The sequence below is a fragment of the Gimesia sp. genome (assembly GCF_048262075.1).
Taxonomy (GTDB): Bacteria; Planctomycetota; Planctomycetia; order Planctomycetales; family Planctomycetaceae; genus Gimesia.
Genome location: NZ_JBLXFK010000008.1, coordinates 173015 through 230685, shown reverse-complemented (window position 1 = coordinate 230685; position 57671 = coordinate 173015). Strand labels below are relative to the sequence as shown.

The window sequence follows — 57671 nt, the reverse complement described above, 5'->3', positions numbered from 1 at the left end:
CCGGTGCGTGCGCTGCCGATCACTTATTCAAAGTCGAAGCTGGGTGCCATTCAACGAGCGGTATTTACCAGTGCTCTCTTGTTTGCCACCCTCTCCCTCCAACTGTGGGCACTCTTCGTTACTCCTGCTGCCAGACTGACCCCAAACTATCTCGCACCTCATCGACGTTTGGCGATCGCGATTATGGCGACAGGATCGTTGTTACTGTCTCTCGTATTACTGCGTTATGACATTGGAATGCTGCCGGCGGTAAGTATCATTCTCCTGCTGCCTGCCATTGTGAGTCTGTTCTCCGTCGCGCAGCTTTCCAATAACCCCTACCGGCATTGGCTGATCCTGGCTCTCATGCCACTCTTCTTTATGAACTTTCCGCTACTCTTCGATTCGATTTTTAAGGCGATTGCTACCGAAGTGATCTGGTATTTGCAAGGTCATCGCCCCGGAATGGCCTTCACGTTCATTGTGATTGAAGTCCTCTCTGTTTCCTGGATCCTGATCAGGTTCCCAGCGATTACTGAGAAAGTGAATGAAGCATTCATGATCCCACCTGCATTTTCTCCCTGGGACAAAAACCGTGCCCGACAGGCCCAATGGCAAAAGCCTGGCATACTTTCGATCTGGCTACTGGATCGTAGCATGCAGGAATTACACTATACTGAGAAATCAACCTGGCAAATGGCCTGCCTGTGGCGACGAGGGAATGCGTTCAGGCTCAGCAGCACGCTCGGGGTATTGGGAATCATCGTAATTTTCGGGTTGTTGGTTCAAGGGATCTATCACCTGATAACCGGAGAGCAATTCATCACTCAAAACATCCCCTTACTGGTAGGTCTCTTTTCGAGTCTCTGCAGCACCGGCGTATTCCTGCCTGTTATTATCTGGTGGCAACGACGCAAGAACCTGGAGATCGAATCATTACGACCAGTCAGTCGTCACTCATTGATGAAACAGGTGTACCTGGCTTTCGCTTTGGATCACAGCTTTCTGGTGATCGGTTTCCTCGTTCTACTCCCACTCCTCACACTAGATGTCGCTATCGGCAAACTCGAACTTTTCAGCCTGATGTTGCTGGTTGGCATCGCTGTTCCGTTATGGATCCTGGGAACAAACGCGACGGTCCTGGTTTTCAAACGTGCCTGGATGATTGTAGGCTGCATGTTTGCGCTATATACCCTGGCAGGTACAGTAGTCATCAGCATAATCGCCTGGCAGTACCAGCCTCGATTAAGTTTTATTCCCGACCTGCTGACATTGTTCGTTTCCGCATTGATCGCCATTGCCGGCGCCCTCAGCTTGAACATATTAGTGTACCGTGCAGCGCTGAAACGCGAGTGGGGGTAAACATTCGGAAATTGCATTCTCAGGTGAAAACGGTCTTGACCAGATGAAACTGTTTTTAGTGCGTCGGGAAGATTGATTTCCAGAATCGGATCCAGCATCGCAATACAGTTCGGGATGAGTTGATTCAATCGTTTGGATTTCCAGAGCAGGTGTACCAGAGAGTGCTTCCCATTAACGCATGCATATTCATTGTTCTTTTCAAACTGATACTATAAAATATCTTAAGTAATGATCCGGTACTAAACCGCCTCATGACTTTTCGAGAAATCAACTTTGCTTGAGAGCAGAATACGCGAACCAACGAGAGATCCTCCGATGAATCATTTGACCATTTGCTCCCTGGCGATCAGTTTGATTTTCGCCATCAGTTCACTCCCGGCAGCCGAACGCGAACCGCAGGTCAAAATATTGCAACCCGGCGTGCGGATGACCCTTGTCGCCGAGCATCCCGAACTGGCAACTCCGACAGGCATTGATGTGGACGAACAGGGGCGCATCTGGGTCGTCGCCACACATACTCATTTTCGCCCCGACGATTACGTCGGCCCGGAACACGATGAAATCATCGTCTTTTCTGATCTCAACAAAGAGGGTCGCGCTCAAAAACGGCAGGTCTTCTATAATGCGACTGATGCGACCATGGACCTGGAACTGGGACCGGATGGCTGGGTCTATCTGGCTGAACGGGACCGTATCCTGCGCATCAAAGACACCAATGGCGACGGCAAAGCCGATGTCGAAGAGAACATCGCGGTTTTGAAAAGTGAAGCCGATTATCCTCATAATGGTCTTGAAGGACTTGCCTGGGACACGAAGGGAGACCTGGTATTTGCGATCGGTGAGAATTTTGCCAAGCCCTGGACACTGACCGGAACCGATGGCGTGACCGTCAAAGGCGCCGGTAAAGGGGGCATTTTCCGCTGCAGCGCCGACGGGGAAAACCTGACACGTATTGCAGAGGGTTTCTGGAACCCGTTTGGCATTTGTGTTCGCGCAGATGGCGAAATCTTCGCTGCCGAAAATGATCCCGGCGAACGTCCTCCCTGCCGGGTACTTCACATTATTGAAGGAGGCGATTACGGCTATGAGCGCAGCTATGGCTCGGAAGCACATCACCCCTTCGTCAGTTGGAATGGTGAATTGCGGGGCACCCTCCCCATGATTCACCCCTCGGGAGAAGCCCCCTGCGGCGTCTTGCCTCTGGGCCGCGGACTGCTGGTCCCTTCGTGGAGTGATCATCGCATTGACTTTTATCCGCTCATTAGCGCAGGAGCATCCTATACATCCAAGCCCATCACGTTAGTCAAAGGCAGCCGCTACTTCCGTCCGAGTTGCATCGCCGCAGATCCTGCCTCCACAAAACAAAAACGCGTGTTTTATCTCTGCGACTGGGTCGATGGTCGTTATCAGGCCCACGGCTATGGACGCTTGTGGAAACTCGAAATCGATCTAAAAAAAGCCACCTGGGTCGGAAAAATGGATCTGGAACCGCCCACTCCTGAAGCAAAACTCGCAGCCCTCCTGCGAAGTGGGAAATCAACACACACCCTGAAAGAATTATTGACGTTTTCGCATGCAGAAGATCCGTTCCTTGCGCAGTCTGCCCTGCAGGCACTCTCACGAAATGCGTCGAACTGGACTCCTCAAGAAGTCGCCACCTGGTCGGCAGCAGATCGCATTCAGGCCGTAATGGCTTTGAAACTTGCCAAGGCGGACCCGGAGAACTGGGTCCCGATGTTTCTCGCCGATAAAAATCCAGATGTACAATTTGAGACGCTCCGTTGGATTTCTGATTATGGTTTGAAAGCGTTTCTGCCATTGGTAGAACAGAAATTAGCGGAAAGTGACCTCGACTACCGCCGGTTCGAAGCCGCCATCGCCACGTTGAATACACTGCAGGGTAAACCTGAAGCAGGAATCCGCAACCCAGAGCTGCTGTTATCCAGGGTCCAGGATGAAAAAAGTGCTCCACGCATCCGCGCTTATGCACTGCGGTTGCTGCCTACACAATCACGTTCCGCTCCCAAAGAGGGAAATCAGCCAGTCAAAAACTTTCCCAAAGGACTCACACTGGATATGCTTCAGCAGCTTCTGGCAGTGAATGATGAGACGCTGTCACTGGAAGTGGTCCGTACATTGTCGGGAAACCCGATCGCTGCTCAAAAGATTCTGGTCGGTATCGCCGCAGATCCGAAGCAAAGCGAGTTGCTGAGGGCAGAAGCAATCGCCGGGCTGGCAACCGTCGCAGAACAGAATACCGCGCTCTTACTAAAACTGGCAGGAACAAAGGAACAGACCGTGCGTGAGGAAGCATTACGTGCACTCCGTTCGATTCCACTCACACCTCCACAACAGCAGTCCCTGAAAAGCCTGGCCGGTCAGTACCCCGAATCAGCAGACCTGTTTGCTGCCGCCCTGAATCCCAAATCTCTCAGCGTCGGTCGTCCTGCTCTGACCGACACACAAGCCTGGTTACAGGCACTGGAGGCGGTGTCGGTTACTGCTGACCCGGAAAGCGGTCGACGTATCTTTCATCATGGACGACTCGCGAATTGTGCACACTGTCATCGGCACGGCGGTCGGGGAAATGTCGTCGGTCCCGACTTAAGCAGCCTGGGCAACAAACAGGACCACGCCTGGCTGCTGAAATCCATTCTCGAACCAAGTCGGGAAATGGCTCCCGAATATCAACCCCGTACGATCATTCTCACCGATGGTCGCACCTTTACAGGGATTCGACTGCGGTCCTACGTCAAAGAAACCATCCGCGATGCCCATGGGCAGAATCGTACCTTTGACCGTAACGATGTGGAGGCGATGGTCGAATCACCGGTCTCCTTCATGCCCTCCGGCCTGGTCAACTCCTTAACCGATCGGGAGATCAAAGACCTGCTCGCGTTCCTGGAAAGCGGTTCGCCTCAGAAATGAAGTGGCTGCTGACAGACGACAAACATCGCTAATTCCGCTGCAGTTTCTGCAGTCGTTTGCCGCCAATTTCCGTCACGAACAGATTCCCCGCGGTATCAACGGCCAGCATGTGAGGCAGATTGTATTCTCCCGGCCCGTTGCCTGTTTTACCCCATGAGTTGACGACCTTGCCGCTTGCATTCAACTGCAATACTTTGTTGGCACGGCCATCGGCTACAAACAGTGTCCCACGGGAATCAAATTCCATCCCATACGGGGCAAACCCGGTCCAGATCTCCAGCAGGTTTCCCTCAAGATCGAAGATCTGCACGCGATCGTTCTCACGGTCGCCCACCAGCACACGGTCGTTTGCATCCACAATGATGGAATGTGGCAGATTAAATTCGCCTGCTCCTTTTCCCGGTGTCCCCCACTGACTCAGATATTTCCCGTTCGCCGCAAACTTCATCACGCGACTGTTTCCATAGCCGTCTGAAATGAAAATGTTCCCCTGTGGCCCAAACGCGATGTCCGTTGGCTTGTTGAATTGATCCTGACTGTCACCAGGTTTCCCCGCCTGCCCCAGCGCCAGCAGCAGTTTTCCTTCCGGGCTGAACTGAAACACCATGTGATTACCAATATCCGTCACCCAGATATTGTTATGCGGGTCAACTCGCAGGCCATGCGCCTGCCCGATCAGCTTGTCACCCCATGAGCGAACATATTTACCACTCTGGTCGAAACAGAGAATCGGCTGTGGCCCCCGGTGAAACAGATACATGCGCCCTTTGCTGTCGAAATCCACAGCCGAACAGGGCCCCAGCTTCAGTCCTTCCGGCAGCTGAATGTTAATCGACGCCGGTTCAAAGTCAATTTGATCTGCAGCAGAAGAGAATTTCCCAGTCAGCACGAGACAAACGAATGTCAGTAAAGTGACACGAACGACGTAATGAAATCTCATGGTGAGGCTCCTGAGCAACTTCCGATCAATGGCTGAGACAGGGAGAGTAAACGCGAGTATCTTCAAATCAGTGTATGCTCACTCCGCCGCACTGTCGAGGCACGGCCATTGTGTTCTTCCCTACTGGATTGACAATGTTCCTCAAACGAATTATTGATAAGCTCTCCCGGATTAGCAAACTGGTGTTCCGTTAGTATCTCACCCCTGATCTGCGTTAATAAATTCGTCAATAATAAATCAGGTATCCCCATGGACTCCCGTATCAAGCTGCTCTTCAGTGGCCTGGCAATTCTCATCACGTTCACGGCCTTTATCCCGTATATAAGAGGGATTCTGGCAGGACGTATCAGACCTCATCTGTTCTCATGGTTGATCTGGGGCATCACGACATTGATTGTGTTCTTTGCGCAACTCGAAGCAGACGGAGGAACTGGCGCGTGGCCTATTGGGGTTTCGGGCACAATCACCGTCTACATCGCTTTTCTGTCTTATATCAAACGCGGAGACATTTCGATTACGCGACTCGACCGACTCTTCTTCAGTGTGGCCCTGCTCTCCATCCCCTGCTGGTATTTTACTTCCAACCCGATGTGGGCCGTCATCCTGCTGACGGTCATCGACCTGTTAGGCTTCGGTCCCACCATCCGCAAAGCCTACGATCATCCGTTTGAAGAAAGCATTCTGTTTATCTTTTTATTCTTTATCAGAAACACCTTCGCGCTGCTGGCACTGGAATCGTATTCCCTGACCACCGTACTGTTTCCTCTGTCCATCTGTTGTGTCTGCCTGTTTTTAAGCATGTTGATTCACTACCGACGCAAAGTTCTGGCAGCAGACCTTTAATTGTGAAACGATGCCATCCCCAATGCTGAGATTCCTCGTTTCTTATGACTTCTTTTCGTTAACCGGATCCTCTGCCTCTACCGCTTCAGCCATAGAAAATAGAATCTCTCCCGTCGTCAATGGGGGCGCATTTTTTTCCGCGTAATTGGGTAAGGTAAAGCGGACACGCACAGTCTGACCCGGTTTTGCCTCGATCACAGCTTCTGCCTGTCCCCGCTCCACTTCACCCAGGCGAATCGGCAGACCTCGGATTTCATGCTGAGCACCAAAACCAAAAGGCAGTAACCACCAGCCTACCGGTCCTGCCGGTTTTCTATCCTGATCAATGCTGATCGATTTGCCAGTTCCATCGACGGCAGAGAGTTTCGTGTAGTAATTGTGCGTCATTAAACGGGGAAGCATAATTTCGACGAACTGATCCCCCGTGTTACGATAATAAAATCGAGGCAGCACCTGCTGTCCAGTCACATACTGTTCATTATGGGGCTCGAAACGGACTCCTGCCTGCAATCCATTTTTGGCAACTGGCCCCCATGCAATCTTGCCGTTATCGATCGCCTGGGAGCGAACAAACTGTTTTCTGAGAATGATTGTATAACGGGGATAGGGAACATTATTCTCAATGCGAGGCAATGTCAGTCGAATCGACCAGATCAGATACTCAAAACCGTCTCCCGGTTGAAACATCTTCAGGATTTCAAAGTCGACATCTTCCGGGAGCTGACGCTGATCGGCAATTTTTTGCAACACCGAGAATTCCGCATTGGTCACATCCAGCTCGTTGCGTCTGGTTTTCATTCGGCGGATCGCTGCAACGACTTCCTCTTCGGATAACGGAGGTTGATCAATTCCTCCCAGGCTCCGATGTGCGGAATTGAAACCATGGATCGCTGCAGCCAGGGGCGTGTTGTCTGGCAGTAAAGGGCCCGGTTCGTTGAGTTTGACAGGCTGTCCTGCCGCATCCAGTTGATTCAATAGTCGCGTCCGTATCATATGTCTGAACGGTGCCCTCTGGGGTTGATCGAGAATCAGTTGAACCTGCCAGCCCTGAAAACGTTCCTCGTCCGCGCCGTCCACTTCGGATACGAATTCCAATCGCCAGCCAGCAGCGAGCCTACGCAGCTCTGCGATTTCGCGAAACTTTTGTAGCTGTTCCGTGGATAGTCCCGGATTCTTCTTGTCCAGCAAGGCCCAGCGAACCGACGCCACTACTTCGTCATCAGTCAGAAGCGGCTGCCCTTTGCCGACGGGATCCAACTGCTGTTGCTGGTTAAATTCCTGTACGACATCGGAAAGTTGCCTGCTGCCTTCCGGCACGATTTTCAAATCGCGACAGAACGCCGCTATCCGCTCTATCGGAACCATGTAGGATTTATTCGCTTTCTCTCCCAGAAAACGGGTCCCCAGCAAAGTCAGTCCCGCCAGTTGCCCCTCCTTGAACAGAGGCGTCCCTTCAGGCAAGCTCCGATCGAGTTGAATGAGGCCTTCAAATCGATGTTTATTCTTCAAAGGAGGTAACGCCAGTTCCGCTTGATTGTCAAAGGATACAATGCGTGCTGCCTGCGGGGTTAGAGTCAATTGCGGAGAACCTCCGGGATACATGGCCGCCAGCTCATCGCCCACCGCCAGTAAAACATATTCTGACGGCTGATAGTCGGTCAGCTTCTGCTGTGTCCGATACACGAACAGTTCCTTCGTGCTCTGCGTCTGATAGATCGCATCGATGGGCGGACGATTCGAAATTTCAAGAAACGTCCGATCAACGGCATGGGGAGCGCCCTCGGGAATAATCCCTGCTGTCCCCGCGGTGACCACACATGTTTCAGAACCGGCATCGACCAGAATTCCAGGTATCGCACGGCGGGACTGATCCCGAAAGTAGACCAGCACCAGCCGGGCAATTGCCTTTTCAGAGGCTGTTTTCGGTGGTAACCCCTTCGAAGCGATACTTACTGATTGTTTGATCGCTGGATCAACCAGGGTAGAACTGACTTTGGGAATGCTCTTCAACTTCTCGCATAATTCGACCATTTCTCCTACTGGAATGACAAAAGTCCCTTGCGGAGGATCATTCATAAAGCGGGGCCGACTGCGTGTGATTCCCACAAGCTTGCCCTCTTTGAAGAGGGGAATTCCCGAAGGCAGCTGACGGTCAATTGAGAATTCCACCAGTTGCGGAAGCTCTTTTTTCTTTCCTGTCACGTCTGTTTTTGTCTTATGCCTCAGAGTGGTAATGCGCGTGGCATGGGGAGTTACATATAATTCGTTGGTCCCCCCCAATAGAATCGCCGATAACTGATCTCCTATTTTCAGCTGAATGTCATCCACCGGTCGATAGTCGGTCAGTTTTCGCTCCGTACGGTAAAGGAATAATTCTTTGGTACTCTCTTTCTGGTACTCGAGCCCAATCTTGCCCCGTCCCGGGATGTCGAGGTACATTTGCGAGGCGATCGGTGGTTTCCCCTCGGGACCCAGGCCGGCTGTAATCACATATGTTTCCGCGCCGGCATTCACCATGACGCCACGCACGGCCCGATGCGTTCGATTCTGAAACGAGATCAAAGTCAGTTGCGCAATCGCTTTTTCCGCGTCTGTTTTAGGTCGGACCTTGATCGTTTCTTCCGCGCTCCCAAAATGATCCGGATGGAGCTGACGGATTGCTTCACCTATACTCTCTGAAGAGGGAGCAGGACGGCTTTTCAAATAGGAATTCACTGCAGACAGAGTTCCCGGTCTCGGGCTTTCCACCAGGTTACCAACCTCGACCGGCGTATCATGCTCATTCTCCTGAATACGACCGATAGAATGATTCACTTCCACTTTTATGATCTCAATCCGGCCTCTCACAAGTCCCTGATCAAGGGCAATCAGTTTCATCCCGACTTTGATTCCGTCTTTCTCTCCAATCGAAAGGACCGCTTTCCCATCAGCGATGGAAACCACAGTTCCCTCTAAGCGTTTAGCCTTTGCAGTTTCTGCGATCGCAGAAGCAGATTGACTGGCTGAATTCCGACTGGAATCAACTGGCTGTCCAGCCTTCAAATACACCACGCGAAGCCCAGGCTGAACCGGTGTTTTTTTATTCTCCTCATAAATCCGTCCGACCGATCGCTCCGCTTCCACTTTGGTAACTTTTATCCGACCATATAATACCCCTTTATCTATGACGGTCAGTTTCATTCCGACTTTGACCCCCTCTTTCTTCCCCAGGGAAAGTACGGCTTCCCCATCAGCGACAGATGTCACGAATCCCAGCAGGGTTTTTTCATCCGTAGCATCCATTACTTCAGAAGAGCGTACCCACAACAGGTCCGCCAGTTCCGGAGTTCCCGGATTGACTCGTGACTGGCGGCTTGTAGTCCAGGCGCCGCGAATTTCATCGTTGGCGAGTCGAATCGAAAGCTTGCCGAAACGTGCCTCCCCTTCGCGCCAGGTTCCATTAAATCGATGTTCGATACGCGACCATTTTAAATCGACACTACCCGAATCAGTATTGTCAGGCTGTTTGTAGGTCCCTGTATAAAGTCCCGACTCCTCGCGGTTCAGCGTGACAGTCCCCCAGCCTTCACTCTTCCATTCACCGGCGATGTCGGGCGGTTCGGTTGCCTGCCAGAAGCACAATCCCAGCACAACCGCAGCCAGAGCAGCAAGCATTACAAACACTCCCGTCTTACGACCTGAGTTCGAAAAGAATCCACCGGGTTTCGTCTGACTTCCAAGAGTAGAAGGTAAAGGGACTTCGGTCGGTTGCTGCACGTGTGCCAGACATTCTTCCAGCAGGGTTGAAACTTCACTGGCACTGGCAAAACGCGCCGCGGGCTCTTTCGCCATCAGTTTACTGACGATCTGACAGAGCCATTCTGGTATCTCAGGATTGATCTCACGAATGGGCCGAGGCTCTTCATCGGTAATCCGCCGCAACACGCCATAACTGGTTTCTGAACGGAACGGAGGCCGACCGGTACACAGCGTATAGAGCACGCTACCCAGGCTGAACAGATCACTGGACTGATCGACCGTCTCGCCCCGTGCCTGTTCCGGCGACATGTATTGAGGCGTTCCCGCGATAATTCCGGTACGTGTCAGGCTGGCATCGTCGGCCGCGCGGGCGAGTCCAAAATCGGTCAACTTGACACGTTCCACGCCATCCGCCAGCAAAATGTTGGCCGGCTTCACATCGCGATGCACCAGCCCCTGCGCATGTGCTGCTGCCAATCCGTTAGCGGCCTGCATGCCGATACGCAAGATTTCCACCAACGCCAGGGGACCGGTATCATCCAGTCGCCGCTGCAGAGACGGGCCTCGCACATAAGACATCACGAGGTAAGGCAGCCCCTCTGTTTCCGCCACGCCATGAATTTCAATCACACTGTCATGCACGACCGCGGCGGCAGCTTGCGCTTCTCGTGAGAACCGTTTACGAGCCGCTCCACTGCTCCCCAGATGCGGGGCCAGAATCTTGATGGCCACATAACGATTCAATGCAGGATCCAGGGCTTTTAAGACGACTCCCATCCCGCCGGCACCAATCACCCCCACAATTTCATATGTCCCCAGGCGTCCCAGCATCCGCTCATCATCCGAGGGTGCCAGCAAATTTAAGACAGAACTGTGAGAGAAAGAGACTTCATTTCCTGTGACCGCATCCAGAGCAGAATCATCCACACCCGGATATTCCAGCGTGAGGTTCTCGTCCTGGAGCGACTCTCGGAGTGAAACCCAGATATCGTCGCTGGCAGCGCCCGCTTCCAGTTGTTGGCGGCAATCGCTGCAATGATCCAGGTGGAGTTCGAAATCGGTCTGATCGCTTTTGCTCATTTTCTGTTGCAGAAACAGTTCGATGGATTCCGGATGACAGGTCGTTGTTTTGTTCTTCATTCTGTGATCTCCTGACAACTGATACACACTGCCATGCCGTTCCTGACAGGTGTGTCCTACATTTCCCGTTCATACTCCGCCGCCTTCTCCTGAATCCTGCGAACCACACGACTCCGGGCAGCATAAATGGCCCCTCGATTTTTGCCATACTCTTGCGCAACTTCTTCGATCTCGCGTCCCTCGACAGCGGTCAACCAGAACAGACTCCATGTATCCGGCTGAAACTCCTGACGCACATTCCGGGCAGCCCAGCGAAATACTTCCCGCCGATACTCTAACCGTAACAAGCTCGAATCTGGTCCGTTATGCGAGGCATGTTCATTCAACAAAGCCTGCAATTCCGATTTACCTGAACCCCGATCAGGCTTGCCACGCATTAACGCATTCAGAATGGCATTGTGCGCCACCCGATGCAGCCACGTACGAAACTTTGCCCGCTGTGGATCATGGGGACGCTGCTCGACCGCTTTGGAAATGGCTACCAGAACCAGTTGCGCCACATCATCAGCATCCGCTTCCTGCATCCCTTTTTGTCTGGCCAGCCTCAGGATCACCGGCCGATAGATTTCCACGAATTCATGCCACGCCGCCTGATCCGCAGGATCGCGGACGCGGATCAGCAAACTGGCTCGTGTATCAGGAGTTACATTCATAATTGTGTACTTTCTTTATCCTGTTATACACGGCACGTCCCCGTATCTGACAGTCAAATCTGTTTTCTGCATCATTCTGACGAAAGTCACTCGAAAGTGAGCTAATGACATACTCTCCTGAACCCCGATTAAGAATTCCAGTCTGGCTCTGAGAGTGTCTTAAGCAACTCTCTCACAACTCGATGCTGGATAAATCCATTGCCCACCGACATCGCCCCGATCATGGTCAGAAACATCACGAACAACGATTCCCGGGATTCTGAAAATACTTCCAGATCGTCTTGACAGCACCACACCTCACTGTTACATTTTGTAACACTACATCTTGTAACACTTCTTGATTACCATTTTTAATGTGACATAATGGAATCTCTGTCATGGCAAAGTCAACCAGGAAACAACCGGCACTCAGCCCTCTTGAACATGCTGTCATGCAGATCGTATGGAGTGGTCAGCCAATGACGGGCGAAGATGTCCGTGAGTGCATGGATGCAACGCATGGCTTGAAAACCTCGACCGTGCGCACATTACTACGCCGACTGGAAGTAAAAGGCTATGTCGCCCACGATGTCGAAGGACGAACTTACATTTACCGAGCGACCGTAGAACAAACCAATGTTGCCGCTTCCGCCGTCCGGTCTATTGTGGACAAGTTCTGTTCAGGGTCGGTCGAGAACCTGCTGGTCGGACTGGTTGACGACAAGTTAATCTCTTCAGAACGGTTACAGGAACTGGCACAACAGATTGCAGCCGCTGAAGAAGAACAGGCAAAACAGAAGAAGCCAAAACGCACGAAGCGTAATTAAAACATACTGAAGCAACGAATTAGTTCGTTCGCAGTGTTTGATCCCTATCTGATCGGAGAGACCCGATGTTTCAGATCTCAAGCCAATGGATGCTGTTCCTGCTGGATATTTCAGTCAAAGCCCTGTTGCTGGCGGGGATTGCCGGTCTCTCTCTGAAATTGCTGAACGTGCTGGACTCCAACATACGGCATCGCGTCTGGTCGGGTGTACTGGCAGGTATGTTACTGCTCCCCCTGCTGGCGCTGGCTCTGCCCACCATCCCACTCTCGGTCCCTGTCGGTTGGACGAAATTCGGATCAACCGTAGAGCACGCACCAGTCGAACCCGCGCAGGTAGCCAGTAACAATCTGAATTCCATCAGCGCCTCGTCTGAAAGCGATCCCGTTGAAAATCGTGCAATGCCAGTCAACCTGGCAGAAAACCGAACATATCCGACATCCCAGGTTAAGGAAGTCGTAGACGCATCAGTCCCTGCTTCAGACAGATCATACGCACGTAAGGCACAGGTGATTCCCGGTTCGCTTTTGATGTTCTGGATCGCCGTGAGCCTGCTGTTTACTTTCAGGCTGATCGCCGGACTCTGGTCGTCCTCACAAATCTTACGTCGCGCAACAATTCTGGATGGACCACGAATTCAGAACTGCCACGCTGAACTTTCGCCAGCAATCTTAAGACGAATACCCGCCATCCGCGAAAGCCAGGAAATACGCGTACCTGTTACCATTGGATGGATCTCCCCCACAGTCCTGCTGCCCGAAGAATGGCATACCTGGACGCACGAAAAACTGAGTGCCATCGTGGCGCATGAATTCACTCACGTGGCCAGGCGAGACTTCTTTGTAACCCTGGCGGCTGAACTGAATCGCTGTCTGTACTGGTTTCATCCGGTTTCCTGGTGGTTGCGCACGCGCTTGTCAGACCTGGCTGAGGAAGCCTGCGATGACGCCGCCATCAGCCACACCGGTGATCGCACCGGTTATGCACGGCATTTACTGGAAATAGCGACATCGCTGTCAACGGGATGTGGACAACGCGTGCATCCAGGTGTATCCATGGCACGCACATCCAACGTAGAATCACGAATCGCCACAATCCTGGACTTTAAAAGACCACTTTCACAACACCTGACCTGGCGCAGCACAGCAGCCATTACGTTAATAACCATACCCATTATCATCGCCGCAGCGGCAATTCATCCCGCTTCGGCAGTCGCAACGCCTGCAGAACCATCTGTGACAACGGTAAGCGCCCCTGATTCGGCCGACGCTGAAACAGTTCGCATTCAGGGTCAGGTCACTGACACCAGTGGCAAGTCGATCCCTGATGCAACCGTGCGACTTTATCGCCTGCAGGCCCCAGAATGGTACGCCGCAAGTGATACTTCCACGCTCATCACTGAATTAAAAGTTGATAGTTCAGGTCGTTTCGATCAACGCGTTCCCAAAAATATGGTCATGATTAAGCCTGGTAAAATTCGAAGCTGGCCGATCCTTCTGGTCTCCGCTCCCGACTACGCTTACTCCACCTTCCAGGCCAAATCGGTGACTCACTTTTTTGCAGGCAAGACATCCGTTTTTCCTGGTTTTCTAAAACAGTCGCTCACCATCCAACTTCGCCCCGCTGTCACAATTCACGGACAGTTACTTTCCATCGAAGGCCAGCCTGTTGAAGGCGTAAGTGTCTCCGTCTTCAAGGTCGGGCGTCCGGATCCCGCAGGATTCGACGAGTGGCTTCAGCAGACTTCAAAAGTCCCACCGCTCAAGGCAGATGACCGCGCCATGCTGGTGGGAGGGTCTGTCTCTCAATCAGCTTACTTCCCCTGTCCTCAATTCCATCTGCCTCTACAATCTGTTCCGCCTGTCGTGACAAACAGCTCAGGCAGTTTCGAACTGTCAGGCTTAGCCGCAAAAGACGATCTTGTAATTCTCAGAATCAAAGGCAAAGGGATTACTGACACAATTATTCACGTTCTTGCCCGCGAGATGCAACCGGTTTACGGAAGCCATTATGCAAATATAAGCAGTGCCGGTCCTTATTATGGTCGCAGGTTTGATTTCATCACCCAGCCCAGCGTGCCCGTCTATGGCGTCGTCCGTGATATCGAAACCAGACAACCTCTTGCCGGCATCCCGGTTGCCGTCGGGGGAGTGTATGGAGCAACAATGTCCCACGAAGGTTATATTTCAGTAAAGACAGACGAACAAGGACGTTATCGTATCGAGGGGCTTCCCATTCCCCCGGTGGGAATTAGAAAATACGATCGCAACAGACTTGCTATCCGCCCTGGTAAGCTGCCTTACATTGAAACCGATTCGATTCCCGTTCCCCGTGGTGATGGAATCAATCCGGTTGAGTTTAATATTGAACTCCGGCGTGCGGTAATGGCTAAAGGCAGGATCACTGACAAGACTAACGGTGAACCGATTGCAGCAGCAGAAATCTACTACGCACCTTATATAAAAAACGAGAACTGTGATCATTTTCAGCGCTATGCTGATGGTTCTCGCAGTTTGCTGGGGAATCACGACACCAGGTACCTGAGCGACGCGCATGGCTACTTTGAGATCCCCGTGATTCCCGGTCGCGGGGTAATCGGAGCCACAATCAATGGAGGAGAATATATTCCAGGTTATGGTTCCGATAATATTGAGGCGTATCAGGGAAAAGATCCGAGTCAATTGCCAATCATGCTGTCAGACCATCTGGTCCCTTCCCTGTTCCACTCGCTCAAGGAAATTGAGGTCCCGGTCGACAAATCTGAGTTTGATCTATCGATGTATGTGGATCCCGGTATCTCGTTGACTGTCAACTTCGTGGATCCACAGGGTAAACCCGTCAAAGGTGTCTGGGGAAATGGACTCAACGGCTCTCTTCAGGGGAAGACAATTCAGGATGACCATGCCCAGGCAACAGGTCTGGAAATCGGTAAAATTCGCCCAATGAACTTCACTGACAACGCCAACAAACTCACCCGCTTCCTGCGTCTGATTCCTGAAAAAGGACAGACACATCTCACTGTTAAATTGTTCCCTCCCAGTCGACTCACAGGACGGCTCATCGACCCGCAAGGCCGGCCACTGGCAAATGTATTCTTGGAAACGCGACATCAGAACGACCCGCATATGGTAGGATCACTACCTGGGACTCAAACCGACGACAAGGGTCGATTCGATTATACTTTACCTACAGGCACCAACTATAAAATTCTTGCCCGCACGGACAACAACTACTTTGTCATTGTGAAGGACCTCGAAAACCCAACGCCCAAAAACATTGATCTAAGCGACCTGGTTCTTGATCCGGAAGCGGAAGACTGGTCACAGGCGAAAGCAAAAAGTAAACCAGTCATTACAGAACTGGCCTCCGAAGCTATAGAGAATCAAGCACCAGATTCAGGCACGTAAGAATAATTTTCCTGGAGTCATACTGACAAGAATCGAAAACCAGCTTTTCAACAGAAGACGATTATGAGTGCCTGGTAACATTATCAACCGACAGCGCAGCAACCCTGGACTCCAGGCCGTGCCGTCCACCTGCACCGTCGCTGCATTTTCGGGGCAACCTGGAATGAACTGCAGCGTGATCTTAGTGGCAATCCGCAGGATGCAGTCAGTCGGGTCCTCTCGAATGAAGTCCGCATCGACGGCATCCCGGATGACTTCACACGTCTCGCCGACCTCATCGGCAATGCCGCCACGCAGCAACCTAATGCAGAGCGGCTCAAAGCCTGGTGGATTTATCGTGTCCTCTTGACCCCTGCCCCGCTGCAGGAACGACTGACATTGATGTGGCACAACCACTTCGCCACCAGTAACTTAAAAGTTAAAAGCCTGCCATATATGCAGCAGCAAAACGAAACAATACGAAAATACGCGGCAGCTCCCTTCGGTGACCTGTTACACGCCATGCTGCAAGACCCGGCTCTGCTGATCTGGCTGGATGCCCCATCGAACCGCCGCGGACATGCAAATGAAAACCTGAGCCGGGAACTCATGGAACTCTTCACGCTCGGAATCGGCAACTACACCGAAACCGACGTAAAAAACGCAGCCCGCGCGCTGACCGGGATTACAGTAAAAGATGCGCGTTTTCATTTTGATCCCCGTCGACACGATGACGGGGAACAGACCATTTTCGCCAAGACAGGGAACTTCGATGTGGATCAGCTTGCGGAGATTCTGCTGCAACAGCCTGCCACTTCCAAACGTCTTGCCGATCGACTGATCGCCGAATTCTTTGGTGAAGGCATCGTCAGCGAATCAGCACACCATAAACTGGCCTTACAACTTCGGAGATCAAATCTCGACATCGGTAAGGCAGTTGAGACCATGCTACGCTCCCAGCTGTTCTTTTCCGATGCGAATATCAACTCCCGTATCAGTGATCCACTCTCGCTCCTGATCACACCGCTACGTGCACTCGAATTATTCACTCCCCCACCCAGTACGCTTGCCTTAAGTGAGTGGTTAAACCGTATGGGCCTGGATCTGTTCTATCCCCCCAATGTCGCCGGTTGGCCAGGCGGGCGTTCGTGGCTGACGACACGGACCGTGATCGCCCGTGCGAACTATGCAGCTGCGATTATTTCGGGAGACATCTATCGACCTGCGAGTGTTCCCGATCTACCCGCACTGTCAAAGAAACACGCCGTCACCAAGCCTGACGAATTCGAGAAGGAGATGAACACCTTGTTGCTCGGTGACGTGAATTTAATACAGGCAAATGAATCAATTACTCCCAGCGCGTCTTCGCGTGAAGCCAACAGTCTGCTGACGCTACTCAGCGGATTCCATGCACATCTGCATTAAGTACAGGAAAACGGAGACTACTATGTTAAATCGACGAAGCTTCCTGAACCAGTCGTCTTTACTGTCACTGTCTCCTTTGATCCCCGCATTCCTTTCGCAAACTGCACAAGGATCTGCAGCAAGCAAGGACGATCGCATCCTGGTGGTCATTCAACTTGATGGTGGCAATGATGGCTTAAATACGGTCGTCCCCTTCGCCGATGAGAACTACGGCAAATACCGTGACAAACTGCGCATCGACAAAAAAGACATCATCAGACTCAACGATTCCCTGGGCCTCCCCCCCGCCATGAAAGCCGCGGGGGAATTATTCGACGACAATCAACTGGCCATCATCCCCGGCGTAGGCTACCCCAACCCAAACAGATCACATTTTCGCAGCATGGCGATCTGGCATTCCGCCCGTTTGCAGTCTGCCGATCACACTGGTCAGGGCTGGCTCGGTCGCGCCCTTGATCAGACGAAGCAGCCTGGTAATACGGCACCTGACGCGGTTTTCGCTGGTGAGAGCGCTCTTCCCGCCGCCATCATCGGACGTCGAACCAACGCCATCGCGCTGAATAATGAACGGGAACTCATATTAGCCTCAAAATTAGCGGCACCGGGCAAACCGAAGCCTGATGACGATCTGCAGAACTTCGTCCAAAGCACAGTCAGCTCTTCCTATGTAGCTGCAAAACAATTCGCAGCATCAGTAAAAACCCAGTCCAACGACAATACTCGCTTTCCCAACTATCGCCTGGCGCGCAAACTGCGGTTGATTGCCCGCATTATTCGCCTGGGTGGTGGCACGCGTATCTTTTACGTATCTCAACCCGGCTACGATACTCACTCCGCGCAGAAGTATGCTCACGAACGAATGCTGACAGAGTTCAGCCGCTCCCTCAAAGCGTTTCTCGTTGATATCAGGCAAGCGGGTCTCAGCGATCGCATCATGGTAATGGCGTTCAGTGAATTCGGACGTCGCGTCCAGGAAAATGCTTCGGCAGGAACCGACCATGGCACCTCAGGCCCGGTCTTCATTGCAGGAGAATCAGTCAAATCCGGGATATTGAACGATTGCCCTTCCCTCGTCGACCTCGCAGACGGCGACTTGAAATCAACAATCGACTTCCGCCGCATTTATTCATCACTGCTCTCCGACTGGCTCAACATCGATGCCACACTCCCCCTGGGCGGAAAATTCAAGCCTCTGAAAGTGGTAACCTGACGCCGAATCACTGGAGACGCTGAAGCACAAGCATATCACTGAGTCCTGTAATCGACGTCATTTAATAGTAGTTGGAGAAATCGATCGTTTTTGGGGACTCCACTCCAGCGATGGTCGGTTCGTCGCATCGGAAGATTCATCAGGCTGAGGCCAGTTTTACTGTAGCGAACCATCAATTTCGAACAGAAATCGAAAATCGAAGTAAAAGTCGATTCCAGCGAAATCCCGTGAAGTTCAATGCCCGCTATTCAGACGATTCAGTTCTCCCCCGTAAGACACCCAGCTTTCAAGTCCCGGTAAAAACATGTTTTACACTTTGCCTGAGAATAAGCATGCGTAAAAAACCTCATTGAGGATTATACACCAGCCATACTGTGGACCTCATTTTGATTTGTCCATTTGATAATGGCACGTTACAATTTATAAAGAGAGTGACAATAAAATAGCGAACATCGATTGTCATATAGCATTTAAAGCTAGATATGGAACTACGTTTACTTTTACGGAGTGTGAGATGCTTTCCTGGAATCGTACTCTGGTAATTGGCTTGATTTTGTTCATCGTCACTCTTGCAAAGAATGCTTACGCTGAGGAAGAGCAACTCTTTATTCAGCGATGGGGGCTCGCTTCCGCCGATAGTGTTTGCGACTATGATCCTGAATCAGGATATCTGCTGACAAGACACCAGGCAACCGCTGTTTTGTGGGATGTAAAAACGGGACTGGCGTTGCGGCACTATCCGTTCAATACCAGAAATTTCTCTGCAAGGTTTCTGCAAAACGATCGAGTGTTATTGAAATCATCAGAGATGGTGAGGCTGTTGAATAAGGAAAATGGAGAAGTCATTCGCGATATCGACCTCGCGAAGTACAAATACTCCAATTATTCTAACATCCTGTTGATCAACAAAGGACAGCCCATTTTCGTCGCTTCCTGCGGACCAGAAACAATTCGTGTCTGGAATCTGGAAACAGGTGATACCCTCAACGAATTTCCGACAGAAGGTGATATCAGCGCAGCGAAGCTCTCACCTGATCGACAGTTATTGTTAGCAGGTTCTGATAACATTGGAATTCTATGGAATTTAAAAACAGGTAAAGTACAACAACGGTTCTGTTCTCCCATTCCGATTCACACTGTTGAGTTCAACGACGATGGCAGCAAATTTCTAACCATAGGATCAGGCGAATTCTGGTACACACCGCGTGTGATCGTCTGGGAGACAGCGTCCGCATTTCCCTTGCTCTCCATTCCACGAACTGCACTTTATGCATCCTTTGTGAATGATGATATTTTGTTGAATTACCCCCAGGGAAAAGTTGAACTCTGGCCCTTGGATCGGCATAAAAAAGCCCCTCCCAAAGAGAAATGGCCGACCTATCAATCATCAGCAGACAATCGCTGGTGGGTCACAAAGAATCATTGGCGGTTGCATGTTGATTCTAAGCAGAAAACCATAAGCCTGCATGGCCCGTTACCGGATTCTCCTGCGATTGAGATCCCCACCCAGACGTCGTTGTTTGCGGCAGCAAACCATCTTCCCCTGGCATTCTCTCCATCAGGTCGCTGGCTGCTGACAGGCAAATCAGGCTGGGGGGATCCTTGGCAACCGAGTGCAATCTGGGATCTGAAACAGGGGGAGTTGAAATATCATTTGAAGAATATCGACTATGGATCTTTTCACCCAACTGAAGACAAAGTACTTCTTCGGGATAATGAATTAAGAATCATGGACCTGACCTCAGGCGAGGTCCTGCAATCACTGCAAAGAAAAAAAGGAGACTCTTACTTTGAAGGGGCATTCACGTCTGCTCAGTTTTCTAAAGATGGGAAACACGTGCTCATCTCAACGGGAGACTGGTATGACGGAAACGGAGGAGGAATTCTCATCTGGAATCTTCAGACTGGTAAAATTGAACGAGACTATGCCAGATCGAGCAAAGCAGTCATCTACGCCGGTTGGAACTCAGATCAATCGAGAATCGTCGCTGCACTGACAACAGGAAACGATGGAAGAGCCGGCATAGACGAGATCAGAGTGATCGATGCCAGGTCTGGAGGGTCGCTGCAAACGAGGATGTTTCCTGATCCAGGGATCGGAGTCGGCGGCGTTAATCCGTTAGGGAATTTGATTTCAGCAACTTCCTACAAGTTGATTAGAAACAAATTGCCAGCCAACGGTTCGACTATGCAATACACGACTTCTTTACTGGCAATTGACGATCTCGAACAAAACCGCGCCGACTTACCCGGGCAACATCTCTTCTGGAACAGGAATGGCAGCATTGCCGGATACATCCCGAGTCGCGGCAAGCTGAGCTTCTTCGATCTGCAAGAAAATGAGACTCTTTACTCGCGCGCGACTTCGTTGAGCCAGTGGTCAAAACTTCTCTTTCACCCCGGTCAACTTCTCATCGCAGGTTCACCAGGAACTCCACGTCAATCGGTGGAGACTGTCAGTGATTCTGTCGGCTTTGAAAAGACTCTGACTGGTGATCTGGAGGCAGAATTGTTCCTCTTTTACGGCTCTGATGATTGGCTTATTAAAACGAATTCCGGATTCGTGAACGGATCGCCCGGTGGATTACGCCGCGCAACAAGTCGAGTCCCCGGGACGCTAAAAGTCATTAACGGAGCCGACATCACTGATTCTATCACCAGGCCTGAGGCGGTCAGCGAAGCGCTGACTCAATCGCTTTCGAATGACTTAAGCCTAAAAGCAGAACTAAAACAGTTACCACAGCGCGACATTCCAATCCTCGCCGCAACCCCCAAGGAAAAACCGCAAAGGTATGACGCCCCCACAAAACGGCTCAAAGAGTTCTCCGAGAAACTGAAATCTGCAGGGGCAAAAATCAAACAGGCTCAATTCAGCGGGATCACCTACGTGCATCTTGAAGGTCATCCCGTCACCGACGACCTCATCAAAAATCTTCGCTGGGCTGGAAAAATTGATCGCCTCTATCTGGCAGAGACCGGAATCACCGATCAACAACTCGATGGAATTGGTATTCTGAAGGATGTCAAAAAAATGTCGCTGTGGGGAAATCCGATTACCGACGCCGGTCTGTCAGAGCTGACTGCCATGTGGAGTCTGGAAGTCCTGGACATACATGACACCAGGATCACTGCAGCCGGTTTGAATCAGTTGCGAATGCTTCCGGGCCTGAAAACGCTCATCATCCCAGCGAGTATCAATACTAATGAGCTTGCTCCATTGAGAAATCAGCTACCTGATTTGGATCTTCTTCTACGATAAAAAGAGCGATCTTGAATCATTTCACTGACGGTTTCAGAGAGTCTAACCATCATATTAATTATCATTAGGCGCTGTGTCTGGAGTGTTTTGACACTTAGGTTGAGAAACAGTTGCCTGTTTCAAACACCGACTGCTGTGGTCGGTTGTTTCATTCCGACGCGCGTTAGACTGTGCGCGATTAGATCAACTGACTTACTTCTTCAAGCGTCCGCTATTCGGCCGGTAACTGCAGCACTAGCGGCGATTCTTCGACCACCGTCGCATACAACGGGGCACCGCCACTTTCCGGATGGACCCTAAACTTTTCAATCACAACGGAGTCCGGTATCGCCAGGCTGAAGTTTCCTTGTTCGTCAGTAGGTGCCATACTATAGACTCGGTTACCACTGATTGCCGAAACCTTCATTCCGGCCACCGGTTCGTTTTTGAAGTCAAGCAAACGCCCCACTCTTCGCTGGTTCTGGATCAGTTCCAGCGTCGGCAGGTCGTAGGTTTCGACATTTTTTGGAACATTGACCGGGTTTTGCCAGCCGGCACGTTCAACGGACCAGTCTCTATAAGCATCAGGTCGTGCGATCAACTGCTGACGAACCTGTCCCGGTAACGCGAGTACTTCAAAGCGACCGTCAGCATCAGTCAGAACCTGTTGGCCCTGACGAAATGAACCGTAGGAAACATACACTAAGCCACCTGCCACCGGTCGAGCATCCGTTCTCGTTTGTACTCGTCCGCGGATCCGGACTGTTGGTTCGTAAGTGATCTCAACTTTCGTCGTGTCACCAGCGTGAATCTGTAAGCCGCTGGGCACGCGCGGACGCAAAGGTAACGCCGAATTGTCGGGAACAGACGGAACCAGTTCAATCGCTCCTTCTGCAAGCTCTGGTACGACAAATCGCCCCTCTTCGTCGGTCTTCACTAACGCCGTCGCGGAGCTGTGTTCTCCCAGAAAGTCTTCCTGGTAAACATAGAATCTTGCATTTCTGATTGCCTCCGGCTTATCAGAGATGAGCTTACCTTCCAGACGTCCCGTCGGCCTCAGGACAAACGTGCGGATCGCCGGGGCGTCGGCTGAATCTTTCAATCGCAACTGTTGGATTCCATAACCCGCTGCCGTTACCTGAACAGTAAATAATCGATCGCGTCCAACTGCCGGTAGCGAGGCGCGGCCATTTTTATCTGATGTTGCCGCAATCATCTTCCGAATTGGCCTGGGAATAATATCATAACTGCCGACCCGGAAATGGAGTGGTTCAACCAACGCTCCAGCCACTGGCGTGCCGTCCGTTGTTTCCACGATGAAACCTGTATCAGAAGCGGGCTGTAGTATGAAATCCACTGGTTTCTCGGAAGTGCGTTTGATTTGTCCATAGGCGGAGGCCGCCGCGATCTGGCGACCTGCTGCGTGGCACCAGACAACCGACCCAAGAGAAATGCTTCCCGGTTTTGCCACTCCGGCAGGTACAAACAGTGAATAATTTCCTTCGCTGTCGGTCGTCGCCTCCTGGTAAGTATCATCGGGAAAATGATGTTTAAGAATCCAGAGTTTTGCGCCTGCGACGCTTTTACCCGCTTTATCTGTGACGCGACCTGTAATCACAATATCCGCATTGTCATTCACAGGTGTCTTGACCGCGGCCGCTGATGTCACTGGAACCTTCGACTCCGGATCAACGGTAGACGACAACGCGGGTTCCGTCTTTTTCTTCGGCTGCAGCGGCGGTTTGCTTTTTGAACCAATATTCAACATCAGAGTCTTGCCGGATTCCACGGTGACGGGAATCCGTTTGACAACATGAGTACTTCTGGCGGATGAGCCTGAGATAGGAGTTGACGGACCGTAAAGCTGAAGTTGATATTCACCAGGAGGGATGTTGCGAACTTCGTAGCTACCGTCAGACTTTGGTGCTCCCCCTCGATGAATACCAGACCGCCCGCTCAGTGCGACTTGGCTAATGTCTGGGTATTTCTCAGCGTCAATGATGCCACGTACAGATCCCGCAGCCACCGCATTGACGACCAGATTGCTCCGTTGTGCCGGTTCAAGGCTGGCGATTCCTGGCAGCCGGCTTCGAGAGACTCCTCCCCCCCAATAGACCAGCTCAATGTCCTGACCTGGAAACACCTTGGGAAACGCAAAGCGACCGTCGGCGTTCGATGTCGTCTTCAGGAACTGCAGAACATTATCCGTCCGTTTAACCTGTCCGCTGGTAATCATTTCCCAATTGAACGGGAACTTATCCCGCGGAAACGGGCGTTTTTTCGCCGCGACGATCAACCTGAGTTGCACGCCTGGCACCGGATTCCGGTCTTCGTTCAGCAACTGCCCCGAGACGGAAAGATAATCTGATTTGTCGATCTTTTTCAAACGAAATTCGACGGTTTTCGCATCTTTGTCGGTTGTCGCCACAATGCGACGCCGAACGGAACGCAGATAGCCATCCGCCACCACGGTGACCTGCAGCGGCATTTTCTGTGTCAGAGCATCCAGACGGAACATGCCGTTGGGAACGACAAATGTTTCACCGGGATCCACCCGCGATGAGATAATCGACGTTGACGGATCATCGGGCTCGCGATCGGGTGAGAAAGTGATCTGTACTTTAAACGGAGACACCGGTTTTCCGGTTTCGTCGTCGACGACTTTGCCGCGAATCACACCTTCGCTCAACAGAGTAATCGTGACGTCATCACGATCCGGTGGCAGTAGCTTATTCTGAATTACTGAATACCCCGACTTACTGAATTCCAGGAACGTATCGGTAGTCAGTGAGTCCAGAGCAAACTGCCCCTTGCCGTCAGTCTTTGTATTTTTGCGGGCCCCCCATGCACTTCCTGGCAGTCGATCTGCAACAACGCGGACATCCTTGAGTGGTTGCCCCTTTTCGTCAACGACCGTTCCGAACAACTTGCGCCCCGGTTTAAGTGTAATCGAAACCTGGCCGGGCTTTGCTTGTGGGCCGGGCGTAAATCGGATCTGCTGCGGAGCGTAGCCACTCGCTTCCACCGTCAGTTGATGACCACGATAACTTCGGAAGACGTTGTCGAGCCGGAATGAACCATCGATTTCTGTGGTTGTTTTTCGCTGGTCGCGTGATGAATTTCCGTGATTTGAAATTTCGGCTCCGGCGATCGGTTTTCCGTTTGTATCCACCACCGTTCCCTGAACAGAGCCTCCATCAGGTCGTTTCGCCAGCGTGATATCCTGCCGCTGTCGTTTGCCAGCAGCCACGGTCATCACAACGTTCTGTTGCAGTGGCTGGTAGTCGTCTTTCGATACGAGTAATCGCAACCCATTAATGGGAAGGTATTCGAAGTGGTATTCACCTTTCGCATTTGTTTTCATGTATTCGATTTGACCGCCGGAATGATCAGATGGAAAAACGCTGACACCAGCCTGCGGTACCACATCACCGGCTTCATCACGCACAACTCCAGATAATTCTGCACCTGGTTCCAGTATGGCCTGCACTTCGCCTGTTTCCGCTCCCGTCAGGTTGAGAGTATGGACCTGTTCAGCGTATCCCTTTGCCTGTACTTCGATCGTCCATGCTTCAGGAGTTAGCCCGCGAAGCGCGACCTGGCCATTGGCGTCCGTCGAATGATCGCGTTCTGTATCGGTCCATGTCAGTCGCACACGGGCATTGGGAATTGGTTGTTGAGTTTCCGCCGAAACGACTTTGACTTTCATTGCCGGGACCTTCTGCAGTTTCAGCAACAGAGGCTTACCTTTAACGTCAACTGTCTCACCTTGATAACGTTTGGTTCGCGACGAGAGATCTTGAGCATAAACGTACGCGGCGATGCGATGCTTGCCGTCTGCTAAACCCTCGAACAAAAACTGACCTTCAGTATTCGTCTGCGCGGTCTTCGTGCTGTACTTCGTATTGTTTGCGCGCCATGACATGAGCCGGACTTCGGCATCAGCGACTGGGGTACCGTCAGGCATCACCACTTTTCCGGTGACCGTATGCGTCTCTGGATCCAGTGTTTTCTGTCTGGGTTCTTCAACCGCTGGCTCAACTGGGGCTCGTGTAACTGGAGCTGGTTCCTTCGTCGCTGGCTTTGAACCCGTTCCTGCTGCATCAGTATTTGGCGCGGCAATGGCGACCGGGACAGCGGACAGCCCCCCCGTGACGATTGCTACAGTCGCGATCAGGCTGGCCAGAAGTAAAGAACGAAACCAGCCAACTCGGGTAGCCAGAGGCCGACCGTCATCCAGAATACGGTTCACGCGTTCTTCCACAATTGGCTTCGCGCCCATACCGATACCAGTTGGTTGATAGCGGGCCGCTCCGGAAGCTAGACGTGACGCCATATCCACGAGAATCTGCGCGTACGTAGTTCGCTGCCCCGTGGTACGAATCACTTCATCATCGCACGCCTGTTCGGCAAGTTCATTAATATGCCAGCGCAGCAGCCATGCCAATGGATGAAACCAGTACACTGCGGCATTCAGAGTTGTTGCGAGCAAAACCCACGTGTCTCGCCGGCGCACGTGCTCTGCTTCATGAGCTACGGCAACCTGCACAACGGAAGCGTCCCATGTATGCCAGTCGGCAGGCAGAATAACTGCAGGACGCCACAAACCCAGAGTCAGCGGCACCAGCACATGGTCTGATTCCATAATTCTGTCGAACATTGGTGAGCCATCTTCGCAGGCAGGCAGGTCAATAGATCGCGATTGATGAATCATGCGACGGGAATGAACGAACCCGACAATGATGCGAGTCAGCAGTAACGCGACTCCAAGCGCATAGAGTCCCCCCAAGGCAAACAGCGACCAGCTACGTCCAACCGGTACCGGTTTCATTGAAGCCTCTGGTGCTGCGCTGGGCGACTCAACTGGTAACGAGGGAAACGCAGCGTCCTCAATGATCGGCACGGAACTCACAGGTGACAGGTCCTGTATCGGAAGCACAACATTCGGGGAGATTTCCGGAATCGCGGGTTGGGGTAGTGGCTCCTGTAACACAGCCACTGTCGGCAGTCTTACTGCTTCAGCATTAATGGGGGAAGGATCTGACAGCCAGGTGACAGGCACCCCAATTACCGGAGCGATCAATACGATTCCCGGCAGCACTAACATACAACCCAACACGAGCGTCCAGACTCGGTGCTTGACAGTAACGCTGTTTACGCGAAATAACTTCAGGGTGATCCACACCGTCACCGCCAGTAAAATGGACTTGAAACTGACGTTCAGCAATAGTGCGAGCAATGATTCAACCCCCAGAGATTCGATTGCAAACATCTCAGTTTCCTTTGCGATTTTTTGGTTGTTTTTTCACCGCGTCTGCCGGCGCGCCCTGTTCTTTCGCGATGCGTTTTGCCAGTTCCTGAAGCTTCTCTGGAGACACGATTTCTCGATTGACCAACCCGACCAGAAGCGATTCTAAAGAGCCGTTGCAGAATCGATCGATGATGGATCGCACGGCATCTGCAGCCGCATTGTTCGACTCGACGGTAGGCGAATACACGAAAGTTCGACCTTCAGTGCGATGTCGCACGTACCCCTTCGTTTCCAGTCGCCTCAGAATTGTCTGAACGGTGGAGTGCTTGATCGGCTGAGACTTCTCGAACTCAACACGAACACGTTCCACAGTCACTTCAGACAGTTCCCACACGATGTTCATAACCCGGTTTTCCAACTCACTGAGCGGCGGTTTTTGTGGACGTGACATGCTCATCTTTACTCGATATGTGGTTGCAATTTATAGTTTACATCCCGTAGTATTACATATTGTAATACTACAAATAGTAATAATTCGCAAGGAGATGTCAACAGACAATCGAAGTCTTTGCCCTTAAATAGAACGCATGAGTGATCTATCGTGCTGACATTATGCTTTTCGTCTATTCAACGGTAAGCGGTTTGGCACTGCGTGTACGAAGAAACGCTACGCTGGGGCAATCAAAACCGCTGGCTACATCGCGTTGCCGGCAATCCAGGCTGTGGTCCAGGCGTTCTGAAAATTGAAGCCGCCTGTGATGCCGTCGATATCCAGTACTTCGCCTGCGAAATAGAGACCCGGGCAGATGCGACTTTCCATCGTGCGGAAATCGACTTCTTTCAGAGCCACGCCACCACAGGTCACGAATTCTTCTTTGAAGACACCCTTCCCGGCTACCTGGAATTCGCCGGCAGATAATTCGGTCGCAAGCGTCTGTGTTGCCTTTTTGGAAAGTTCAGCCCAGCGAACGGGTTGCGGACCGACAGAGTGATCGACAAGCGATTTCCATAATCGTTTTGGTAACTGCCAGGGGCATGCAGCCTCGATTGTTTTTTTGGGATGAATGGCTTTAAACGAATTCAACTGCGCACGAATCTCCTCGGTACTGGATCCCGCCAACCAGTTGATGAGTAGTTTGGCGTTGTAATTGGAATCGTGCAGTTCCCGGGCCGCCCACGCGGACAGTTTCAAAACGGCAGGACCACTCAATCCCCAATGCGTCACGAGGATCGGCCCCGACTGTTTGAACGTCTTCGTGTCGGTGACTAACTGACAGTTTACGTGTTCCACTGCTACCCCTGGCAGGTCTTTAATCCTTGGATCGTCAACTTTGAAAGTGAACAACGAGGGGACCGGCGGAACGATCTGATGCCCGAGACTGCGCGACAGTCCGTAACCGGCGCGGCTGCCGCCGGTCGCCAGGAGAATCCGGTCCGCCTGCATTGATTCCCCCGATTGCAGAGTGACCAGAAAGTGTGAGTCTGTTCTCTGAATCGTCGACACATTGGCACGCAGCCGAACCATGACTCCTGCGTCTTTCGCTGCGCCCTGCAGACAATCGACGATGGTCGCGGAATCATCAGTCGTGGGAAACATGCGGCCATCCGACTCTGTTTTGGTGCGAACGCCGCGCGACTCAAACCAGCTGATCGTGTCGGAAGGCTGAAACCTGCTGAAGGGCCCCCGCAGGGCTTTCCCGCCTCGCGGGTAGCTGTTCACCAGTTCGCGGGGTTCGAAGCAACTGTGCGTCAGATTGCAGCGCCCGCCTCCGGAGACGCGGACTTTCGCCAATACAGTCGCAGCCGCTTCGAGGATCGTCACCTCGTGACCGTTTTCGGCAGCCGCAATCGCTCCGAAGAATCCCGCTGCGCCGCCGCCAATCACAATCACTTTCAATTTTCTTCGCCTCGGATGAAATGCCAAAATACGCGACCGATGTCGTGTGGTCAAAAAACTCAGCCGAACGAAAAGCCTCTACGGATTCACTACTTGCGGCAGCTCAGAGTCTAGCATTTCAACCGATTGATTTCACCCATACCGCTCCCCTCTTTCAGTCAATCGCGTTGAATACTGCCGTTTAACGGTTTCGCATCTCTTGCATTTGATCTGAAATGGGAAACTGCTTAAACAGGACGCACCAGTTCCAGAGGGGATAAGGTTCCCCTGCACGCGTGCCATAACCCGGGTCGGCAAATTGATAAATGGCTTTTTCGGGATCAGAATCTCGCAGATTTCCAAACGAAAAACCTCGATAGGCGGTGAGCGTCTGCCCGGTGTCGAAAGGTTTATTCTTCCGAAGCTCCCGGTTCTCAAAGCGGAGGATGGTTTTCCCCTCACTTTCAGTCACGTGTCGAATGGGTGCCTGGGCGTAGGCATCGCCGGCCAGCATGTTGGACACGAAAAAGGCTCCTTCAGCCAGTAGTGGCTTGAGTTGGGGATCGAATTTTTGATTGAGAATCAGTTCGGTTGTGGGCTGATCATTGATGACAGGTCCCGTTCTGATCTGAGAAATTTTTCCGACTTGCCCCGCGTAAGGCAATCCATAGCTGAGCGCAAAATGAGTATCTGTTTTGAGCGGAGAGACCAAGTGAATTCGCAGGCGTGAAGGCGATTCCAGTTCAATGGCCTTGATTGCTGAAACAGCACGGGCACTGTTACGAACCTGGAAACCATAGAGCGAGTGGTAACCTTCGCCTCTGACTAACTGTTCTCGCGGCAGAAATGTTTCATCCAATACCAGTGGTGGTCGTGGTACATGAAATTCGACCAGCACACTGGCACGATCCGGAGCAACCCAGGCTTTCAAGGGACGCAATGGCTGCCATGTTTCTCCCAGATTGAGAACACGATGTACCACCTTGGCCACCTGTTCGCCAAACCAGCGTTCGCCATCGGCTGACATATGGATCGGGTCACCATATCTGCCGGCATAGCGACTGTTCAAGGCACTCGCCACCATGTAATGCGGGCCAACCATGGTAATGTGCGGATCTTTGTCCGCAGCCAACAGTTGTGCCTCACCGGCGGGACTCAACGTCTGATAGGTAAACAGCGGAATCTCATCGGTTTGCCCGGTAATGTTCTGCAAGTCATGCGACCATTGTTTTCGGTACTCAATGAGCCGATCCCGATACCAGTGCAGTCCTGCGGGACGAGGAATTTCTTTGCCCCATCGACTGGGATTAATCCCGCCTGTCGGCCCGGCATTGGCTTCCCCCTGCATCCAGATTAAAGCCGCGATCCCAAAACTTTCTCCCCAGGCTGCCGCTTGTGCTGTGGCGCGGCGGGCATCATCCAGACTCGTTTGATAATAGCCACCGCCATGCTGCCTGGATTCAGGCGTACGAGGATCCGTCGATTGATCAACGCTGGAAAGTTCGTCAATCATCCGTCCCCCCTGCCCTGCATAAGTCACTAAAAAATGAGGCGTTTTATTCTGCCGCGCTTTCAGTTCCTGCTGAGAACCGATGACACTGGATTTCAAATGATCGGCCAGACCGTTAGCGATGGTCTCACCCAGTCCGCCGTTGACGGTGGCAGTGAGTGGTTCCAAGGAGAACTGTTCTGCGGGTCGCTCGTGTGGCTTATCACCATACCTGCCATAAGACCAGGTGCGCACTCCACGCTGGAACATATAGTTTCCCCAGTCACCATCGGAATGCGTAACAATGGGCAGCGACTCGGCGCCTTCACATAAAGATTGCCCCATTAACCAGAGGCCTACAATGTCACGCTGGAGGAGTGACTGCTCCGAAGCTGCCTGCGGACTCTCTTCAGAAAAACAGTCGGTAACCGACAAAACCATGATGGCGATGAAAAGTAAAAGTGACTTCATTCTGAATGAGGTTCCTGGTGCTGAAGTGGGATGTAGCAGAGAAATACACCGCAGATATAGACTATCAGAATCAAAGCAGTCGTAACAGCAGCGAGACACAGAAGCGTTTCACATCCGCAAAGATTACAATCCCGTGGGGAGTTGCTCCAGTCCCTGCGCCTTATTGGGTATAAATTATCAGCGGAGCCGTAATTGCTTGAATAATTGGTACTTGGGTCTTGTCTAATTTTTGGTACCATCCACGGAAATGTCGAGAGAGCAGAAATAATTCGAGATTGCAGAAAACGCGTGCCCACATCAATTAACATACGGATAAATACTACTGTCACCGTGCCAGGTTTTGTTGTACCATTACTATATGGAGACAAACAGGGAACAACTACCGGAGTTGAGGCAACCGCGGTCAGCACGATCTCGCTGGCTATGGGGGTTCGCCGTGCTTTTGCTTGCCGGATTACTTGCGGGAGGAAGCTGGTGGTGGAGATCGCGGCAGTTTACTGCGCAAGTTGAAAGTATGGGAGGGAAGCATTACCAGGCAAAGGACCCGACGCCGGTGACTTTTGCTCTGGCTACAGAACGGCTCTTGAAACTGATTAGTGGCAGTGAAGTTCCAGTATTCGATGTCATTGAGTTTACACCGGGAATCATCAATGACGACTGGCTGCGCGACAACCGGTCGGCAATCGCTGACATGTCCAACCTGACACTCGTCATGCACGGCTCGCGGATTACGGCGACCGGCTTGTCTTACTTGAATGGACTACAGTGCCTGCACTCAATTGACCTCAGTGACACAGGCCTTGCCGATTCCAGTTTGTCGCATGTGGTCACACATCCGAATCTGGTCGACCTATCCATACCCGGCACGGGAATCTCGGATACTGCACTGGAAGTTTTGTCGCAAATGCCGCACCTTGTTGCGGTCAGTATCGACTCAACGCAGGCAACACAAACTGGCATAGCGCATCTTGCAAAGTGTCCGAAGCTTGAGATACTGATTTTGTATGACGCGAACGATGGCAACATTGCACAGCTACACCGGTTGCCGGGACTGAATTTCCTCACGCTTCGCAATGCACAACTTTCCGAAAATAGCCTGGCGTCATTCAAGGCCATTCCAAAATTGACTCTGTTAACGTTCATCGACTGTGACCTGTCTGATGAGCAGCTCACGCAAATTCAGACGGGATTGCCGACATGTCAGGTTCAACGCATCACATCGCAGCAGATTGAAGAAATAGAGAAATCCTTACTGGATTAGTCAGTCATCCAGGATTGGAATGGTCACGAACGGTCCCGATTTCCAGCTACGTATGGTCTCGTTGCGTCAGCTGAATAAAGTGCGGTGCGTCACCGAGACATATTTGAGGTTCCATGGGGCAATTTATTGCACCAGATGATTTTCTCTAAATAAAACTTGATCGACCACCCGATGTGCAGTATAGTCTGCACATCAGAAGGAGTCACCTATGCCGCGCTTTACACCAGGCGAACTTGCTGTGATGCAAATCCTGTGGGATCAGGGTGAGTTGAAACCGAGTGATTTACAGAAGTATTTTCCAGAGCCGATCAAGAACCCGGCACTACGTTCCTATCTCGGAATCTTAGTCGAGAAGGGCCATATTTCACGTCGGAAGATCGGGAAAGCATATTACTACAAGGCGATAACGCGTCGCCATTCGGCGTTTCGTTCGACAGTTCGTGAAATCGTGGATGCTTACTGCGATGGTTCAGCAAAAAACCTCATTCTTGATCTCATTCGGGCAGAGAAACTCAGCGAGGACGACTTGCTGGAACTCAAACGCCTCGCCGATGATCGAAAACAAAATTGACCCGGGAGGCGAAGATGTTATCCACATTGAACTGGTTAATGGAGAGCAGCGACGGTCTTCAACACAGTGTCCTGCTGATACTGATTCGTACTACGCTGATTCTCACGGTCGCCTGGCTCTGTCACTTCGCGTGCAGCCGACGGAATCCACGCCTTAGAATCTTACTCTGGCGAACTACCGCAATCGCAATTATTGGCGTGTTTTGTCTTAGTCTGATTCCGTACCGACTGAAACTGGCACTTCTTCCCGCAGTATCTCATAGTACTGAGTTGCATGAGACGAATCACGCCAATGATAAGCGAAAGAGGGTTCCCGCTGCTGATATTCCCGTGCGTCTGAATCAGTCCCGATTTGAAGCAGGAGAAATGTCTGACCTGCCCCCCACACCAGTGGATTCATCCTCTGCGATGGTGAAACCTGGGAAGGGAGACCGAAACGTATCTATGGGCAGCCAACAGTCGGCCGCGCGCCCAGCCACTAGTCACTCTTTTAGTTTGTTCGGCTACTTTGTGACTGTATGGGCAATCGGAATGGCACTCAATTCATTGGGTTGGCTGGGTGGAATGCTCAGGCTCATTTCGTTGTATCGTCGTGCATCAATGGTGCCCACGTACATTCAAAATCAAGCACTCGAGATTGCCACAACGCTCGACTACTCGGGGCCCATTGATGTCCGCTACAGTGATGATATTCAATCGCCCTTCATTGTTGGTGCCTGGAAACCAAGGGTGTTAATACCGGCTCACCAGTGTGCAGAGACGGAGCGGCAGGAACTACAGGCGTCGTTGGCACACGAGTTAGCACACTGCCAGGGAAAGGACCTGCGTTGGAATCATTTACTCACCCTGCTGCAAATATTGCTGTGGTTTTATCCTCTCGCATGGAAAATCCGCGTCGTTCATGCAGACGCGTGCGATGAACTGTGTGATGCGAAAGCCGCTGGTTACCTGGGTGACGATAAATTGTATGGGAGACTGCTGGCAACCCTGGCACTGCGCGTTGCTGATCAGAACCGAATGGCTGCACTGGCGATGGCCGGTCGGTCACAAGTACGAAAACGTATCGAAGCGGTGGGGCGTAACATGACCAGCAAGGTGCTCAATCGCTGGCAAACGGGCAGCTTTATTACTTGTGCGACAGTTGCGGTAATTTTTCTGGGAACCGTGAGTATCAGTCGCTCCCAGGATCAGACCTCGAATTCCCAGACTCAACCGCCGGTGGTCAAGCCTCTGCTAGTCGAGGAAATTCTATCGGGAACAGGCGAACCGGGGTCCACTGCCAGACTTTTTTATTATTCAGACAGTAACACAAGACCGGTTTTCATACATGAGACAACCATTGATACGAATGGTCGTTTCTCATTCAAAGAAGTGCCGATAGTCGGGAAGAAAGGACGACTTGTCCTGGCGGCCACCAAACCAGGTTTTGCCTCCGTGATTCGTTACCTGAGACAAGAGTCAGACCGATCTGATATTTCGCTGAAAATGAAATCAAAAACAGCTGCCTTGAGTGGAACGATTACCGACGCAAACGGAACTCCAATTCCAAATGCAGTTGTTTCAACACAAGCAGACAAATATCCGATTCCAGGAGCCCGCATGGCAATAACCGACAAGAGCGGTCAATACAATATTACGGATCTGGCTGCCTGGAATGCAGAAGAAACGAAAACATACGATCCGAAGACGAAAACAGGTACCATGGTGACAAAATGTTTTTTCAGGGTGAACCATGCAGACTACCCGATCACTCTTGGAGCGTACTCACAGATTCCACAAAAGGTCGATCTCACGCTTTTACCACCCGCAATTGTAGAGGGGCAGGTTGTTGATCTGGTCACTGGCGAACCGCTGGCAAATGCAGGCGTTGCAGCACAGGGGGTCGCGCGCAGTGGCTGGTTCACAACGAAAACCGATGCCGACGGAAACTATCAACTGCGGATGACGAACGATCATTATAATATCTGGGCCATCGCGCCGGATCGTATGCCACTGGCCATCAAAGCGTTGAAAGTGACGCAGGGGCAACGGCTGACGGGTATGGATATTCGGATGACTCGGGGCGGCTATGTAGTCGGCAAAGTGATTGATCCGGCAACGAATCAACCCGTTGATGGAAGTCAGACGAAAATTCAGGTTGGCCACCACGGTCCAGCACGACCCATGACCGGGGCTGCTGTGACGTCGACTCCAGTGAAGACAGACGGTACTTATCGTTTGCACGTTGCCGCTGGACGCAACTATGTTTATCTGATGAGCGGGAACGCTGCGCCGGTCTATCTGAAAGTAGGCGATGCTCAAACGGTAAAACACGATTTTACCATCGGAACGATATCCAAGATCTCCATCGGTGCTGATCCGGACCAGCTTCTTCGCAGAAAGATTATGAAAGAAACGCGCCGCGAAGAGGAAAAACAAGTCACGCGACAAAAAAGTAAGCCGGAAGCCGCAACATTGCGTCAAAATACATCCGTAGGGCAACTACTGACCGAACTCGATGATATGAATACAGGATCGGAAAGATTCAGCGACAAATGGGCGAATCAAATTCGCAGGATCGTGGCACTGGGCCCCGATGTTGTGCCGCAACTGGTCGCAGAACTGGATCGGACCTCCAATAGTATGATGCTGCGTTGCCTTGGTTTTATGCTGCGTGCGATTGGCGACAAACGTGCGGTTCCTGGCCTGATCCGTGCGATTCCCAAAACTTTAATTCGTCCCGGTTCAGACATGGGACTGCGGATTGATGGCACCGATCAAACACTGCTCAAATTCATGCAGCAGCACGACCTGAGTCCGAAACACAATGGGAATGAGTACGATTGTGGCAGGCCAGTGCGCGAAATATTTGGCGCATTACATTCTTTAACCGGACAGAATTTTGGAGAACAGGAACTGTTTAGTGTGTTTCTGAATAAGAACGATTTTCCCAGTCAAAAGCATGCCAAGGCGGTTCTCTTCCAGCGAATTGCGGAGCGTTGGGCTCAGTGGTGGCAGTTGGAGGGGCATAAGTTAACGAATGATCCCTCTTTTCATACAGTGAAGTTGTCGCCTCTGCCAGTTTTAGCACCATCAGATTCCATTTCTGCCGATGCTCAACTTAAAACCGAAAGTGGCACGAGTAACTGGATCCTGGAACCGATGCGTCGTGCTTCAAGCGGGCGATCTTTTTATGACCTCGATACAGGGCGTGCTGCGCGACTGCCAAAACGCTGGCGTGATAAAAAGCTTTCAGAGGAGCAACTGCTGGAAATCCAGGAGTGGGCGGCAGAGCAAGGGTATGACATGCTGGGAGACGAAATAGAAGGAGAAAATGAGAAGTCTCTGTTCGTCCTGCGTCCCATCGGGCTCAGCACGTGGGAGTTACCCAAGTCGCAATGGAAAGCCAGCTTGAAACAAACCTCTATTAATTCACTTAAAGAACTAGGACGCCTCAACAAACAAGATCTCCTCGTAAGTTTTGATGCAGAAACAAACAAAGCCAAACCGCTTGACACTGCCACGTTCTTCTACATAACGCGAGAAGGAACTCCGGGTATTCTGTATGTTGGTATTGAAGTTCACGACAACAGCTTGAAACCAGGTGGTATTTCGACCGGAGATAATGAGTTGAACCCTGTCGCATTCATGAAAGGACGACGGTTTGGTCTCAGTCGTCTGGTTGAACGTTTCCCTCTATCCAGAGAGTCAAATATACGTTGAACAGATTCTCGAATCTCATCTGCTGTATGTAACATTTTTAAGACGTTTCTGTATGGCTGTAATACGACCTGTTCACAATACAGCAATCCTCGAATCATACCCGAGAGTAAGAAATCGGCCGCGTAACCCAGGTTCGAGAGTCCGTGAAACTCCACAAAAGCAAATCACATAATTCTACTATAATCCGGTTCGTCGAAAACAGGTTCAGGGTGAGAACTGTTTCTGCTCCAGCGACTCTCGTACAATGATACTCGGTCCAAATGCCTCTGCAGACTCTACAGTCATTCGGGACACAGTCGATTCACCACAATCCTACCCTTTGATAAACTTTTTTCGTCCGGTATCATATATAGCATATCTGGACCACAATCGATGGCTAACCTGTGTTTGTTGTCTGTCAGCTTCATCTACAAACAAGTCCGTGCCGGTGTTTAATAAGTTCTGCAAACGTAATGCAAATCGATCATAAAATTGAATACGATATCAATCCTCAACTGCATGATAAAATTACTGAGCTTCGAAATGCTTGCTTTCCAGAGGATTCAAAACCAAGATCGTATTTTAAGCAGTTGCCTCATTTCAGATATTTAGCGTATGAGGACGGAATATTGGTGGGTCAAATGGGAATAGACCATCGAGTGATCTCAGTTGGAAAATCAGTGTTCTCTATCTTTGGAGTGATTGATTTATGTATTTCCCGCAGCTACAGAAGCAGAGGTATTGCATCAGAGCTACTGGAACAACTTTCGGCATTGGCGGAAGAGAAAGGAATCGATTTTTTGTTCCTCGTTGCCGATGATCACCGCTTGTATGAAACACATGGATTTCAAATAATTTCGACCAGCCTCACCTGGCTCAGAATTGATGAGCACAAGAATTATGGCGTCGGCAGTGAACGAATCGAAAAAGAATTAATGATCAAACAAACAGGAAAGAAGGTTTGGCCGGATGAACCAGTTGATTTGCTTGGTTACCTCTTCTAAACGAAAGTAGAACCAGGTGATGACGCACTACTCCGCTCCTCAAATCTCGCCATGGGAAAACAAAGCCTGCACACATTGACTCACTGCATCCAAGCGGCACACTGGTCAGGTGAAGAATACTGTTTTGTATCGGGTAACTTTTTTCGGTTCCGGACTTCTTTGTTATTTGCCCGTTTTCCATCCCTACAGTTGACTTGTTGTAGATCCATGGCCCCGAGAACCTTACACCATGAAATGTCCTTTTCGCCAGATATCATACACAGCATGGAGTCATCATATCCGATTAAAAATCAGCATTATTTGCATGTTTTAGTACCATATCTGCTTCGTATACGAACAAGACCATGCAGGTGAATAACAAATCAGGTGGCAGGGATAAACGCGATGGTAACGTCACATTCCATAAGCGACGATTCAGAGTTTCGGCCAACAATCCTGGTGCGTCTTCCCGGGAATGTCGAATCCGATGTCGTACGACTAGAAGCGCGATTGAATCTCACACTACCGATTGCTTACCGTCGTTTCTTACTAAACTACCCGAGTATTTTGATCGAAACCAAGACTGACCTGAGATGGTGCCATGAATCGTTGTCAGACCGAAAACTTCGTTTCAATATCGACGAACTGATCTACTACAATGAGGACGTCAGGGTGCCTGGAACTCCATGGACCGAGGACGAGGGCCCGTGGCCAGATCATTACTTCGTGATCGGTGATGATCAGACCGGCAACTACTGGGTTATCGATGTTTTGTCGTCGGGCGAGATGATACTTTTCTATGACCACGAAACGGGCACGTTCACGGTTGAGCACAAGACCATTCAAGCATTTACAGATCACCTTGTCCAAGCAACTATTAAATGGAACCAGGAGCAAAAAGTCCGCCGTGATAAATCACCATAGCTGACCGCTCAACCAATGTTGTTCTGATTTGTGTCTTCTGTCAAAGTGCTTTGGACGAGAAATTCGACGCCGTCTTGCAGGCTGCCTTTCGGAACAAACAAGGTGCTTTCCAGCGCCGCTCTCAAGCGGAGTGTCTACGTCACAGAACATGATTTTCGTTTTTCGTGCAACTGTTAGTGCAGACCTACTCCGCGTTGTCATTCTCGTCGAGCCAGTCTTCGAGTTTCTGCCTGGCCTTGGGATCGCCGGGGTCTATCTCGACCGATTTGTGATAGTGCCAGTCAGCGCGAGTGAAATCACCGTGTGCACGGTATGCATCTCCGAGACACCAATGAGGACATGAGACATCGGGAAGAAATTCAGCCGCATATCCGAAATGCGTGATCGCCTCGTCGTAACATTTCAAGCCGTAGCAGAGGTTCCCGAAAAAGAGATGAGACCAGCCATCATACGGATCAATCTTGAGCGCTCGCTCATAATACTCGTTGCATTTATCTAGTTGATACGATTTGAAGTATGCCATACCAATTCGGATCAACAGGTCAACCTCATCTGGGTTGTCGTGTTCCAGCGCAAGTAAATCGGTAAGATCGAGCGAATTGAGGTATTCAAGGTATTCGGGCTCAGGCATGCATGAAAGACACGTTTACGGGAGCGGTGGTTCGCCCCACGGCATTCTAAAGCGCATCACATGTGCCTCTGGCGTCCCTCGTACTCTGTAACTCGGTCCCAATACTTCTGAAGAAACTCCGGAAATACGGGACACAGTCTGGTATCGACTGTCTGCTCAAGGTTGAGCCATCCTCATCTGCTGCCACCTTAATTCAATGGGTTTGTCTCGCCGCTCATTTTCCCTTATCCCGATTCGAGTCATTCCACCCGAGTTTTTTGTTCCTTGCCTGCAGGTTTGGGGTAGAAACGGCTCAGAGAGGAGTTACACTACCTGAAGAAAAACACACATCGCATCGTCACAATACGAGATATAAGATCTGAATCGCAAAATACAAAGCGGAATAATAAAACAACGCACTCGAAACGAATGCTTGTGAACGGCTTGTTGAAGCACACGTATTTCTCTACTCCTTGAATGTGTTTATCTTCTGAAGAGAGCGAGATAACCAGCACCAGACGGACAAAACAAGGGAGATCATTCACCAAGTGATAAAAAACAGGGACGATGTCATACTGGGTTGAAGCTCTAGTACTTTGTCAAGCTAGAAATTGAGGATTGGGGGTGTTGTTTACGTGCTCCGTTGTCGCACACTCATGATATCTATCAACCTCTGATTTAATAATGACACTCCACTAGTCCGAAATGGTTTCGGGGTGATCTCAAATGGGGAATACCGATTAAAGGTAATCAAATGTGTCCAATTCCACGAACAACTAAACTCCCGATTCTTGACTTGATATGTGACTCGCCACTGCAGGCCATTCGCACCTTTTACAGAGACACCTCGCGGTTCCGTCGTTTAACGCTGATCTTGATTTTACTTCTATCTGCGTGGAATGAGATCGTCTCAGGTGAGTTAATTAAGAATGATGGAACGAGTTTGCGCATTGTGGCAAAAATTGACGGGACGGATGACTTACATATTTCCCACCACAGTGCCAGTTGGAAGCATGGTTCATGGGGCTGGCCAACCAATGTACAGGTCAATGGACTGTCTTGGTCTCCACGACAACAACCAGCATTACAGGTTAGTCCTGAGTCGCCATTTCTGCGAAGTAATATCAAACTTGCAGGTGCCACAATTCGCAAGATTCGCGGTCGTGGTCAGGTCAAACTGGATTACGATACAAAGGGATTGATCGTCCGTTTCAATGACGAGCGTCACAATGGATCCGCAACCTACGAAGTGGTAATCACGTTTGCTGATCAAATTTGCGAGCAATCTCGACGCATGATCGACTGCCTCAAATCCGAGACTGGTCAACCGTTGCAGCAACTCGAATTCAACATCCAGACAAAGATCGACGGCGCCGACGCCGTTCATATCGATTCAGACAAAGTCAAATGGGCGCACTATGAATCAAGTTGGCCACGAAAGGTATCGTTAAATGGAAGAAACTGGAATCCCTATGAGGAATCTGAATTCAGCCCCGAATCGAAAGGCTTTTTTATCCCGGCCGGGCTAAATTTGTCGGCCGCCAGATTGGTTGAGAAAAAAGGGAGAGGAGCCGTACAACTCCTAAAGTCTGACGATCGATTGACAATTCGATTTGACGACCGACACGTCCCAGGGGCCGACAACTACGCTGCACGAGTTCGCATCCCGATCTCTCAGCTTTGGCCCGTTGAGATTCAGTGCGATAAGCCCGAACATGTTTTCGGAGCTCAACTGACGATCGTGCGTTATGCAAAAGACGAGAAACTTCCAACGATTGTCCCAGGACAGCATGTGTTTGATCATCTCGGTCGCACTATTGTCGCTTTACCTCCAGGCTCATACCGGTTTGAAGTACAGCATCAATTTCGCCCTAATGTTCTCGTGGCGTTAAAGAGCAGCCTCGTGGAAGTAGGATCGCCAACCACCGTCAGACTTAAATCGATTCAAATTCCAACACCGAAGTTGACTGTGAGGGGTTACCGAAGGCTGGAACTGACACAGTTGGGAATTCGCTCAATCTTGCCGACTGGCGCAGTAGCATGGAAACGAAACCCACAGTCAAATTATGTCTCATTAGTTCTTTCACAAGACGAGAGCTACCGCATTCGAGCCTTCGGAAGTAACGAGTTTGCACAAGTCGCCTTATGGAAAGAGCTGAAAACGAATGAAATTCGTCGAATCAGCGAAACAGAAGAGAACATGATCCGGTGCTCTTTTCACTGGCAATCAGAATCATTGCCGCCGATCGCAGCAGGAGTGAAGCTGGATTTCCCCGACTCTAAGTACGAGTTCCGCGTCACGAAGAACACCTTGTTTTTAACCAATCGCCAATTTCTGGAACTTGGATACTGGTTCCAGCTTAAGAACGGTCGCAAAGCGGTTTTTCATCCTCAAGGATACGTACTGCCCCAAACTCCGTCCGATCATCTGTTCGAACTGGGCGGTCCGCTGGCAGGTCGTGCAAGTGCAGCGATTTTGACCAACGAGAATTTAGGGAGCCCCAACGCACGGCAATTATGGACTGATATTTGCCTGATCGATCCCCACGGTCATATCATGGATCACCAGAAATCAACCATCGACTGGAAATGGAAAGTGCAAATGCGTGACGGCAACGCGCCGCCGAAACATCCCCTGACACAGGAAGCCATCCAGAGATTGGGAAATGTAACTGATACGGTTCTCCTTAATGCTCAGTATCAGTTGGATCAGCCCGAGGAACTGGTTCTGTCTCCCGAACGTTTTGTTCCCCGTCGATCAAAACAAGTTTCGACAACATCGCCTGCGTATATGAACTGGCGAACTGCTGCTTACCTGGCTAAGGCTGAGCGAAGCCTGAGTGAAATTGCCTCAGAACGAGAAATACCGCTCTCCCCCGCTTATGGTGTGAAGTTGATCTGGTGGTTAAACGGAGGCGCCGTTGGTGGCCACGGCGGAACGACGATGCCACTTAACGGCATGACCGGAGATTTTAACTGGTTTCATCATCCGTGGGCAATCTCGCACGAATTACTGCACGGGTTCGGATATGGGCACGATGACGACATGAATCGGACTGATAGCGTAATTCAGAGGCGTTTTCTGGAATACAAATGGTTTGTAGCAGATCATCCGAATTATGTCCCGGAATCCCTGATTCAGTCGAAAGAGGATCCAACTGAATTCGTTCTCGGGAAGCCAGTTGACTTGCTTAACTTGATCGATTTAGAACGCGATACATTGCTCGGGGAGTGGAAATGGGAAGATGGCGTGCTACTCACACCGACATCGAGTGGCGGTCGTCTCAAGTTGCCTGTCGAGGCCCCTTCGTCCTATGAGTTGTTAATAGTCGCCACACGCCTCAGGGGCCGTGATACCCTGGGCGTCGACATAGTTGCAGGCGAGGACAATATCGGCACCATGGTGGCACTCGATGGTTGGCGGGGTCGGGCGTGCGGTCTGCATTTTCTTGATGGACGCGGTGGCAACCAAAACGAAAGCACTTATCAGGGGGGCGTCTTTCCCGATCAGAAAGAGCATACCATCCTGTGCCGAGTCACTCCGCAGAGCGTGGTAGTCAAAGTCGACGATAGCCGAATCATAGATTGGAGCGGTGATTCAAAACGACTCCTGCATCCTGCTAAGTCAGCAGCGACCAGGAGACGTGAATTATTCCTTTCTGAAACAAAGAATGTATCGTACCGGATTTCGAAAATTCAGCTTCGAACAATCAACACCTCAGAGTGAGTTGTTGAACTCCCTATTCTCCCCCTGCCTTTTCGGTTGTTTTTTTCTGCTGCTTTCTGCTAAAACTACGCGATGAAACATATACGAAACTTCTGCATCATCGCTCATATTGATCATGGCAAGTCCACGCTCGCCGACCGGCTCATTCAAACCTGTGGGGGCGTGACACAACGCGAACTACATGAACAAATGCTTGATTCGATGGATATCGAGCGTGAACGAGGCATCACCATCAAGAGCAATTCGATTACGCTCGATTATCGGGCTCCGGATGGCGAAGACTATTTATTGAATCTGATCGATACGCCGGGACACGTCGACTTTTCACATGAAGTCAGGCGTTCCTTGATGGCCTGCGAAGGCGCCCTGATTGTGGTCGACGCTTCGCAGGGAGTCGAAGCCCAGACGGTCGCGAACCTCTACTTGGCGTTGGAACATGATTTGACTCTGCTGCCCGTGATCAACAAAATCGATCTGCCAGCCGCGGACATCGAACGGGCGCAAGAGTCGATTGATGAAGAATTAGGACTCGATCCGTTCGAGGCAATCCCGATTTCCGCTAAAAATGGCATTGGCATCGAAGACGTGTTACAGGGCATCGTCGAGAAGTTGCCGCCCCCCGTGGGTGATGCGGATGCGCCGCTGAAGGCGCTCGTGTTTGACGCGAACTACGATAAGTTTCGCGGCGTGATTCTGCAGTGCCGCATCATGGAAGGCACACTCAAGCCCCGCGATACGATCCATTTCATGCACGCCGGTCGCGACTTCACAGTAGATGAAGTCGGCTTTAACCAGATGAAACTCATCCCCAAAACACAGCTCAGCGCTGGTGAAGTGGGGTATGTTGTCGCGGGAGTCAAAAGTGTGCAGGATATTGAGATCGGCGATACGATCACCCTGCTGAATCGTCAGGCCGCGGAGCCGATTCCCGGCTACCAGCCAGCCAGACAGGTCGTCTTTTCTTCCATCTATCCCATGGACACGGGGGATTACCAGGAGCTGACCAAGGCCCTGGAGAAGCTCGCGATCAACGATGCAGCGCTCACGTTTGAAAAAGACAGTTCCGCAGCCTTGGGATTTGGCTTTCGCTGTGGCTTTCTCGGACTGCTGCATCTGGATGTGATTCAAGAGCGTATCCAGCGTGAATTTGACATTGGCCTGGTGATCTCCGCCCCGTCGGTCAAGTATCATCTGACTTTGAAAGACGGTTCCACGATCGAAGTCGACAATCCCTCTTACTGGCCCGATCCCACGATGATCGAATCGGCCAGTGAACCCTATATCAAAGCTTCGATCCTGACTCCCGAGACGTACGTCGGTCCGGTCATGGAACTCTGCCGGGAACATCGCTCGGAAAGCCAGACGATGAATTATCTGTCCGCCAATCGGATCGAAGTCACCAGCGTCATGCCTCTGGGAGAGGTCCTCTTCGACTTCTACGGCAAACTGAAGATGATCACCCGCGGCTACGGCTCGTTTGACTATGAGCCGATTGAATATCGAACCACCGATATTGTGAAAGTCGATATTCTCGTCAACAAGGAATCGGTTGACACGCTGGCCTACCTCGTGCATCGAGAAAAAGCCCGACCGCGGGCGCTGCACTACTGCGAACAACTCGCCAAAGAAATCCCCCGACATCAGTTCAAGATCCCCATCCAGGGCGCCATTGGAGGCGAAGTTATTGCCCGCACCACGATCGCACCGTTCCGCAAAGACGTGACCGAAAAACTCTACGGTGGCGATGTGACGCGTAAGAAGAAACTGCTCGAAAAGCAGAAAAAGGGTAAGGCAAAAATGAAGCAGTTCGGCAGCGTTAATATTCCCCAGAAAGCGTTTGTCTCCGTGCTGCGTACCGATAAAGATTAAAACGGAAGCTACCAACCAGGTGACGTCAGCAGCAGCCGTATTCAGAGGGTGCAGCAGGTTGTTGAACCGTAACGGCTCATAATGCTCGTATAAAAGGTCCTTCGCTCGATGGAAATCGGCCGAAACATGGACTTCTATACAGACCAAATATACAATAGCCCCGACGGCTCCATCTGCTATCTCTCAATGGACTCGCGCTGAACACCGCCCCATGACGAGACACGTTCTACAATAAGGACAGACGCCATGCATTCACTGTTGAAATCTTTGGCTCTCGTTTGCATAGTCACTCAAAGTGTCTCAGCCGAGGAATGGAAGTCAGCCGATGGCGTGATCTCCGTTATTGTGCCGAATCAGTCTCGCTTCGTGCAAACCGAGTCCGAGCCCCCTGTTTCCATCATTTGGGTATCAACAGACGGAATGCTCACACTCATGATTGCCGAAATTCAAATCCCACCCAAAATGCCGCTACGGCAATCGTCTCTGGAAAAAGGGATCACCAAAGCATTAGGTGGTAAGATTCTCGATTCAACCATGGAGCGGCGGAAAGGACACGAAATCATCACTATCACTAACTATAGTCAGGATTTTGAGCCAGAACTTTTCATAACACAAAAGGTCGTTGCAATAAACGATAAAGCGTACAAGATCATGGCAAGGGGTTTCGGTAAGGACGTACGCACGGATCCTGAAGCAGGCAAATTCCTGTCTTCTTTCAAGATTCACGCTACGAAGCAAAAGGGAACAAGAAGTCGGCCAAACAGGGGTTCCGGAATACGTGCGGCAAGAGGAAATGTCGAGTTTACGCCAGTCGATCTGATCTCACAGAAACTGGGGGGCATCGGCTTTCTCCTGTTGATATTTTGTGGAATCGTCACCTGTATTTCACGATTATCCAAACGGGGAAAATCAACAGACGATAGTTCAACATGACTCTGATGTTCGATGAGATAAAAGTAACAGGAACAGATCAAAAGCCCCACAGCAATACAGAAGTCCTGAAAGAAATGGACCATGATATTTTCAGCCGTGCATTGGAAAACGTCTGCATCGAAACCTGGATACAAATTCGCGTAGAGAATCATTCCGTGCAATCGTAACAGCAGCTGTCAACCGTTCTTTCATTACGTCTTCAATAATGAAACAGACCACTCGAATAAATTACTGGTAAGGCAACCGTTCCTGATGCGAGTCCTTTTTATATGTTCTCGAAACAAAAAACGCAGTCTGACAGCAGAGGTTCATTTCGCCACTCTAAACGATTTCGAAGTCGCCTCAGCAGGTTTGAATCGAGATTCTCAGTCACTCGTCACACCGGAACTACTGACATGGGCTGATCTCATCTTCGTTATGGACCCGGTTCATCGACAGAAACTGTCAAAACGTTTTAACCAGTATCTGAGAGACACTAGAATCGTTTGTTTCGATATTGCAGACAAATATGAATTCATGGACGCTGATTTAATCGCGGAATTAGAGCGGAAGGTCGGGAAGCATCTTTGAATTAAAAAAACGCTTTGCGGCACAGTCTGTCCTGCACCGCAAAGCGTCTGTGTTATCAATTTCAGGATTGGCTTGTCAAACCAAACGCGCGGTCCATGTTGGCGGAGATTTCTTTCAGACGCTCCAGATCCCCGCCGACGACTTCGGCTGCGGCCCAGCCGGCGTACTTGATTTCGGCCAGCGCTTTGCGGACGTCGGCCCAGTCCAGATCGCCTTCGCCGATCTTGGTGAACTTGCTCATTTCGCGTGAGAAACCTTTCAGGTCCAGCTTGACGACTCGTTTGTTGAGCTGGCGAATCCAGTCACCCATGCTGCCGTATTTCCAGTGATTGCCAATGTCAAACTGCATGCCAACCCAGGGAGAATTGAATTCGTCGATGTACTTCACAAACTTGTCCGCGGTCTGAGTGTGGTCGCCTTCGTGGTCGTAGCAGAACTGGTTCCAGACATTTTCAACCAGAATATGAATGCCGAGTTCTGCAGCAACAGGGATTGCCTTGGAAATATTCTCAACCGATCGCTTCCAGATTTCTGCTTCAGGACCATCGCTGCCTTTGCCAACGACCAGCAGAACTGAGTTTCCGCCCACGGCATGCGTCTGACGTAAGGCTTCTTTCAGACTCTCCAGAGCCTTGGCACGCACCGCGGGATCGGCATCGGTGTGGCGCACATTCCAGTGCCCGGCATTGACTGAGCCATCTACAGGAAGTCCCGTCGCTTTAATGGCAGCGCGCACTTCTTTAACATCGATTCCCGGAGTATTCAATTCGATTCCATCAAATCCGGCTTCCTTCGCGAGCGCGAATTTTTCTTCCAGCGACTTACCCGCTTTGACCATCCCGATCTTCAGCGTCTTAAACAGGCGCCCCTTGAGATAGCCATCCTGACTCGCTGCTCCCTGAGCAACAAACGGAGAAGAAGCAGCAGCGGCAGCCGCTAGCAGCATAAAATGACGACGAGAAAGTGAATCCGATGTGAGCATAGCTACTCCTTGATGTTGGATCGTGTTTTATTTGTTTTCAGTTAGATAGTTAAGTTTAATAAAATGTCAGCACTCGTTTATGATGGCATGGTCACAGGCGGAACGCAAGTATGACACGCAGAATGACAGCTGCTTTCTGACTGTTAATTCAAATGGAATTGACTGAGCACAAGTTAATGACACAGGCACTTAAACTTCCACCTGCCAGGACATAATTGTCATAATAACCAATATTGATATAGACAAATTCGCCCCAAAGCCGGGTCGGGTATATACGCCTCAAAGAAGGCAGAAAGAGACGGTATTAGAATAATCTCAAACTCAGGGAGTCGGTCATGGGGAGATATTATGTGGTCGTTGCGGTTTGCACGATTTTCATTTCAGTGTCGGTGGTATCAGCTACTGACGCAAAGCCCCGCCCACTTTCGAAATCGGAAGCAGAGATTATTTCCCTCAACGAAGAACTTTACGCGGCTTATGACAGGCTCCACATGCGTGCTGATAAGATCACAGAGGTGGCCGAGCAAGAAAAGTTCTATGCTGAGAATGATCCTACGCCGAAATTTGTAGACCGCTTGATCGAGTTCGAACGCTCGCATCATGGCACGCACGCCGGTTTAATGGCTGCACGTCGACTGGTTTTACTGGGCGCGGGAGGTGGCGATCCTGATTACCCGGGCGATGCCGGACGGCGCTATGCATTAAAAGCACTCAGAGACTATGCTAATGCCGCCGAGTTACCGGAAATCATTCGCCATTTAGCTTATGGAAACGTTGAACCGGAATCAGAACCACTTTTGAGGTATCTGATGAATGATCCTGAAGTCCGTGATGAGAACCGCCTGTTTGCAAAATACATGTTAGCACGATGGTCTTTGACCGTTCGAAATATCCATGAAAACTGGGAGCGCTGGTCCCAGGAACTGGCAGCGGGACGGGAACCTCGATTTTTCAAGGAAAAAGAGACACTGGCAAAAAAGCAAGCCAAGGCACTGCCACCCCAAAAGCTTTCCGCACTCGAACGAGAGGCGTTGGAAATTCTCCTGTCTTTTAAAACTTCCAAGTCAGACGTGCGACAGCCGGGCATCAAAGGCGTCGACGAACACTGGCATCTAATTTACTTTGATCCCGATAAAACAAAGACGATGCCATTAGTAAAAGAACTGGCAGCCGGACTCCTCTTTAAAGAGCAGCATTTACGGGAAGGCAAACCAGCGCCCGATCTGATACTTCAACTTGTGTCAGGTGAAGACTGGTCGCTTGCAGACCAGCGGGGGAAGACGGTGATCATCCAGTTTTCGTTCAAGGGTTGCGGCCCCTGCGAAGCGATGTATCCCGACCTGCGTGAACTGGCGGCGGCACACAAAGAGAAGCTGGCCATTCTCAGCATCTTGGTCGATGAAAAAAAAGCAGATACCACAGACGCCGTAAATTCAGGGAAGCTAGCGTGGAATGTGCACTGGGACGGCGACAGAGGCCCGATCGCCACCCAATGGGCCGTACCCAGCTTCCCGACGGTTTACGTGATTGGACCAGACGGCCGGATTGTGAGTAATGGACTACGCGGCAATCAACTGAAAGCCAAAATTGCCGAACTGACGCGATGAAGTTGGGGGAACCGATGACAGCAAATAAACGTCTCATCGTTGGATTGATGGCGGCTGGTCTTTGTGCGATTTGGTTCATGCGCCCCGCTTCCCGTTGGGCTGAGGTGACACGGCCTGCCCCAATCCCTTCAGTAGCAGAGGACAGAAAGCCAACCCTTAGCCGTTCCTTCCAACTGCCTTCCTTAAAGGGACGCAGCGCGGCAAAACCAGTTGTGGCGGCAGACCCCGATGGAAACGTTTTGGTTGTTGCACATGGAGTGAGTAACGCCCCTTTGGGATCAGATATGCTCCTTTGGCGTTCGGATGATCGAGGCGATACCTGGAGCCTGCCTGTCAATCTAACCAATCAAGCGCAGGATGGAGAAGTGTTCTTTGATCCGTGGCTGGATACAGACCGACGTGGTCACTTCTATTTCGTCCATGTGCTCCGCTCCGACGGACGTCCGCTCATTCGACGTTCTAAAGACGCTGGTTTAACATGGTCCCACGCGTTATCCATCCCATGGAAATGGTGTGATCGGCCTGTTCTGTCAGTCAGTCCGAATGGACGACGGCTCGTTGTCGCTGGTTCCATTCGGAAAAAAACGGACCAGTACCCGTCAGTACCACTTGATTCCAGCGACCCGGATCTGAAACGAAAGTTGCAAGCCGCGTTTCGTTTTTCAACAGGTATCTACGTATCGAGGAATCAGGGTGACTCATGGGAAAAAGTAGCCGCGCCATTTGAAGACGCGCATGCTATTCCTTTTTCGATCATATGCGATGACGACGGCATGATCGCAGCGTCATGGATTGTTGCAGGAAATGGATCTCGCAGCGTTGTCACTGTAACCGAGGATCACGGAAAGACCTGGACAAAAACGACTCTCGTCGAATCACTACAGCCTGATCGCCCGCATTCATTCAACGGCGAACGTTTTCCCGTGCTATCTGTAGATGGACGGTTGGGACTGCACGTTGCCTATGTCACCGCAGGTGCCACTGCACTGATGATCCAACACAACTCTGACAGGAAGGCCTGGAGTGACGCGAAGAGACTTTCCAGCGAAGCCGCTGAGGAAGTTCGGATGGCTGCCATAGATGCCTGTGGCCCCATGGTGCATGTGACGTGGATGGAGAAACGGGGGACGAACTGGCATACCTACTATCGCGGCTCGCGAGATTTTGGTGAAACATGGTCATCTCCCCTCTGTTTGTCAGAGACAATCACCTTGCCTGACACCACCATCGCCAACGGCTTTCAGATTTCCAGCGATGATGATCAATCCAGTATCCACGATGAGGGAACGGGACGTGCTCACGCTGTCTGGACCATGTTTGGGGGAGAGGTGGTCCATGCCATGATCGACTGGTTACCCCAGCATGAAAGGGCCGAAAATGCACACTCACCAGCCCCAGGGGCCACGCCTGTTTCTACAGAAGAATAATGGGAGCAGTTCTCCTTTAGACTGTGTCCAGTTTTACTGTAGCGTCTCCAGAGCTGTTTGGCCCGAGTATAGTAGATTGAGATACGCTATACTTAAATGTGATTCGCTCTAGAATGCCCGTTTCTCGCTGTTATTCAACAATCATCAACGTAGGTGCCGTTTGAAGTTGACCTCCTTCTCTGTTCAAGACATTGCAATGCAGCCGCATTTGTGACATATTCGGCGCTGGAATACTTTCTTACCAGATTCTTCTTGCGTGGGATGTGAGTTCATGGTTTGGCTTTTCGTTTCAGTCATCGTGTTTATCGCCTTGTCCGGGTTGATGGCCGCTGTCGATGCAGCAGTCCTGAGCGTTTCTCATCCGGAGATTGATGAAATGATTCTACACGGCAAACAGGGTGCGGGACGGCTGCGGGAAGTGAAACAGAAACTGACTCATTCGTTGGCCGTGGTCGTGATTCTCACCAATCTGATCAATGTCCTCGGGCCCATTCTCGTCAGCCAGCAGGCATTCAGAATTTATGGTACGAAGGCCCTGGTTCCCATCACGGTTGTACTCATGCTCGGCACGATCGTCTTCTCGGAGGTCATTCCCAAGGCACTGGGATCACATTATGCGCCGCAATTGGCGCGCTGGTCAGCCCCCGTAATTCGCGCCCTGCGGTTCGCTATCTATCCGCTCTGCATAGCGCTGGCCTGGCTTTCTGACACATTAATGCGGGGCCAGAGAAAGATCGGAACAGAAACGCAGATCCGCGCGCTCGTCAAACGGGGTCGCAAGGGTGGCCACATCGAACCGAGCGAGGGCCACATGATCTTCCGCACGTTTCGCCTCAACGACCGCACGGCTGAAGATATCATGACCCCCTTGAAAAAAGTGGTTTCCATTCCTGCTTCAGCCACAGTCAGCGAAGCGGCTGAGATCATTCGCACGAATGAGTTTTCGCGCTATCCGGTCTTCCGAAAATCACCTGACGATATTCAGGGGATGCTGATCACCCGAGATGTATTGAGGTTGCTTGCGGATGGTGAGGGAGAATCGTCGATCACCTCGATGATGCACGCGCCGTTTGTCGTCAACGCCGAGACACGCGCTGACGAACTGTTGCTGGAGTTCCGCACACGCCACCAGCACCTGGCCATAGTTCAACAATCGAACCACACGATCGGCATTGTGACATTGGAAGACGTCCTGGAAGAAATTGTCGGCGAAATTGAGGATGAGAAGGACATCGAGGCGAGTCAGTAATGCCGTAGAGGAACAGAATTGTCGATAGGACCTGGTTTTGAGTTGGATCTGTCGCAGCTTTGTCGACTGCCAAATAGATCAGAGATTGCTCATTGTCCCTCTTTTCCATCTGGCGGTGAGTATGGGTGATCAGCAGTGGTCATGCTGCGTGATCCAGAGAGAGAGAATCATAATCCATTCCTGTGTCGGTCTAATTTGAACAATTTTGGATGCGAGCAGGTACGCTTTTTGACAATTGATAATAGACCGAATTCCTGATATATTTAGACAGAATCAAATTCTGTCTATCGATCGTTATGCGTCTGAGTCTATCATATGAATCTTCCCGCAAAGTCCAGTGTACTTGGAACGCTCCTAGGTGGTGCCGTCGGCGACGCGATCGGGGCGCCGTTCGAGGGACTGTGGGCCGACTCAATTCCATCGGCTGACTCTTTGGCTGCAGCTTTTCATGAGTATCACGGTTATCCGAATGGCCAATACACCGATGATACTCAACTGACACTGGCGACAATCCAGTCGATCGTCGAGCAAGATGACATCATTGTTGCTGATGTTGCCCGGCAGATCGCGGAGCTATGGCGGCATTATTCTGTCATCGGTCCCGGTGGTGCCTGTACCCAAGCTGCCGAGCGGTACCTTGCCACTGGGGACCATCGCAACATGGGCGCTACAGTTGGTCAAGCTGGCAATGGCACCGCAATGCGTACCGCCGCACTGGGGCTTTGGTTTGACAGCGACGAATCACTAATTTCTGTGGTCGCTGATGTCTCGCGTATCACACATCAGGATTCAAGAAGCGTCGCGGGGGGTGTCGCAATTGCAATGGCGGCAAAGCAACTGTCGTCAGCCAGCGACATCAATCCACAAACCTTCTGCAGGTCGCTCGCAGACGCTTGCCGTGATATCAATTCTGAGATGGCTGACCTGCTCCAGCAATTACCTAAGCATCTGAATGACGAAGGTGTAATGGATTTTATCGCCCACGCTGGTCAACGCTCCCCGGAATTCGAGAAACCAATCATCACTCCATTCGTTATTCCAACGGTGTTGGCCTCAATATACAGTATACTTACTTGCCCGGATTCCTGGCTCGGAGCTGTCACATTCGCCGTACGCCTGGGTGGCGATGTTGATACGCTGGGTGCCATCGTGGGCGCACTGGCTGGTGCACGGCATGGCATTGATTCGATACCGCATAATCTGATTGACTGCTTGCAGGATTCAAGAGACATTGAATTGCTAGCGGCCCGATACCATTTGGCAATTCACGCACAAGCAGGAGAATCCGGCGAATAACAATTGCGTGAAGCAGAGTCTCTCACTCACACCGAGATTTAAGACCCAAGTAGAAAGTGGGCAAGTCACTGTCCCTGAAGGGCATCGGGAGCCTGATTTGCATTCTCGGACGTGGCGAATATCAACCTGATTCACGAACTCGATACCTGTCAGTTAAACTCATCCTTTATTGCAGAATCAGATCCACTGAGACGATTCTTGTCTGGGCGCACCTCAGTACGTACAATGAAAAGAAAAACAAATAGATACGCACTGTTGCCTGTCAGGCTGCCCATTCATACATAACGAAACCTTCTTTTCTATGGAACCTCCGTTCTTCGAAATCCTCGCCTACGAGCCCACCGAACTTGGTATTCTCTGTTTGCGGCGTCGCGAGCTGCTGTGCGAGCCTGGGACAATCGTCACGGAAGTCACGCTTAACCACGAATTCCTGATGAGCAGTTACCTGACGGCCTCCGAGAAGGCACTGTCGGAAATCGCTCTGCAGATGCATTCAGGGTCCCGCCTGCGCGTGCTGGTCGGAGGCCTCGGTCTGGGTTATACCGCCTGGACAGCACTGGAGTCCGATCGAGTTTCACAATGTGATGTGAGCGAATTTCTTCCGCAGGTGATCGACTGGCTGGAGCAAAGGCTGATCCCACTGTCAGACCAGTTGAACGCAGACAACCGTCTTAGAGTGACTCAGAGTGACGTCTATCAATGTCTCGCCAGTCCACCCGAACAGAAGTATGACCTGATCCTCATCGATGTGGATCATTCACCGGATGACAACCTGGGTGAAGCCAACGGTCAATTCTACACGGCCGATGGATTGCAGCAAGCGAAGCGCCATCTTGCAGAAGACGGGCTTCTCGGCGTCTGGTCGTACGCAGAGAGTTCACCGTTTGTCGATGCGTTGCACGAGGTATTCCGCGAAGTTCGTATTGAACCCGTGACCGTTTTCAACAATCTAATTAACGTACAGCAGACCGACTGGCTGTTTTTTGCTCGTGACTGACTCTGCTGCAGTCGATTCTGAAGCGACTGTTTCTTCATATAACGGGGTGAGTTGCCTCACACCGAACCCGAGTTCTTACAGGATCACTTGATGTGTCTTTAGTGGAAATTGAAATCTCAAAAAACGATTCCTTCATGCCAGACGAGATCGTTGCTTTTCTTCGCGAAGCTGATGAAAGAGTCAGCCAGTTTCTTCAAGCTAGTCCACGCCGTGCCACGGGCTTCGTCCCGTCTGATTTCAAAACAATCTACCACGCTCTGCAAGCCATCACCGACGAGAATCTTGCCCCCGGAAATTCGTTATGCGAATGGGGAAGTGGGTTCGGCGTAGTAACATCGTTAGCTTCAATGCTTGAGTTTATGGCCTGTGGGATTGAGATTGAAGAAGAGTTGGTCGAGGCATCCCGATTGCTGGCAGATGACTTTGGTCTGCCCGTAGAGTTTGTTCAAGGCAGCTTCATTCCGTCGGGGGCTGAATCCTGTGTGGATGAAGCTTACGCCGAAAACAACGCCGAATATTCCTGGCTTATCACAGATGCAGATGATGGATATGAAGAACTGCAGCTTGATCCTGAGGATTTTGACGTAGTTTTCGCCTATCCCTGGCCCGGTGAGGAGTATCTGATTACGAGTTTGTTCGAGAAATATGCCGCCAGGGGGGCCCTGTTGCTGACCTACAACTCCCTTGAGTCAGTGCGGCTTCGACGCAAGCTGTGAATAGCCGGGAGGCCCGTTAGACTTTGGGGGTTCAATGCTCTCTACCGGACGACAAGCCCCAGCCGGGTAGTTTGTTTTTCTGGAATTTTTTCGGTTGCTGAGATGCACTGGTCGCTGGAGGTAAGTCCTTTTCGATGATCTCCATTTTTTTATTTCAGCTCTCACAACGAATCGAACAGATCCTCTGTTGAGAAGTATCAGCGCGCCCTGTTCACTCGCAGCATGATGGTTTATAACAGAAACTCCTTTAAGCTGGTCGCGTTCGACATCCGGACAAGTTCAGTTATTCAGGCAAACGGTATCTCCAAAGTAGTCATCTATGAGGAAAAGAGACAATGGTCGAAACAAACGAGTTAACCCCCAACACCTTCTATATTGAAGTGGCTGGATCTGGTCTGCCTGAAGTAGATGGTCTCTTCGTTCCTTCCACGGCACCGCCCGCCCAGTCTGAATCGGGAACCACATCAAGCCTGGGCTACTGGAACGGTAAGATGGCATGGGATCGTGCAGATGGTAAATCCGCGAGGAGCCCTGCGCTCTCTTACTCCAACAGCTATAAGTCCTGGAGGATCTGCCGTCTCGATGGTCATCTCGCATACGACATTACCTGCGAAGATGCGCTGCCGCCAACCGATAGAGAATGGCACGTCTACAAAAAAGGAGTCGCACCTGCGCCTCAAGTCGTAATCTACCACTGCGACCCAAGACAGCCCTGCCCCGAGCCCAACGTCGTTTTTGTGCTTGGAGGCCCCGGCGCTGGAAAAGGAACGATGTGTGAGCTTGCCGAATCTCAACTTGGCTGGACTCACTTATCCACGGGTGATCTCTGTCGCGACGCGCTTCAGGCGGGAGGCGCGAATGCCGCCATCATTGAAGAATTCATCAATGCCGGAAAGCTGGTCCCCAATGAAATCATTGTGACCCTGCTAAAGGACAAGATGGAGACGGTTATCAGAACGACAGGCAGGAACAACTTTCTGCTGGATGGTTTCCCCCGCTCACTGTCGAATCTGGAAGCGTGGAACGAGATCTTCGGAAAAGAAGCAGAACTACCAAAAATTTTGTATTTTGAATGCCCGTACCCTGTTCTCGAGCAGCGTATCCTGGGCCGTGCCAGATACTCCGGCAGAAGTGATGACAACATAGAGAGCATCAAGCTGAGATTCGACACCTTCAAGGCGGAAACGCTCCCCACCGTGGAGCATTTCAAGAGCAAAAACAAGTGTGTTGAAGTCGACACCAGCCAGGATCGTCAGACCGTCTATTCACTCGTCGCCAGCAACCTCGCAGAGTACACTGATCCAAAGTTCGCTGACAAGCCGCTCACCGAGAGAGCTGAGATGCTTCTCGGTTTGAGACCTTATCCAAAGCAGGAGAAGCGATAAGAAATTGTATTTGATATAGAAACCTTTTCGCGAAGCGAATGCAAAACAGTCACGCAACCAGCAGAAGGAATATCGTAAAATGAACAGCACATCCACCCACGATGAACGAATTGCGAAACTGACGTTTGCTGAAGTGTATCCACACTATGTCACAAAGGTCGAAAAGAAAGGCCGGACCAGAGACGAATTACGTGAGGTCATCACCTGGCTGACGGGCTTTAATGAAAAGACGATGCAGAAACACATCAGAGACAATATAACGTTTCAACAATTTTTTCAGAAAGCCACGCTAAACCCCAATGCGCACCTGATTACAGGCGTGATTTGTGGCTATCGGGTAGAAGAGATTGAGAATCCACTCACGCAGCAAGTCAGGTACCTCGACAAGCTGGTCGACGAACTGGCAAAAGGGCGGAAGATGGAAAAGATACTGCGAACAGAATAATCATCAACGGAATCGCCCGTTTGCCAGGGAGAGAATATGACAGTCAAACGCATGGACAACGTTGGCATCGTTGTAGAAGATCTCGATACCGCTATTGAATTTTTCACCGAACTGGGACTCACGCTGGAGGGACGCGCCCCTATCGAAGGAGACTGGGCAGATAACGTCACGGGATTACGCGACATGCGTGTCGAGATCGCCATGCTGCGCACTCCCGACGGTCACAGCCGACTTGAGCTCTCCCGATTCCTCGCCCCGCCTGTCGTCGCCGATCACCGCAGCACTCCGGTGAACTCACTCGGATACCTGCGGGTCATGTTCACTGTAGAGGACATTGACGATACAGTCGCCCGACTAATAAAACGCGGCGCGGAGCTCGTTGACAAAGTAGTTCAGTACGAAGATATGTACCGGCTCTGCTACATCCGAGGCCCCGAAGGAATTCTCATCGGACTGGCCGAGGAACTCAAATAGCAGATTTCCCGATAAGCATCTGAGCCTGAGGCCGACCTGCCTGCGCCTGTTACTGTTCCAGCAAATCAACCTCACCAGTCTGCATATTGTAAACACCGCCCACGATTTTGATCTCGCCCTGCTTTTCCATTTCTTTGAGAATCGGGCTGTTGATTCTGATGCGGTCGATCGTACCCAGAACGTTTTGTGCGATTACCATTTTGACGAACTCGGGATTCTTACTTGTTTTCTCGCCTTTGTAATCTTTAAAGTGATCGACGGCCGGTTTAATGTTCGCCAGCATCGCCGTGATGTTGCCCAGTTCGACGCCGTCAATGGCACCATTCACAGCACCACAACTTTCGTGGCCCAGCACGAACACCAGTTTGGATCCCGCAACCTTGCAGGCAAATTCCATACTGCCCAGGATATCGGTGTTCTCAAAGTTACCGGCCACGCGGGCCACGAAAATATCGCCAATGCCGCGATCAAACACATCTTCGACGGGAACACGCGAGTCAAGACAGGAAAGAATGACCGCTTTAGGATACTGGCCCAGCGCCGCTTCACGGACCTGCTTGGAATGATCACGGGCTGTCAGGGTTCCTGCCACGAATCGCTGGTTCCCTTCTTTCAACAGAGTCAGAACTTCATCCGGGGTCAGCTTATCCTGCTGTTCCTGGGTCAGCACACGATTCACCAGTGGCTTGATATCGGCTTGCGTTTCGGATTTTTTTTCCTTCGCAGTTTCAGAGGCAACAGGTTGCTCCTGCGCACAACCTGTCAGTAATGTGACAAGCAGACAACAGGCCAGTAGCGGGTTCAGATTCATTCTGATCATTTTCAGTTTACCTTTTATTATTTTAGCCTATTGTGAATATGGCGTTCGAATTGTGTAATCGTTTTGAACTTTAGCACACCACAGGAAGATAAAAAGCAGACTGTTCTGTAATATCAGAAATAGCCGGGTCCGGATCCAGAACAAAGAGCACAGACACTACAGACGGACCAGATCTGCTTCACTCAGTATCTTTCCTCCAGGCTTGACATCATTAGACAGACAAACCCAATATGATCCATCAGATGAGTGGAAAATCGCCTGAGAAATTGCAATGCCACAGGAAGAAACCCACATGCAGAAAACCATTTAAGCGTTCGCAACGATGGATACCAAAGTAGACGAACTCTACTTTTGGAGATGGGGTGATCCGCGGCCGGTCTCGATTGATTTTCCATTGTTCTCATCCGTATAGT

35 protein-coding genes (1 of these 35 cut by a window edge) are annotated in these 57671 nt (G+C 51.0%); 25 read left to right on the top strand and 10 right to left on the bottom strand.

Translation table 11 applies throughout. The annotated features are described in order from the left end of the window. On the top strand, positions 1-1341 hold the 3' portion of the coding sequence (locus ACN0YH_RS17095; protein ID WP_417380792.1) for a hypothetical protein. It extends 813 nt beyond the left edge of the window; 1341 of the gene's 2154 nt are visible here — the last part of the coding sequence; its start codon lies beyond the left edge, outside the window; its stop codon occupies positions 1339-1341. Positions 1342-1656: 315 nt separating this feature from the next. Beyond that, positions 1657-4269, top strand: a complete 2613-nt coding sequence (locus ACN0YH_RS17090; protein ID WP_417380791.1) for a PVC-type heme-binding CxxCH protein — start codon at positions 1657-1659, stop codon at positions 4267-4269. 28 nt (positions 4270-4297) lie between these two features. On the opposite strand, the gene ACN0YH_RS17085 is transcribed toward ACN0YH_RS17090, so the two are convergent. Further along, a complete protein-coding gene (locus ACN0YH_RS17085; protein ID WP_417380790.1) occupies positions 4298-5209 on the bottom strand; it encodes a peptidyl-alpha-hydroxyglycine alpha-amidating lyase family protein in 912 nt (303 codons plus the stop codon). Positions 5210-5458: 249 nt separating this feature from the next. On the opposite strand from ACN0YH_RS17085, the gene ACN0YH_RS17080 reads away from it, so the two are divergent. Then, complete coding sequence (locus ACN0YH_RS17080) at positions 5459-6052, top strand: hypothetical protein (protein ID WP_417380789.1); 594 nt, start codon at positions 5459-5461, stop codon at positions 6050-6052. A 42-nt stretch (positions 6053-6094) separates the two neighbouring features. Here the strand turns inward: ACN0YH_RS17080 and ACN0YH_RS17075 are convergent, their stop codons facing one another. Further along, positions 6095-10930, bottom strand: coding sequence for a serine/threonine-protein kinase (locus ACN0YH_RS17075; protein WP_417380788.1), 4836 nt, complete (start codon positions 10928-10930; stop codon positions 6095-6097). A 56-nt stretch (positions 10931-10986) separates the two neighbouring features. After that, positions 10987-11583, bottom strand: a complete 597-nt coding sequence (locus ACN0YH_RS17070; RefSeq protein WP_417380787.1) for an RNA polymerase sigma factor — start codon at positions 11581-11583, stop codon at positions 10987-10989. Positions 11584-11960: 377 nt separating this feature from the next. On the opposite strand from ACN0YH_RS17070, the gene ACN0YH_RS17065 reads away from it, so the two are divergent. The 5 genes from ACN0YH_RS17065 (at position 11961) to ACN0YH_RS17045 (ending at position 21666) form a co-directional block, all read left to right on the top strand. Further along, positions 11961-12389 (top strand): BlaI/MecI/CopY family transcriptional regulator, encoded by a 429-nt coding sequence (locus tag ACN0YH_RS17065; RefSeq protein ID WP_417380786.1) that lies wholly within the window; start codon positions 11961-11963, stop codon positions 12387-12389. 65 nt (positions 12390-12454) lie between these two features. Further along, positions 12455-15793: a M56 family metallopeptidase gene (locus tag ACN0YH_RS17060; RefSeq protein ID WP_417380785.1), complete on the top strand. Its 3339-nt coding sequence runs from the start codon at positions 12455-12457 to the stop codon at positions 15791-15793. A gap of 129 nt (positions 15794-15922) precedes the next feature. Then, positions 15923-17197, top strand: a complete 1275-nt coding sequence (locus ACN0YH_RS17055; RefSeq protein WP_417380860.1) for a DUF1800 domain-containing protein — start codon at positions 15923-15925, stop codon at positions 17195-17197. A 22-nt stretch (positions 17198-17219) separates the two neighbouring features. After that, positions 17220-18407, top strand: a complete 1188-nt coding sequence (locus ACN0YH_RS17050) for a DUF1501 domain-containing protein (protein WP_417380784.1) — start codon at positions 17220-17222, stop codon at positions 18405-18407. 514 nt (positions 18408-18921) lie between these two features. Further along, the gene (locus tag ACN0YH_RS17045; RefSeq protein WP_417380783.1) at positions 18922-21666 is read left to right on the top strand and encodes a hypothetical protein; all 2745 of its coding nucleotides are present in this window, start codon (positions 18922-18924) and stop codon (positions 21664-21666) included. 211 nt (positions 21667-21877) lie between these two features. Here the strand turns inward: ACN0YH_RS17045 and ACN0YH_RS17040 are convergent, their stop codons facing one another. The 4 genes from ACN0YH_RS17040 to ACN0YH_RS17025 form a co-directional block, all read right to left on the bottom strand. Next, positions 21878-26917: a carboxypeptidase regulatory-like domain-containing protein gene (locus ACN0YH_RS17040; RefSeq protein ID WP_417380782.1), complete on the bottom strand. Its 5040-nt coding sequence runs from the start codon at positions 26915-26917 to the stop codon at positions 21878-21880. Position 26918: 1 nt separating this feature from the next. Continuing rightward, positions 26919-27347: a BlaI/MecI/CopY family transcriptional regulator gene (locus tag ACN0YH_RS17035; RefSeq protein ID WP_417380781.1), complete on the bottom strand. Its 429-nt coding sequence runs from the start codon at positions 27345-27347 to the stop codon at positions 26919-26921. Positions 27348-27590: 243 nt separating this feature from the next. After that, entirely contained in the window at positions 27591-28787 is a 1197-nt protein-coding gene (locus tag ACN0YH_RS17030) for an NAD(P)/FAD-dependent oxidoreductase (protein ID WP_417380859.1), read from the bottom strand. A 187-nt stretch (positions 28788-28974) separates the two neighbouring features. Further along, positions 28975-30732, bottom strand: coding sequence for a phosphate ABC transporter substrate-binding protein (locus tag ACN0YH_RS17025; RefSeq protein ID WP_417380780.1), 1758 nt, complete (start codon positions 30730-30732; stop codon positions 28975-28977). A gap of 436 nt (positions 30733-31168) precedes the next feature. Between ACN0YH_RS17025 and ACN0YH_RS17020 the strand changes: the two genes are divergently transcribed. The 5 genes from ACN0YH_RS17020 to ACN0YH_RS17000 all read left to right on the top strand — a co-directional run bounded on the left by ACN0YH_RS17020 (position 31169) and on the right by ACN0YH_RS17000 (position 38151). Next, positions 31169-31993 (top strand): hypothetical protein, encoded by an 825-nt coding sequence (locus tag ACN0YH_RS17020; protein ID WP_417380779.1) that lies wholly within the window; start codon positions 31169-31171, stop codon positions 31991-31993. Positions 31994-32201: 208 nt separating this feature from the next. Further along, complete coding sequence (locus tag ACN0YH_RS17015) at positions 32202-32564, top strand: BlaI/MecI/CopY family transcriptional regulator (protein WP_417380778.1); 363 nt, start codon at positions 32202-32204, stop codon at positions 32562-32564. A gap of 14 nt (positions 32565-32578) precedes the next feature. Beyond that, entirely contained in the window at positions 32579-36265 is a 3687-nt protein-coding gene (locus tag ACN0YH_RS17010; RefSeq protein WP_417380777.1) for a M56 family metallopeptidase, read from the top strand. 452 nt (positions 36266-36717) lie between these two features. Next, on the top strand, positions 36718-37248 hold the full coding sequence (locus ACN0YH_RS17005) for a GNAT family N-acetyltransferase (protein ID WP_417380776.1): 531 nt from the start codon (positions 36718-36720) through the stop codon (positions 37246-37248). 384 nt (positions 37249-37632) lie between these two features. Then, a complete protein-coding gene (locus ACN0YH_RS17000) occupies positions 37633-38151 on the top strand; it encodes an SMI1/KNR4 family protein (RefSeq protein WP_417380775.1) in 519 nt (172 codons plus the stop codon). 184 nt (positions 38152-38335) lie between these two features. Here the strand turns inward: ACN0YH_RS17000 and ACN0YH_RS16995 are convergent, their stop codons facing one another. Next, positions 38336-38782 (bottom strand): tetratricopeptide repeat protein, encoded by a 447-nt coding sequence (locus tag ACN0YH_RS16995; RefSeq protein WP_417380774.1) that lies wholly within the window; start codon positions 38780-38782, stop codon positions 38336-38338. Positions 38783-39713: 931 nt separating this feature from the next. Between ACN0YH_RS16995 and ACN0YH_RS16990 the strand changes: the two genes are divergently transcribed. The 3 genes from ACN0YH_RS16990 to ACN0YH_RS16980 all read left to right on the top strand — a co-directional run bounded on the left by ACN0YH_RS16990 (position 39714) and on the right by ACN0YH_RS16980 (position 45290). After that, a complete protein-coding gene (locus ACN0YH_RS16990; RefSeq protein WP_417380773.1) occupies positions 39714-42488 on the top strand; it encodes a hypothetical protein in 2775 nt (924 codons plus the stop codon). A 72-nt stretch (positions 42489-42560) separates the two neighbouring features. Beyond that, positions 42561-44357 carry a translation elongation factor 4 gene (lepA, locus tag ACN0YH_RS16985; protein WP_417380772.1) on the top strand — a complete coding sequence of 599 codons (1797 nt, stop codon included), beginning with the start codon at positions 42561-42563 and terminating at the stop codon, positions 44355-44357. Between the two features lie 432 nt (positions 44358-44789). Further along, complete coding sequence (locus ACN0YH_RS16980) at positions 44790-45290, top strand: hypothetical protein (protein ID WP_417380771.1); 501 nt, start codon at positions 44790-44792, stop codon at positions 45288-45290. Positions 45291-45921: 631 nt separating this feature from the next. Here the strand turns inward: ACN0YH_RS16980 and ACN0YH_RS16975 are convergent. Continuing rightward, positions 45922-46842: a sugar phosphate isomerase/epimerase family protein gene (locus ACN0YH_RS16975; RefSeq protein WP_417380770.1), complete on the bottom strand. Its 921-nt coding sequence runs from the start codon at positions 46840-46842 to the stop codon at positions 45922-45924. Between the two features lie 335 nt (positions 46843-47177). On the opposite strand from ACN0YH_RS16975, the gene ACN0YH_RS16970 reads away from it, so the two are divergent. The 9 genes from ACN0YH_RS16970 to ACN0YH_RS16930 all read left to right on the top strand — a co-directional run bounded on the left by ACN0YH_RS16970 (position 47178) and on the right by ACN0YH_RS16930 (position 56438). After that, positions 47178-48449 carry a TlpA family protein disulfide reductase gene (locus tag ACN0YH_RS16970; protein ID WP_417380769.1) on the top strand — a complete coding sequence of 424 codons (1272 nt, stop codon included), beginning with the start codon at positions 47178-47180 and terminating at the stop codon, positions 48447-48449. 14 nt (positions 48450-48463) lie between these two features. Continuing rightward, the gene (locus ACN0YH_RS16965) at positions 48464-49876 is read left to right on the top strand and encodes a sialidase family protein (RefSeq protein WP_417380768.1); all 1413 of its coding nucleotides are present in this window, start codon (positions 48464-48466) and stop codon (positions 49874-49876) included. Positions 49877-50147: 271 nt separating this feature from the next. After that, positions 50148-51125, top strand: a complete 978-nt coding sequence (locus tag ACN0YH_RS16960; RefSeq protein ID WP_417380767.1) for a hemolysin family protein — start codon at positions 50148-50150, stop codon at positions 51123-51125. 315 nt (positions 51126-51440) lie between these two features. Further along, complete coding sequence (locus ACN0YH_RS16955; RefSeq protein ID WP_417380766.1) at positions 51441-52421, top strand: ADP-ribosylglycohydrolase family protein; 981 nt, start codon at positions 51441-51443, stop codon at positions 52419-52421. 301 nt (positions 52422-52722) lie between these two features. Beyond that, positions 52723-53418 (top strand): spermidine synthase, encoded by a 696-nt coding sequence (locus ACN0YH_RS16950; RefSeq protein WP_417380765.1) that lies wholly within the window; start codon positions 52723-52725, stop codon positions 53416-53418. Between the two features lie 92 nt (positions 53419-53510). After that, positions 53511-54134, top strand: coding sequence for a class I SAM-dependent methyltransferase (locus tag ACN0YH_RS16945; protein ID WP_417380764.1), 624 nt, complete (start codon positions 53511-53513; stop codon positions 54132-54134). 335 nt (positions 54135-54469) lie between these two features. Then, complete coding sequence (locus ACN0YH_RS16940) at positions 54470-55519, top strand: nucleoside monophosphate kinase (protein ID WP_417380763.1); 1050 nt, start codon at positions 54470-54472, stop codon at positions 55517-55519. 79 nt (positions 55520-55598) lie between these two features. Then, positions 55599-55964 carry a DUF2200 domain-containing protein gene (locus ACN0YH_RS16935; RefSeq protein WP_417380762.1) on the top strand — a complete coding sequence of 122 codons (366 nt, stop codon included), beginning with the start codon at positions 55599-55601 and terminating at the stop codon, positions 55962-55964. A gap of 36 nt (positions 55965-56000) precedes the next feature. Continuing rightward, positions 56001-56438: a VOC family protein gene (locus tag ACN0YH_RS16930; protein ID WP_417380761.1), complete on the top strand. Its 438-nt coding sequence runs from the start codon at positions 56001-56003 to the stop codon at positions 56436-56438. Between the two features lie 49 nt (positions 56439-56487). Here ACN0YH_RS16930 and ACN0YH_RS16925 read toward each other — a convergent pair whose 3' ends face one another. Then, on the bottom strand, positions 56488-57258 hold the full coding sequence (locus ACN0YH_RS16925; protein ID WP_417380760.1) for a carbonic anhydrase family protein: 771 nt from the start codon (positions 57256-57258) through the stop codon (positions 56488-56490). Positions 57259-57671 lie beyond the last annotated feature (413 nt).

Coding starts and splice junctions, on each gene's coding strand:
- ACN0YH_RS17090 (WP_417380791.1), top strand. CDS start 1,657: ATGAATCATTTGACCATTTGCTCCCTGGCGATCAGTTTGATTTTCGCC.
- ACN0YH_RS17085 (WP_417380790.1), bottom strand. CDS start 5,209: ATGAGATTTCATTACGTCGTTCGTGTCACTTTACTGACATTCGTTTGT.
- ACN0YH_RS17080 (WP_417380789.1), top strand. CDS start 5,459: ATGGACTCCCGTATCAAGCTGCTCTTCAGTGGCCTGGCAATTCTCATC.
- ACN0YH_RS17075 (WP_417380788.1), bottom strand. CDS start 10,930: ATGAAGAACAAAACAACGACCTGTCATCCGGAATCCATCGAACTGTTT.
- ACN0YH_RS17070 (WP_417380787.1), bottom strand. CDS start 11,583: ATGAATGTAACTCCTGATACACGAGCCAGTTTGCTGATCCGCGTCCGC.
- ACN0YH_RS17065 (WP_417380786.1), top strand. CDS start 11,961: ATGGCAAAGTCAACCAGGAAACAACCGGCACTCAGCCCTCTTGAACAT.
- ACN0YH_RS17060 (WP_417380785.1), top strand. CDS start 12,455: ATGTTTCAGATCTCAAGCCAATGGATGCTGTTCCTGCTGGATATTTCA.
- ACN0YH_RS17050 (WP_417380784.1), top strand. CDS start 17,220: ATGTTAAATCGACGAAGCTTCCTGAACCAGTCGTCTTTACTGTCACTG.
- ACN0YH_RS17045 (WP_417380783.1), top strand. CDS start 18,922: ATGCTTTCCTGGAATCGTACTCTGGTAATTGGCTTGATTTTGTTCATC.
- ACN0YH_RS17040 (WP_417380782.1), bottom strand. CDS start 26,917: ATGTTTGCAATCGAATCTCTGGGGGTTGAATCATTGCTCGCACTATTG.
- ACN0YH_RS17035 (WP_417380781.1), bottom strand. CDS start 27,347: ATGTCACGTCCACAAAAACCGCCGCTCAGTGAGTTGGAAAACCGGGTT.
- ACN0YH_RS17025 (WP_417380780.1), bottom strand. CDS start 30,732: ATGAAGTCACTTTTACTTTTCATCGCCATCATGGTTTTGTCGGTTACC.
- ACN0YH_RS17015 (WP_417380778.1), top strand. CDS start 32,202: ATGCCGCGCTTTACACCAGGCGAACTTGCTGTGATGCAAATCCTGTGG.
- ACN0YH_RS17010 (WP_417380777.1), top strand. CDS start 32,579: ATGTTATCCACATTGAACTGGTTAATGGAGAGCAGCGACGGTCTTCAA.
- ACN0YH_RS17005 (WP_417380776.1), top strand. CDS start 36,718: ATGCAAATCGATCATAAAATTGAATACGATATCAATCCTCAACTGCAT.
- ACN0YH_RS17000 (WP_417380775.1), top strand. CDS start 37,633: ATGGTAACGTCACATTCCATAAGCGACGATTCAGAGTTTCGGCCAACA.
- ACN0YH_RS16995 (WP_417380774.1), bottom strand. CDS start 38,782: ATGCCTGAGCCCGAATACCTTGAATACCTCAATTCGCTCGATCTTACC.
- lepA (WP_417380772.1), top strand. CDS start 42,561: ATGAAACATATACGAAACTTCTGCATCATCGCTCATATTGATCATGGC.
- ACN0YH_RS16980 (WP_417380771.1), top strand. CDS start 44,790: ATGATTGCCGAAATTCAAATCCCACCCAAAATGCCGCTACGGCAATCG.
- ACN0YH_RS16975 (WP_417380770.1), bottom strand. CDS start 46,842: ATGCTCACATCGGATTCACTTTCTCGTCGTCATTTTATGCTGCTAGCG.
- ACN0YH_RS16970 (WP_417380769.1), top strand. CDS start 47,178: ATGGGGAGATATTATGTGGTCGTTGCGGTTTGCACGATTTTCATTTCA.
- ACN0YH_RS16965 (WP_417380768.1), top strand. CDS start 48,464: ATGACAGCAAATAAACGTCTCATCGTTGGATTGATGGCGGCTGGTCTT.
- ACN0YH_RS16960 (WP_417380767.1), top strand. CDS start 50,148: ATGGTTTGGCTTTTCGTTTCAGTCATCGTGTTTATCGCCTTGTCCGGG.
- ACN0YH_RS16955 (WP_417380766.1), top strand. CDS start 51,441: ATGAATCTTCCCGCAAAGTCCAGTGTACTTGGAACGCTCCTAGGTGGT.
- ACN0YH_RS16950 (WP_417380765.1), top strand. CDS start 52,723: ATGGAACCTCCGTTCTTCGAAATCCTCGCCTACGAGCCCACCGAACTT.
- ACN0YH_RS16940 (WP_417380763.1), top strand. CDS start 54,470: ATGGTCGAAACAAACGAGTTAACCCCCAACACCTTCTATATTGAAGTG.
- ACN0YH_RS16935 (WP_417380762.1), top strand. CDS start 55,599: ATGAACAGCACATCCACCCACGATGAACGAATTGCGAAACTGACGTTT.
- ACN0YH_RS16930 (WP_417380761.1), top strand. CDS start 56,001: ATGACAGTCAAACGCATGGACAACGTTGGCATCGTTGTAGAAGATCTC.
- ACN0YH_RS16925 (WP_417380760.1), bottom strand. CDS start 57,258: ATGATCAGAATGAATCTGAACCCGCTACTGGCCTGTTGTCTGCTTGTC.